The following is a 56288-nucleotide window of genomic DNA, read 5'->3' as shown; positions in this document are numbered from 1 at the left end:
GCAAGGCAAGGAATGCCAAGCGAGACTGCTTCCTTGGCGCGCGCCACGATCCCGTCCACCGACCAGCGCGAAACACCGGGGAGCGACAGAATCGGATCTTCCACGCCCTGCCCTTCGGTCACGAACAGCGGCCAGATCAGATCGGCAGGCGTCACAAGCACTTCGCGGTGCAGGGCGCGGCTCCATGCAGTGGCACGGGTGCGGCGCAGGCGAGTCAGGGGATAGCTGGTCATGGATCCAAGGCCTAGCGATTGCGCGCGGCTCCTGCAATCAACGAGACGTGTTGGCCCTGATCGCGGTCACTTGCGCCAGCTTGGCCCTGAACGCCGCCAGTTGTGCAGGGTCGACCGTGGCGCGCTGGACGACAGATGTCATCGACAGCGGGTTCACCGTCTGCCCATTGCGGTACATCTCGTAATGCAGGTGCGGGCCGGTGGACAGGCCGGTGGAGCCGACATAGCCGATCACTTGCCCGCGCCGCACAGACATGCCCGGCGCCACCGCCACGCGGCTCATATGCGCATAGCCAGTGCCGATGCCCCCGCCGTGATCAATCCGAACGTAATTGCCGTGCCCGCCGTGCCAGCCGGCAAAGTTCACGCGGCCATCGGTGGCGGCATAGATCGGCGCGCCCCAGCCTGCGCCAAAGTCTACCCCGGCGTGCATCCGCACATAGCCAAGGATCGGATGGCGGCGCGCGCCGTAGTAGGAAGTGATGCGTCCGTTGACGGGGGAGCCAAGGAAGCCGGTGGATTCTTGTGAACCCTCGGCCATGCCCTGCGGCGAATAGAACGCGCCGTCCTTGCCCCAGCGCAGCAATTGCAGCACCGGCTTGTTGGCGCGGACAACGCCTGCATAGATCAGATCGCCCGCCTGCTGCTCCCCACTGGCGGCGCGGCGGTTGGCAAAGACGAGGTCGAATTCATCGCCTGGCGCGATTTCCTCGAAGGCCAAGTGTTCGTCGATAGTGCGCAGATAGTCCTGCACGGCCGATGGCGGGGCACCTGCGGCGCGGGCCGAGCGGTAAAGGCTCCCGCCCACGATTCCGCGAATGCGCATCGGCGCGGTATCGACCGCGATGGCATTGGCAGCCAATGCCAGCCCGCCGCCACTGCGTTTCACGTGAAGCGCCAGATCGAAGCGGGGGCGGAACGAGAGGTCCTCCAGCGGACGGGGCTGCGATGGCGATGTGCGCGCGCCAAGGCGGATGGCAAAGCGGGTGCCGGGCGGGATCGTGCCGGGCGTGATTTTTCCGCCTACCAGATCAAGCACTTGCACGATATCGCTGCTGGCAAGGCCCGCCCGCTGCAACATGCGCGGAAAGCTGTCACCCGCCCCCAGCGTTGCGGTCAGATCGATGCTCGGCCGCTCGGGCGCGGCGGCGAGCGGGGTAACCGCGGCGGTGGCGGTCATATGGCGGCCGCTGTCAGCGCCGAAGCTCAACGGGCGGATTCCCTGCACGCGGAATTCATCAATGGATGATTCGTCAAGCGCGGCAAGCGGTGCGGCCTGGAGCGGGGCGAAGCTGGGCCACATCAGGACAGCGGCGGCCCCCAGCGTGAGCATCGTGCCAAAGCCAAGAAACCAGCGCGCGCTGCCGATCTCTTCGGCAAGGTCGATGGCGGGGTCGTTTGCGGCAAACCAGCGCTCGATTGCGGCAGCCAAAGCGCGCTTAGGTGCGCCTAGGTGCATCTTGGTGCTGTTCAGGATGGCATCGGATTCGGGCGCAGCAGGCGGCGTGGAGCGAAGGCCAAACCCGCTCCCACCACCAGCGCCTGCAAACGCCATCATCTGATCACGCGGTGTAAACACGCCCTGCCCTGTAGCCGCTTCATCACCGGACTGCACGGACAAGGTTAATGTTCAGTGAAATTGCTCTGAATGAGGGCGGTCGGCGGCGCGGTTGGGCGTCCTTCGACAGGCTCAGGACGAGCGGTTTTTGGTGTGCGGGTGGGCTTCAAAACGCGCGCACAAAAAGGGCGGGAGTTTACCCCCGCCCTTTCCGTTTCAATTCAACCGCGATTAGGCCGGTTGCGGGCTGGCCGTTCCGCCGAACTTCTTGCCCGAACGCGGCACGGCAGAGCCTTGCGCTGCCACCGGTCGCGAAGAGCCGCTCGGGTTTTGCGGACGATCAATCTTGCCGCTGTCGAGCAGTTCCTTGATCTCGTCGCCGGTCAGCGTCTCATATTCCAGAAGTGCCTGAGCAAGCAGATGAAGCTTGTCTTCGTTGCCCTTCAGAATGTCGGTAGCGCGGGCATGGGCGCCATCGACAAGGCTGCGGATTTCGCTGTCGATCAGCTTGTTGGTTTCGTCCGACGAGAACAGGCGGGCCGAACCGCCCATGCCGAGATAGCCTTCCTGCTGGTCTTCATACTGCAGCGGCCCCAGCTTTTCGGACATGCCCCACTTGGTGACCATCGAGCGCGCCAGCGAGGTAGCGTACTGGATGTCTGACGATGCGCCGGAAGAGACCTTATCATGCCCGAAGATGATCTCTTCAGCCACGCGGCCACCCATGGCCACCGACAGGTTCGCGTGCATCTTGTCACGATGGTAGGAATAGCTGTCCCGCTCTGGCAGACGCATGACCATACCCAACGCGCGGCCGCGCGGGATGATCGTGGCCTTGTGAATCGGGTCAGACGCCGGTTCGAACACCGAGGCGATGGCATGGCCCGCTTCGTGATAGGCGGTCATCTTCTTTTCATCGTCGGTCATGACCATCGAGCGGCGTTCCGCGCCCATCATGACCTTGTCCTTGGCGTCTTCAAATTCCTGCATGGCGACAAGGCGCTTGTTGCGGCGCGCGGCCAGTAGGGCAGCTTCATTCACCAGGTTGGCAAGATCGGCGCCCGAGAACCCGGGCGTGCCGCGCGCGATGGTGCGCGAGTTCACGTCTGGCGCCAGCGGCACCTTCTTCATATGCACGGCAAGAATCTTTTCGCGGCCTTCGATATCAGGGATCGGCACCACGACCTGACGGTCAAACCGGCCCGGACGCAGCAGTGCGGGATCAAGCACATCAGGGCGGTTGGTGGCCGCGATGATGATGATGCCTTCGTTGGCCTCAAAACCGTCCATCTCGACCAGCAGCTGGTTCAGTGTCTGTTCGCGCTCATCATTCGAATTGCCCATGCCGTTTCCGCGATGGCGGCCGACCGCGTCGATTTCGTCGATAAAGACGATGCACGGTGCATTCTTCTTGGCCTGTTCGAACATGTCACGCACACGGCTTGCGCCGACGCCGACGAACATTTCGACGAAGTCTGAACCGGAAATGGTGAAGAACGGCACGCCAGCTTCACCGGCAATCGCGCGGGCCAGCAGCGTCTTGCCGGTGCCGGGGCTGCCGACCAGCAGCGCGCCTTTGGGGATCTGTCCGCCAAGCTTGGAAAAGCGTGACGGATCGCGCAGAAATTCGACGATTTCCTCAAGCTCTTCACGGGCCTCATCAATACCGGCAACGTCATTGAACGTGACCTTGCCCGACCGTTCGGTCAGGAGCTTGGCCTTTGATTTGCCAAAGCCCATCGCGCCCGATCCGCCACCCTTCTGGACCTGACGCAGCGCGAAGAACGCAACGCCCAGGATCAGCAGGAACGGCAGCGAATTGGCGATGATCCACATCAGCATGTTGGGCTGTTCAGCCGCCTTGCCCGCATATTGCACACCGTTTTCCTGCAGCAGCTTGGGCAGGTCCGAATCGCCGGGCACCGGAATGGTGGTGAACTGGCCACCATTCTTGAGCGTGCCGATGATGCGGTCTGGCGCGATTTCTACTGAACGGACGACACCTTCAGCCACTTGGCCGCGGAACGCCGAATAGGGGATCGAAGTGGCGCTTGGATCTGCGCGCGATCCGAACATCGAAACCACCAGCAGAAGGGCGAGGAAAATGCCGCCCCACACCAGAAGGCTCTTGATCCAGGGATTGGCCGGAGGCTGATCGTCGTTCATCGGGAGTCTTTCCGCATTCGCCAAAGCAGGCGTTATCCCGAGTCAATGTAAGACTGCCCGGTTAAAGCGCAATATAGCGCGTTCAGGCTTTTTGAGCGACCTGCACTGTGGTGGGATGACCTTAAAGCCCTCTCTGGTCGCCGCTCAAGTCCTGCAGCGGATAGATGTGGTCAGACACAGGGAACCTCACTGCCACAAAGATGCTGGCATAATACGCGCCAAGCAGCAGCACTCTAGTTCGCGTTAGGAGCGGTCCACTCGGCGATGCTCTCGACCAGTGGCATGGGCCGCGCGCAGGAATATCATGTGGAACGCCACTTGCGCAAAAGCCTGTTTCCGCGCACCGCATCGATTGGCCCACAGATGATCCTGAACTTCATTGCCGACAAAGTGCTCGGCCTTCCCAAGCTGTATTGAGGGTGCCAGAATGATCCCGATGAAAATGCGTTCATGGCTGTTTGCGCCGGGCGACAGCGAGAAGAAGATGGGCAAGGCTTTGGCTGGGCCTGCCGATGTCGTCTTGCTCGATCTGGAAGACGCGGTGGCGACCGAGACGAAGCCGGTTGCCCGCGCGATGGTGCGCGATTTTCTGGCTGCCAACGTGGCTGATCGCGCGCGTATCTGGGTGCGGGTAAACCCGCTCGATGGGCCGCACACGCTTGACGATCTCGTTGCGATCATGCCGGCCAACCCCGGCGGCATCATGCTGCCCAAGGTCTACAGCCGCGCCGATGTCGAACTGCTCGACAAGTATCTTGCCGCGTTCGAAGCCATGCACGGCATTGAACGCGGATCGACCCCGGTCATCGTGCTGGTCACTGAAACCGCCGAGGGCATGTTCCACACCGGCACCTACAAGGGCGCACCGCGCGTGATCGCACTGACGTGGGGGGCCGAAGATCTGGCCGATTCCATCGGGGCCAGCAGCAACCGCAACCCCGATGGCAGCTATGGCTTCACCTTTGAACTCGCCCGCAGCCTTACGGTGCTGGGTGCAGCCACGGCGGGCGTTGCAGCCATTGATACGATCCAAAGCGATTTCCGTGACCTTGAGGCATTGCGTCTGCGCGCCGAAAAGGTGCGCCGCGATGGCTTCTGCGGTATGCTCGCCATCCATCCCGCGCAGGTCGATGTGATCAACGCGGCGTTCACGCCCAGCGAAGCAGAACTCGCCGAAGCGCGCGAGATCGTCGCCGTGTTCGCAGCCAATCCCGGCGTCGGCGCGATTGGCTGGAAGGGCGGCATGCTTGATCGCCCCTACCTCAGCCGCGCGCAGGCACTGCTGGCACAGGTCGGCGAGTAATGAACAAGTGCGGGCGATGCCCGAAACGCTCAATCTTGGTGTTTGGCTAAAGAATCACCATGGGGCAGACTTAGTGCCTTCGCCCTGCCACCCGGGTGAAGCGCCATGACCCGCGGCGGGCATCGCCCTTCACCTGACCTAGTGTGGCAACGCCGCCTGCCCGCAGAGTCTCCAACCAGCGTGAAAGAGCAGGCCCGCGCGCATTCGTGCTTTGGTGCTCTGCCACGATCCGTTCCAGAATGCGCATGCCAAGGACCACTGGCAGATCGGAAGGCGGGTTCCACGTGAAACCGGCTTCATGCCTTTTCACATCCATCCACAGCTGGTCCACTACCCAATCGAGCGCCTGATCGGCCTGTGCCAAATGCTGTGCGCTGGCGGCAAATCCCAGTGTATCAAAGGCTTCGCTTGCGGTCATGGCGTCACGCACGCGGACCCGTTCGTAAGCGGGATCACGGTTAGAAGGATCGTTGACTGCGCTGATGTCGGCCGCCTGCACCACCTGCGCGAGTTCCGCCCTGCGCCAGCCCAACAAGGGCCGCAGCAGCGGCAAGCCTGCCGTGCCGGGCACCACCGCGCGCGGTCGCATGGCAGCAAGGCCACGCAGGCCAGCGCTGCGATTGAGGCGCATCACCATGGTCTCCGCCTGATCATCGGCATGATGCGCAGTAACCAATGCGGACAACCCTTGCTCGGCACACCATTGGCCAAGCGCGGCATAACGGGCGGCACGGGCGCGCTCTTGCACGGCGCTTCCTTTGGCGAGTGACAGCGCCAAGGTGGTGTGCGCGATATTGAGCCTTGCGCAGAGCGCCGCAACCATCGCCGCCTCGTCTGCGGCTTCCGGGCGCAAGCCATGGTCTACGGTGGCTGCACAAAAGTTGCGCGGCGCAACTTCGTGAAGCAGCAGAAGCAGGGCCAGGCTGTCTGGCCCGCCAGAAACAGCAACGCCGACCGTGCCGTGTGGAGCGACCGCCCGCCACGACGCGACAAAGCGCGCCACGGGAGCGGTCAGGCTATTCCCGGCACCATTACTTGCACTTAACAGACGCGCGTGCCGCGTCATATTGGGTCTTCAACCGGCCGATGATTTCATTCGGATAAGTCGCCGCCATTTCGGCAAAAGCCCCGCAGGCCTTCTCGTTGTCCTTGAGCTTCACCATGGCATTGCCAAGATAGAGCAGACTGTCTGGCGCGCGAGCGCCTTTCTTGTCGGCCAGATAGTTCTGCAGGAAGAACTGTGCTGCGGTTCCGGGCTTGCCATCGTCAAGCCATGCGCGGCCCAGCAGATTGCGACCGTGGCTGATCATCTTGTGCTTGGGATAGCGATCCACGAAAATCTGCAACTGCTGCTGCGCTTCGGGATAGAATTTGGCCTCCCACAGACGAAAACCATACATGTATTCATCTTGCCCGGCATCGCCCGTTGCAGGCTTTTCAATGGCCTGAACCGCCGCAACGCGCGTAGCAGCGGGCGTGGCTGGCTTTGCAACAGGTTTTGCCACGGCAGGCGTTGCGGGCTTTGGTGCAGATGTCGTTGCCGGCGGAGGCGATGCTGGTACGGGCGTTGACGTGGGAGTGGGGGTTGGCGTCACCTCGGGCGGTGGGGCCGCCGCAGCTTCAAGCCGGGCCAGACGCTCCTCCAGTTTGGCCGAACGGTTCTGGCCTTCCTCAACTTGTGCAGTCAGGCGCGCCATCTGCGCTTCCATCGCATCGATCCGCGCCAGAATATCGGATACCGCCGAAGCAGCAGGGGTCCCTGTGGCAGTGGGCGCTACTTTGCCTGGCGTAATTTCAGGGACGAACGTTTTGCCCGCACCTTCGGGGAAGACCTTGCGCTGGATCGCGCGGACTTCAGCCTCAATCCGGCGCAGGCGCGCTTCGGAATCGGCCTGCGCAGTGGATTGCGCGTGAACCGGCGCAGCGATCGGCGCGGCAAGCCCGAGCATCAGCACGGCAAGCGGATAAGTATTGCGGAATTTCACAGTCATCTTCATTCCCGTTGATCGCATGCGCCTGATCCGGGGGCGCAAACGTAAACCTGAAGGTTTAGCCTAACAGCGTAAATGCCCCAGAGCGGCGTTCAAGTCGAGACGCGTCAGCGCAATCCGGTGGATGCAGGTGGCGTTTCCGCAGCAGTTGCCGGGGCTGCTGCCGGAACTGATGAAGGCACGCCTTCGGCGTTGGGTGCCTGCGCTTGCCGAGCTGCAGCTGGGCGACGTGAACCAGTTGGCCGCAGTACGGAACGGGTTGTCGGCGTCTGGCTGCTATTCTGCACGTTCGCATCCGCCGGCTGTGTGGCCGATTGCGGGGTGCCACGGGCCAGAAGCGCAGCAGCACTTACCGGCACATTCTTTACGATACCTTCGCGCTCGGCGATACGCGGCACAGGTTGGCCGCCGATAGTGATGGTCAAGGCATCGGGCCGGCCGGTCCACAATTGCGGGTTTTGCGCCGTTTCGGGCACCGTAAAGCTTTCACCCATCGCAAGCTGCTTTTGCAGGATCTGCTGGCCCTGACCGTCATAGAACTTGACCCAGATCTCGTTTTCGGTTGCCGTGAAAACGACCGGACCTGAGGGAGCTGCACTGGGCAGCGGCACCACTGCAACCTGACCTGACGATGCCGTGACGGGAGCTTCCGCTTCTGCGCCGACGAGCGAGGGCAAATCTGCCGATGGCAGATAGTAACTGCGCCAGAAGACAAGACCGGCCAGCGCGATGGCAACCGTCAGCCCCAAAGCAAGCCAGGTCGTCAGGCGAGAGGGCGTCTTGGCCGGATCGCCCACTTCGAACTGGTTGATAACACGCGGCGGGGGCGGTGGGGCCTGAGTATCAAGCTCTGCGCGGATGGCATCGGCGATGATCTTGTCATCAAGGCCAACTGCGCGCGCATAGCTCTTGGAAAAACCGAGCGCATAAGGTCGCCCCGGGAGAGCCGCATAATCGCCGCTTTCCAACGCCTCAAGATGGCGCGATGTCACGCGGGTGCGCAGCGACAGCTGCTTGATATCAAGGCCTGCCGCTTCACGCGCGGCGCGCAAGGTTTGTCCCACGGAAAGCCGGCGCGGCTCGCCTGCAGGAATGGGAGCGTCAGATTCGTTGGTAATGGCCTGCGACCCGCCGGCTTCGGTCAAAACGCGACTCCCGTATTTTTGCTTCGTATTTGGTCTTAGTATTTGGCAACCGTTTGTGAAGCGTTCGCTGCAAAGCAACAAAAGTCAACGTCGTTCGCGGAAGAATGGCGGAAATCCGCGATGAATTGCTCCGGTCTCGGCGTCAGTCACACTCGATTCCGCGCTCCTGCGCCCAATCGGCAAGCGTAGCACGCATGTCGCGCGGCGGTTCGGCCAGCCAGCGGTCCATCGCGGCGCGGATTTCGGCAATATCGATTTTGCGCACCAGTTCCTTGACCGGGCCGACAGCGGCGGGCGTGATCGACAGGCGGGTGATGCCAAGGCCGAGCAGCGCCAGCGCTTCCAACCGGCGGCCACCCATTTCGCCGCACACGGTGACATCGGTGCCAAAAGGCGCAACGCTGGTAACCACCCGGCGCAAAAAGCGCAGAATCGCAGGCGAAAGCCAATCGTAGCGTTCAGCCAGTTTGGGGTTGGCGCGATCGGCAGCAAACAGGAACTGCGTGAGATCATTCGTGCCGATCGACAGGAACGACAGGCGCGGGGCCAGCACATCGAGCCATTCGGCCAGCGCCGGGACTTCGAGCATTGCGCCATAGCGGATGGCTTCGGGCAGCAGCTTCTTGCGCTGGCGCAGGAAGGTGAGCTGGCCATCGAACACCGCCTTGGCCGCATCGAATTCCCACGGTTCGGTCACCATCGGGAACATGACGTTGAGCGTGCGGCCCCCGGCAGCTTCAAGCAGAGCGCGGGCCTGCACCTTCAACAGGCCATCGCGTTCGAGCGCAACGCGCAGTGCGCGCCAGCCCATGGCGGGGTTTTCTTCGGCCTCGCCTTCGTTGTGGCGCAGATAGGGCAGGACCTTGTCCCCGCCGATGTCCACGGTGCGGAACACGACCGGCTTGTCTCCGGCGGCTTCGAGCACATCACGATAGAGCCGCGTCTGCCGTTCGCGCGAGGGGAGCGTGGCCGAGACGAGGAACTGGAATTCGGTGCGGAACAGGCCGATCCCGTCCGCGCCGGTTAGCCCCAGCATCGGCGTATCATCGCGCAGGCCCGCGTTCATCAGGACCGTGACGCGGGTGCCATCGCGTGTGAACGGCTCCACTTCGCGCATGGTGGCATAATGCGCCTGCTTTTCACGATTCTTGGCAAAGCGCGCCTCGAACGCCTCGATCAACGAAGGTGCCGCGCGGACATCGACCACGCCCTGATCGCCATCGAGCAGCAGGTGATCGCCTTCGCGCACTTTGCCGCGCAGCGCACGCATGCGGCCAACCACCGGAATGCCCATGGCACGCGCCACGATCACCACGTGCGCAGTGAGTGAGCCTTCTTCGAGGATCACGCCTTTCAACCGCCGCCGGTCATATTCCAGCAGTTCCGCAGGCCCCAGATTGCGGGCGATCAGAATGGCATCGCCTTTCAGGCCCATCGTGGCCGCGGTGCCCAACTGGCCCGAGACGATGCGCAGCAGGCGGTTGGACAGATCCTCAAGATCGTGCATCCGGTCTGCCAGCAGCGGATCGTCGATCTGGCGCATGCGCATGCGGGTGCGCTGCTGCACGCGCTCAATCGCGGCTTCGGCGGTCAGCCCGGAATCGATCGCCTCGTTGATCCGGCGCGACCAGCCTTCGTCATAGGCGAACATGCGATAGGTTTCGAGCACCTCCTCATGCTCTCCCCCCATGCCGAATTCGGCCTGACTCGCCATGCGATCAATCTGTTCGCGCATCTTGTCGAACGCCAGATAAACGCGCTGACGCTCGGCCTCAGTGTCTTCGGCAACGATGTGTTCGATGGTGACGCGGGGCTGGTGGAACACGGCAACGCCGCTGGCGAGGCCCTTGACCAGCGTGAGGCCGGTGATGCGGTCCGGCCCGGTCAGGTGTGCAGGCACGCCCAGCACTTCTTCATCATCGATCAGTTCGGCATTGGCGATCAGTTCGGACAGGACCATCGCCACGGTCTGCAGCGCCTCGATCTCAACCTCTTCATAGCGGCGCGGCTCAACATGCTGCACCGCCACAACACCCACCGCGCGTTCGCGCCGCACGATGGGCACCCCGGCAAAGGAGTGGAACTTTTCCTCGCCGGTTTCGGGGCGGAACGCGAAGTCCGGATGGGCGGCAGCTTCGGCAAGGTTCAGCGTTTCGACATTGCCCGCAATCGTGCCGACCAGACCCTCACCCACGGCCAGCCGCGTGACGTGGACGGCCGCCTGATTGAGGCCGCGTGTGGCAAACAGCTCGAGCATGCCTTCGCGCAGCAGGTAGATCGAGCAGACCTCGGAATCGAGGTTGTTGCCGATCACTTCGACGATCTGGTTGAGCTTGGCCTGCGCACCGGCGCGGGAGGCCATGACCTCGTGCAGGGAGGTTAAAATCAGGCGGGCGGCGGTAACGGCGCTGAGCATGGGCATAGAACTACCCTACCGCAGATGTTTTGGGAATGTTGCGTGAAATCCGATGCGGTTGCGATTGGTGATGAATTGGTATGAGTGGGAATGACGAAATGTTTTTGTTCCGAAAGTTAGAATGCAAAAGAGCCGCCCAGCAGGGCGGCTCCCTAAGCGAAACACAATGCGGGGCGATCAGTGGAGACCGTTGATCTCTTCCTTGATCTTCAGCTTTTTTCGCTTGAGCTGGGCAACCAGCCTGTCATCGGGGAGGGGCCGGGACATCTCTGCCTGAATCTGTCTTTCAAGACCGGCATGCTTGTTCTGGAGAGCGCTGATATGCGTTGATTCCATGCGTTTTCCTCCTTTGGGGAAAGCCCCCTTCAGCTGCCTGCACCAAGCCATCCCAGAAGGGAGATTTGCCGCAGGCTTGCGCTGCACAGCAGGGTTCGGTTTCGTCATGATTCCGACTCGCGCCGTCAACGCGTTGTCATGCTCCCACATTACTCGTATCTTGCAAGTGCAGCCGCGCTGGATTGTGTCGGTTTACGGGTTGATCCGTAGGTCGCTGGCAAGACATTCGTAGGCCGGACCCAGAATGTGGCGTTAGTAGAATGTGGCGTTGATTGCGTGTGAGGGAGTTGGGCGGAACGTGACCGAAGAGGAAATGCGCAAACGGCTTGCCGCGTTGACCATCGAGCATCGCGATCTTGATGCTGCGATTGACGCGCTGACCGCTGCCGGAACGCGCGACCAGTTGCAAATTGCCCGGCTCAAGAAACGCAAATTGTTGCTCAAGGATCAGATCGCTATGATCGAGGACTATCTGATCCCGGATATTATTGCCTGATATCAACACCATGACGCTGACCATGCCAGACAGGCATCTGTCCCGTTAAGAAACGTTCAGGAAATGGGACAGTCTGCGGGCCGCTGGCCGGTTGGCCAAACCGCAACAGCGGGCCTATGCGATTTGCATGGCCCTCTTGCCCAGCCTCAACCCGCGCATTGTCGAAGCGCTCTATGCCGAAGCGCTCGGTCTTGCCGAAGCGGTGCGTCAGCGGTTTGAGCGGCTGCGCGTGGAAACTGCGGCAAACGGTGGCGAGGATGACGAAGATCTGCGCCGGGTACAGGTAAGCTGTGAGGCGTTGCGCACGACCACGCGGGTCATGCACTGCCTTGCATGGCTGCTCAATCATCGTGCGCATTTTGCTGGCGAGCTGTCCGAACTGCAGCTGCGCCGCCATGGGCGACTGATTGCCAATTTCCCCGCGAGCGAGCTTGCCGTGGTGGAAAGCCTCCCGGCCGATGTGCAGGCGCTGGTCCATGAGAGTGAGCGGCTTTATCAACGCATTCAGCGGCTTGAGGCATCATGGCGCACAACGAACCTGACCGGCGAAAGCGCGGTGCGTCGCTTGCGCGAACGGCTGATCCGCGCGGTCGGCGATGCGCCCAGCGCGGCCTGAACGGGCAACTGCCTGATTCAGAACGGTCAGATTGACGTCATGACGCAGCGGGAAGCAGGCTTTCCAGCAGCGTCACTTCCTCGTCACTGAACCACAGGCCCAGCTTTGACCGCCGCCACAGCACGTCTTGCGCGGTCTGCGCCCATTCGCGGGTGACGAGGTGGTCAAGCTCTGCCTCGGTAAAACCTTGCCCGATGGCCCGCCCCATATCGCCGCGCACAAACCCCAGCGCTTCGGTGCCATAGGCGCGGGCCAAGCGGTGGATCGTGGCGCGTGACAGGTTCTGCGCCTGCGCGCGGATTTCCTGTTCCAATGGGGCAAGGTTATCGGCCTCGTCCATCCCATCCGGCTTGAAATCGCCGCCGGGCAGCGGCGCTGTGGCGGTCCATCCAGCATTGTCCATCAGGCCAAGGCGTTCAAGCGCAGCTTCGGCCAGTGTGCGATGCGTGGTGATCTTGCCGCCCAGCACCGACAGCAGCGGCGCACCGTGTCCATCACGGCCGCGATCAAGCTCGAACCGGTAGCCGCGCGTGGCCGCTTCCGGCTTGCCACTGCCATCATCGGCCAGCAGACGCACCCCGGCATAAGTCCAGACGACATCGGCGCGGGATACTTGGCGGCGGAAATGGCGATTTGCGGCATCGAGCAGATAGGTGATCTCTGTCTCGCTGGCCTGCGGTGGATCGGCATCGGCACCCTCTTCGCTGTCGGTCGTGCCGATCAGGGTGAAGGCGTGTTGCCAGGGGATGGCAAAGCACACCCGGCCATCGGCCAATTGCAGGAACAGCGCGCGCGGATCATCATGCAGGCGCGGTACGACGATGTGCGAGCCGCGCACCTTGCGCAGCGTGCCGGGCCGTGGCGCATGGGCCGCATCGAGCAACTGGCCCACTTGCGGCCCCGCGGCATTGATCGTCATCGCGGCGTGGAAAACCTCTCCGCCGGCGTCAATCCGCCACAGATGCCCTTCGCGGCGCAGCGCGGTGACGGGGCAGCGCGTGCGCACTTCCGCGCCGCGATCCGCCGCATCGCGCGCCAGCAGCACGACCAGCCGCGCATCATCGACCCAGCAATCGGAATATTCATAGCCGCGCCGGATATCGGATTGCAGCCCCATGCGCCCTTCCAGCCGCACGCGCCGAGTGGGTGGCAAAGTCCTGCGTCCGCCGATCCGGTCATAGAGCCACAAGCCGGTGCGCAGCATCCACCAGGGGCGGCCTTCGGGCACAATCGGCAACACGAAGCGCATGGGCCAGACGATGTGCGGAGCCTGCGCCCACAGCACTTCGCGTTCGTGCAAGGCTTCGGCCACCAGCGCAAACTCGCGATGTTCCAGATACCGCAAACCGCCGTGGATCAACTTGGTGGAGGCAGACGACGTGCCTTGCGCCAGATCGCCGCGTTCCAGCAGCAGCACCGACAGGCCCCGGCCCACAGCATCACGCGCAATCGCCGCGCCATTCACCCCGCCGCCGATCACGACAAGATCAAAGGGCACGTCCATTCCGCTTTCCATGGGCAGCATCCTGATACGGGCAGCCCCGTTGTGCAAGCCAGTACCATTCTGCAAAGGTTGCATGGCACAGGGACTATGCCCATACCGGGTCCATGGCCCAAATGCCCCCCATCCCCGATCGCAGCGAATGGCCCACAGGCCGCGCCGAAGTGCTGGAACCGCTGGTCCGGCGCGTGCTGGCCCCCAACCCATCGCCCTATACCTTCACCGGCACGCAGACTTACATCGTCGGCGCAGGGGCCGAAGTGGCGGTGATTGATCCTGGCCCTTATGGTTCGGGCGACGCTGTCGGCATGGAAAGCGAAGGTCATGTCGAGGCGATTTTGGCCGCTGTGGGCGATGCGAAAATCGTCGCCATCGTCTGCACCCACACCCACCGCGATCACAGCCCCGCCACGCGCCCGTTGCAAGCCGCCACTGGCGCGCCGATCATCGGCTGTGCGGCGCTGGTATTGGATGACGATGGCCCGCGCGCCGATGCCGCTTTCGATGCCGACTATGCGCCAGACCGGGTCCTGACTGATGGTGAGCGGATTTCGGGCGATGGCTGGACACTGGAAGCAGTGGCAACGCCCGGGCACACCAGCAACCACTTGTGCTATTCGGTGGTCGAAAGCGGCGCACTGTTCACAGGCGATCACGTGATGGGCTGGTCCACCTCGGTTGTGTCACCCCCCGATGGCGATATGGCGGCCTATATGGCGAGCCTGCAGAAGCTTTATGACCGCGAAGACCGGGTGCTCTATCCAGCGCATGGCCCGCAGATCGACAACCCGCGCCAGCTTGTGCGCGGGATGATGGGCCACCGGCGGCAGCGCGAACGCCAGATCGTGCGCTTTCTGGAAGAAGACGGGCCGCATGCCATCCCTGCGTTCGTAAGTGCGATGTACAAGGGCCTCGATGAACGCCTCCACGGTGCCGCGGGGCGTTCGGTTCTGGCCCATCTGATCGATCTGGAACGGCAGGGCCGGGTGGCCGTTGAAGGTGAACAATGGATGATTCTCCAGTAACCCCTCCACCTGTCCCAATCGTGAAGCGCGAAGCCTCGCTGGCGCGGGTATCGCTGCTGCCATGGGCGCTGTTTCTGGTGGCGCTGGCGGCCGCTGTGTTCTTTGCGTGGAAGTGGTGGCAGCCCGAAGATATCGGCGATCCGCTGGCCACCAGCCTGGTTGCGTTTGAAAAGCAGAACAAGCTGACCGTGTTCAGCGCCGAGCTTGCGCCGGTGGTTTCCAGCAACGATTCGCGAATGTTCGGGCTGGTCAATTCCAAGCAGGTCGCCGTAATCCCGGCGCGTGTGGAATATACGGTCGACCTTGCCAAAGTAGGCCGCGACCGGCTGTCTTGGAATGTGGAGACCCAGACACTGGGTGTGCGCCTGCCGCCGTTAACGGTAAGCCGCCCCAACCTTGACGAGGCGCGAGCGCAATATCTGCGCGATGGCATCTGGATCACGCGCGACGCGCAAGACAAACTGACGCGCGACAATACGCGCCTTGCCGAAACGCAGGCGGTGAAACAGGCGGCCAATCCGGTGTTGATGAACCTTGCGCGCCAAGCCGCAAAGGACGCAATCAGCCAGAATGTTGCGATTCCGCTGCAAGTGGCAGGGTATCGCAAGGCCAAAGTTGTGGTGACTTTCGACCAATGACGAGCCGGGCGGCGGCGCAGGCTATTGCGATAGCAGGCCGCGCCCCTTAAGTCGCGCAAGCACCCCGGCACGATCCGCCGGACGGGAGGATGCCTGCGATGACTGCCCAGCCGACCAACCTTTCCGGCCTTGACCTGCGCGCCGAGATCGACCGTTTGCGCAAGGAGCGCAACGCGGTGATCCTTGCGCATTACTATCAGCGCCCGGAAATTCAGGATCTGGCCGACTTTGTGGGCGACAGTCTGGAGCTTTCGCGCAAGGCAGCGGCAACCGATGCCGAGGTGATCGCATTCTGCGGCGTGAAGTTCATGGCCGATACTGCCAAGATCTTGTCGCCGCAGAAGATCGTGGTCCTGCCCGATCTGGAAGCCGGGTGCAGCCTTGAAGATTCCTGCCCGCCCGACAAGTTCCGCGCCTTCCGCGAAGCCCACCCCGATCACATCGCGCTGACCTATATCAACTGTTCGACCGAGGTGAAGGCGCTGTCGGACGTGATCGTCACATCATCGAGCGCCGAGACGATCCTTGCGCAGATCCCGCCCGAACAGAAGATCATCTTCGGCCCCGATCGTCACCTTGGCGGGTATCTCAATCGCAAGTTCGGGCGTGACATGCTGCTGTGGCCGGGCGTCTGCATCGTGCATGAGGCATTCTCGGAAACCGAACTGCTAAAGCTGATGGCACAACACCCCGGGGCGCCGGTAGCCGGTCACCCCGAATGCCCGCCGCACATCATCGACCATTGCGATTACGTCGGCTCAACCAGCGGCATCCTGCAATTTGCCAAGACATTCACCGGCGATACGCTGATCGTGGCGACCGAGCCGCACATCATCCACCAGATGGAACTGGCGATCCCCGACAAGACCTTCATCGGCGCGCCGGGTGCGGACGGCAACTGCAACTGCAACATCTGCCCCTACATGGCGCTCAACACGATGGAAAAGCTCTACGTCGCCCTGCGCGACCTGCAGCCGCGCATCGAAATGGACGAAGACCTGCGCCTCGCCGCCAAGAAGAGCCTCGACCGGATGCTGGGCATGGCCGGGGGCACCGTGGGCATGGGAGATCTGGGCGCAAAGCCGTTCGGTAGCTGACCTCAGGCCGTCTTGCCCTCACCCAACCTCGCCAGCACCAGCGCCGCGCCCACGAGTGCCATGCCGATGGCGTCTGGAAGGGCCAGCGTCTCGTCAAAAGCCACCCAGCCGACCAGTACCGACACTGCAGGCTGGGTGAGCAGAACGAGCCCGATCACCAGCGGAGGGAAGTGGCGGAGGGAATAGACCAGCAGGCCCTGCCCCACGATCTGGCTGGCGAACATCAGACCGATTTGTGGCCACCAGTTGGTGGGCCAGACTGGCTCGCCCAGCGCCAGCGCCGTCACCAGCATCACCGGCACGCCCGCAAGGCTTGACCAGAACAGCAGGCTCCACGACCCGAAGCGCCCGCGGATGCCCTGCACCAGCAGGATGTAGACGACGTAGAACAGCCCCGCGAGGATGCAGAACAGGTCTCCGGCCAAGGTCCGTGCGTCAATCTCCATAGATCGGCCCAGCAGCAGGCCTGCCCCGCCCAGCGCCATCGCCACGGCCGCGAACTCGCGCGTGTGCGGGCGGCGGTGCATGGCGACCAGTCCCCAGATCATCAGAATCACGCTGCCCGAATTGCCGAACAGCGTGGCATTGCCCAGCTTCGTCATCTCGATCCCGACGTGCCAACTGGCCAGATCCAGCGCGAACACGACCCCTGCGGCAATGATGATCCACCAGTCCTTGCGCGCAAAGCCCCACATCGGCTCGCGCGCCCGCCATGCGAATAGCGCCAGCAGTGGCAAGGCCAGCGCCAGCCGCCACAGCCCCGCCGAAACCGGCCCACTATCGGCCACGCGCACGAACCATGGCCCCAGCGCCAGCGCAATGTTTCCTGTCAGCAGGGCAAGGAAATGCTTGGGTCCGGGACGAAATGACGGGTCCGCGTCACTTGAATTCACCATCGGCGCTGCTTAATCCAGTTTCAAAGCGAAACCCAGTGCGGTTCGCCGAGTGTTGAATTGAAAGGCCTCCTAGCATGCATGAACCGTTGTTCCAGCCCATCCGTCTTGGTGCGATCGAAGCGCCCAACCGGATCATCATGGCCCCGCTCACCCGTGGCCGCGCCACTGGTGACAGCGTGCCAACGCCGATCATGGCCGAATACTATCGCCAGCGCGCCAGCGCCGGGCTGATTATCACCGAGGCTACCGGCATCAGCCGCGAAGGCCTTGGCTGGCCCAGCGCGCCGGGTATCTGGAGCGATGAGCAGACCGAGGCATGGAAGCCGATTGTCGAGGCCGTGCATGCAGAAGGCGGGCGCATTGTGCTGCAACTGTGGCACATGGGCCGCGTGGTGCATTCCAGCTTCCTTGGCGGAGAGCCGCCCGTTTCGGCATCGGCCACCACCGCCCCGGGCCACGCCCACACCGCCGAAGGCACGAAGCCCTATGAACAGGCCCGCGCCCTTCGCGCCGATGAAATGCCGCGCCTGATCGGCGATTATCGCCGCGCAGCGGAAAACGCCAAGAAGGCAGGGTTCGATGGCGTGCAGCTTCACGCCGCCAATGGCTATCTGATCGACCAGTTCCTGCGCGATGGCACCAATCTGCGCGATGACGATTACGGCGGCAGCCCGCAGAACCGTGTGCGGTTGATGCGCGAAGTGGTGGAAGAACTGATCGCAGTCTGGGGCAAGGACCGGGTATCGATCCGCCTTTCACCCAATGGCGATTCGCAAGGGACGGATGACAGCAGCCCCACTGCCACTTTTGGCGAGGCTGCGCGCGTGCTGCAGGAGTTGGGCGTCAGCTTTGTCGAACTGCGCCAGCCGGGACCGGGCGGCACTTTTGGCGCAACCGAAGTGCCCAAGCAGGATGGCGTGATCCGTTCGATCTATACCGGGCCGCTAGTGCTCAACAGCGACTATACGCCGGAAGAAGCCGCCGCAGACGTGGCATCGGGCCGCGCCGATGCTATCAGCTTTGGCCGCCCGTTCATCTCAAACCCCGATCTGGTAGACCGGATTCGAAAGGGCGCGCACCTCAACCCCAACGTCGATGTGCCGCAAACGTGGTACTTTCCCGGTGAACACGGCTATACCGACTACCCGACGCTTGCTGAAGAAACCGAAAAAGCCTGAATTAGCGTAAACTGCACTGGCGCAGTTAACTCTGCGGCAGTCAGTCGGTCTGGGCCGAGACTGCCGCAGGTGGCGCTGCGGCAGGTGACGCTGGCGCAGGTTCAGCGGACTGCGCCTCCTGATCGGTGGCTGCCGAACTGGCATCAGACACGGCCTTCACACCGGCCTTGGGCTTGACCGGCGCGAACGGCGGCGCAGCGGTGGATGTATCCAGATCGATCATCGCGTCTGAAATCGATCCCGGCAGCACCTCTCCACTTTCCGCAGAAGCGCTCTTTTCGCCGGTCTGCTGATTGCACGCAGCCAGCAGCATGCACAGCGCAAGTGTGAAGGGGCCGTGATGTTTCATGCAGACTCCGGTGGGCAAGGCATATCGAGCTTGGCAAGGAACCTATCGAGATGGGCAAGCAGCGCTTCGTCCCAAACGTCCGGTGAAACGGTCCGGCCCAAGGCAGCAAGGCTGGTAACGCCGAATTCGTCGATCCCGCAAGGCACGATGCCGCCAAAGTGCGCAAGATCGGGCGACAGGTTCACCGAAAAACCATGCATCGTAACCCAGCGCCTGATGCGCACGCCGATTGCGCCAATCTTGGCCTCGCGCCCGTCCGCGCCCGTGGTCCAGATGCCAACGCGCCCTTCGGCCCGCCACGAATCCACACCGAAATCGGCCAGCGTATCGATCACCCAACCTTCCAGCGCGTGAACAAAACCGCGCACATCACGCGCCCGTTTGCGCAGATCGAGCAGGACATAGCCGATGCGCTGGCCCGGCCCGTGATAAGTATAGCGCCCGCCGCGCCCGGCCTCGACCACTTCGAACTGCGGATCGAGCAGCTCTTCGGGTGCAGCACTCGTTCCGGCGGTGTAGACTGGGGGATGTTCGAGCAGCCAGAGCAGCTCCTGCGCGGTGCCATCGGCAATCGCGGCATTGCGCTGGACCATGGCATCAAGCGCGGCGCGATAGGGCACTTGCGCTGTTTCACGGCGGATTTCGATGGAAGGCTGAACGGACATGATCACCGCATGGCGCAGACGCCCCGCTGCATCAAGGGGGAGCAGCCACCGCCGCGCGTTCCAAAACTGTAACGCGGCGTTCGACACAACCGGGTTTGCGCTGCTAGAGACGCGCCATGATCCCTCGTCTTGACAGCAGCATTGCCTGGAAAACCGCCACGCGCCTTGTCGCCGCCAACCGTGATGTGCTGATCGCGATTGCCGGTGTATTCTTCCTGTTCCCCAGCCTCGCGTTCTCGGTCTTCGTGCCCGAACCGCAGATGGCACCGGGCACTCCCCCGCGCGAGATGATGGAAACGATTGCCGATGCGTGGACGGAGTCGCTGCCGCTCCTAATAGTCGTCACCTTGCTGCAGATGGCCGGCACAGTGTCGATGCTGATCGTGATGACCGACCGGCGCTTGCCCACCGTGGCGCAGGCGATCCGGCGCGGGTTTCATGCGCTTGGACCCTATATTCTGGCGCAGATTATGGTCGGTGCAGTACTCGGCATGGGGTTTCTTGTGCTGGTCAGTGCCGCAGCCCTGACCGGGCAACAAGCCATCGCGGCCATCGCCATCATCGGTGCGTTCATCGCGATGATCTGGTGCAGCGTGCGTCTGGCTCTAGTCGCGCCGGTCTTGGCGATTGAGGCGGAGCGCAATCCCGTGCAGGCGCTGAAACGCTCATGGGCATTGACCAGTGGCAATTCGGGCCGGTTGCTCACCTTCTTCGTGCTGGCTGGGCTGCTGTTTGCCGTAATCTATGGGCTAGCGATGATGCTGGTGGGTGTAGTGCTGGTGCTGACTACCGGCGGCACCGTGCAACAAGTGCTGACCGCTGCGGTCTCCAGCACGCTGACCGCAGGCGCGCTGGTCTATTTCGTGGCGATGCTGGCGGCCGTCTATCGCCAATTGGCAAGTGATGGCGCAGACGAGATTATCGACATCTTTGGCTGAATGAAGTCAGGGGCGCGATGGCGCCCTATTCTTTCCAGCCCCAGCTGATCACGCAGGGGGGCAAATTGACCGGCTCAAAACCCTTGTCGATGCGGCGGAAGAACTGGCCCATCAGATCGCGCGCGCGCGCCGTGTACTGATAAACGAGGAACGCGCCACCGGGGCGCAACACATTGTGCGTAGCGCCCATGATCGCCGGACCTACCCCTTCGGGCAGGTTCGAGAAGGGCAAGCCCGAAAGCACATAGTCGGCATGGTCAAAACCATTGGCGCGCACAATCTCTTCCACATCGGTGGCGGAACCGTGCACCGCAATGAAGCGACTGTCGCCGATGGTTTTCTGCAGATATTCGATGAAATCGGGATTGGTATCGATGACGATCAGCCGCCCATCACGGCGCAGCTTGTCGAGCACTGGGCGGCAGAACGTGCCAACGCCGGGGCCATATTCCACGAACAGCTGGCATTCTTCCCAGTCCACCACCGACAAAACCCGCTCAATCGTGCGGTTTGACGACGGAACAATGGCCCCCACCATGCCAGGATGCTTGAGGAAGCCCCGGAAAAAGATCCCGGCAGGGCCGAGCAGGCGTTCTGCCTTGCGCTTTGCCCGCTGAAGAAGGGGCGCGCGCGCAACCTGGGTCGAAGTCATTGCAGGAAGATATCCTCTGCCGGTCTAATCAGCTCATGCGAGTCGCAAATTTGTAACTGCATTGCAAGCACGGAGCGCCACGCCTAACCGTCCAGAATGATCCAGCAGCAGACAAGCGGGCAGGAATGACCATGACCGAAGGTGCTATTCGGCTGCCAAAAGAACGTATGGCGCTGCTGTTTGCGGTGATGCTGGTGACGGCTGCAGGCAATACCGCGATGCAATCGGTCATGCCATCGGTCGGCACGCGGCTTGGCATAGCCGATGTGTGGGTCAGCCTTGCCTATTCATGGTCGGCGCTGCTGTGGGTCTTGCTGGCACCCTTCTGGGCGCGCCGGTCTGATCGCCGGGGACGCAAAGCGATGATGGCGCTGGGCGTGATCGGGTTCATCCTTTCGTTCACTCTATGCGGAGCCATCCTCCATTTCGGTCTCAATGGCTGGCTGAGCGGCGTTATGACGATGAGCCTGTTTGCACTGGCGCGCTCGTTCTATGGCTTGCTGGGATCAGCTGCACCACCGGCAGTGCAGGCCTATGTGGCCAGCCGGACGGGCCGTTCCGAACGGACCAAGGCGCTGGCGCTGGTGGCATCAAGCTTTGGCCTTGGCACCGTGCTGGGCCCGGCGCTGGCCCCATTGATGATCCTGCCCGGCGTCGGTCTGGTCGGGCCGTTTGCGGTCTTTGCGATCATGGGCGTGATCGTGCTGGTGCTGCTGCGCACGCGCCTGCCCGATGATGATCCGCGCTTTGCCGGCAGAGGCGAAGTAATGGCTGATCCGTATGGTGGTTCATCCAATCCGCAGGTGCTGGCCGATGATGCACCTGACCAAACCGACGAAGCACCGCGGCTGCGGCTTGGCGATCAGCGCTTGCGCCCATGGTTGCTGGCCGGGCTGATCGGCGGACATGCTCAGGCCATGGTGCTGGGCGTGATCGGGTTCCTGTTGCTTGACCGGTTGGGCCTTCGCGGCGATCCCGATGCCGGGGCGGGCCCTGTGGGGCTGGTGCTGATGGCAGGCGCGGTAGCCACCTTGCTGGCGCAATGGGGACTGATTCCGATGCTGGGCATGGGGCCGCGCGCGTCCACGCTGTGGGGCATGGGTCTTGCCGCTTTTGGCGTGCTGCCGATTGCAATGGGCAGCGATCTGCACACCATCGCCGTTGGCTTTGCGGTCGCCTCGCTCGGTTTCGGGATGTTCCGCCCGGGCTTTACCTCGGGCGCCAGTCTGGCCGTCAGCCGAGGGGAGCAAGGGCAGGCGGCAGGCGTGGTCACTTCAATCAATGGCGCGGCCTATATCGCCGCGCCCGCCATTGGCGTGTGGCTCTATGGCCATTCGCCATGGCTGGTATGGGGCGTGATCGAGGCGCTGACGCTGTCGGTCGTGGTGCTGTGCGCCTTTGCCGTTCGCAAGGACGCGGTATAGCGTCAGCTGAGTGCCGGCGACCCCGGCGGATGCAAACCGTCCAGCCGCGATGCCGTGGCCATCGCTGCGCGGTTGTGCAGCTGCACCGAGATGATCAGCAGCACGTTGAGCACCACGGTCTGATAGAAGAAATACCACACCGGGCTGCCCGCCAGCATCGCCAGCCCAAGCACAATCGCGCGTGGATTGGGGCCAAGTAGCTTGAGGAAGTCCAGCAGCGGCTTTTGTTCGCGCGCCACTTCGGCCCGGATTGCGGCCAGTCTGACATCATCGCCCGATGCCATCGCCGCGCCCACGGCGGCGTCAATCTGGCGGGCGTGGGGCGTCATCCCGGCGGCAAGGCGCAAATAAGCGCGCGCAATCGGTTCAAACAGCTTTGCAAACAGCCCGCCCGATCCAAACAGACCGGCGCCATTGTCCTTCGCGTTATTCAGCCAGGGCACGCCATAGGTCCAGTACTGATAGAACCGACGCTGCACTTCGACATGGTTTGACTGCACGATGTGGCTGGCCCCTGCTGCCAGCGTCCACGCCCAGGCTGCGCCAGCACCGATCTGCCGGGTCAGCACAAAGGCCAGCAGCACATAAAGCACGATGTGGCTGGCATAATCGCAGATGCCGTCAACCATTTCACCTATCGGGCTGGTTTTTCCGGTGATCCGCGCCAGATCGCCATCGGCCCCGTCAACCACGTGCCAGCTCATGTGCAGGAAAAGGCCAAGCAACGCCCCCAAAGGCCAGCCCAGCGCCCACGATCCGCCGGTCGAATCCATATTGAAATAGACCACGCCCGCTGCCACGACCAGCGAACCGCCAAAGACCGAGACCATATTGGGCGTCAGCGGCGTATGCGCCAGCGCCCGCGCCAGACGCCATGCCAGCGGGTGGTAGAGGTGATAGTTCAGGCCATCTTGCAGTTCACGCGGGCGTTTTGGGCGCTCGATTGTCCCTACCCGTTTTGCCACGTTCACCCTTGCAATCCCTCTTCTGGAAGCCGACTTGGCGCAACCGGTAGCCGGGTCTATAGGGCGTGGAAAGAGCCTGCGACGCACGGTATGGGGCAAACGCATTTGAGCAATCCGTTTTTCGTCGCAATTCCAGCAAGTTCCTTTCTGCAGCGCCAGATCGGTGGCATCACCGGAATTGCGCGCGGCGTCATTCTGGCAGATCTGGTCGGCGCGCAGGGTATCTTCGTCATCGCGGATCAACCCGTTGAGGAAGACTGGCACAAAAGCTTTGCCTTGCGCGCGCGCGCTATGCCGGCCGTCACTGTCCTTTCGCCCGACGCAGAACTGCCGTCAGGCACAGCCCTGCTTCCTGAAGACGCCTTGCCCACCAAGGCCGCGCTGGAAGCCCTGGCCGCGGACCCCACACTGGTGCTGACGCGCAGCGATCCTCGCCTCGTCCGCGAAGATACCGACGCAGCCACGGTCATGACCTTACTCCGCTCCACGCTTAAGCCGACCGAAGGACCGGTCGGTCGCTGGATCAACCGGCCGGTGTCCTTTCGCATGTCGGCCCTTGCGCTGAAGCTGGGCATCGGCCCTGATCCGATCACGTGGTTCACGCTGCTGCTGGCGGGCGTCATGGCCGTAATCCTTGCACAGGGTGGTTACGGTTGGCTCGCGCTGGGCGGATTGCTGTTCCAGGTGGTGTCGATCACCGATTGCGTGGATGGCGATATCGCCCGCGTTTCGTGGTCAATGAGCAGGCGGGGGGCGCTACTGGATACGGCTTGCGATATGGTGGCAAACATTGGCTTCGTCATCGGCCTGATGATCGGCGTGGTCGGCACCTACGGCTTTGGCTACGTGTGGATCGGACTGGCCTGCATCATGCTGCTAATCAGCGGCATTGCGGCAATGAGCGTTTTGGTGCGCTTGGGGCCAAAGCGCGGCAGCTTCGATGTGCTGCGCGCTGCGCTGACCATCCAGCTTGAAGGGCGCCCTGTGCTGCAAAAAGTAACGCTCACAGTCGAAAGACTGTTCAAGCGCGATGTCTATGTCCTGCTTGCATGCTGCCTTTGCCTGTTCGGCCTCGCATGGATGATCCCGGGAATGCTGCTGGGCGGGCTGTGCTTCTGGCTCGGTGCGGTGGCGTGGTGTGCCCCGCTGATTGCGGCCGATAGCGAAGGCTTGTTGCTGCCGCCCCACATGCGCCATCTTTAAGTAGATCAGTCAGCCTGCGTTCAAGTACAGTGGCCAAAACACGAACCATCAACGGACGCCTCTTGCGCGATGCCGTTGGTTCCCCCAAATTGACCCGCAATTGATCCGCAACCGGGAACCGAGAAAACGAATGATTGGCGTTATCCTGGCTGCGGGCCGCGGCAGCAGACTTGGCGTTGAGACTGACGCCCTGCCCAAGCCCCTGATCGGCGTTGCCGGAAGAACCTGTCTCGATTTTGCGATCGACGCGCTGCTTGCGGTGGTTGACCGGGTTGTCGTGGTCACCGGCTACCGTGCCGAGCTTATCGAAGATCATATTGCCACCCATTGGCCAAATGCTCCGGTGCAAACCGTGCGCAATCCGCAACTTGAGGCTGGAAATCTGACATCACTGGGGGCTGCACGCCCGCTGATCGGGCCTGATCCGTTCATCATCACGAATGCGGACCATCTGTTTCCCGTCGACATGTACACCCGCCACTTCGCGGTCCTGTCCGATGGCATCGGCATTGCGTGCGAAAAGGAACGCCCGGTCCTGCCCGATGAAATGAAGGTGATCGAAAGGAACGATCGCCTCCTCGCTATTTCAAAGACCCTGCCGAAATACGATGGGGCCTATATCGGCACCACCTGCGTTACGCAGAACGCGATCAGCGGGTACTGGGATGCCTTCGATCGCGTGAACGCACATTGCGATCTGGCCACAGCTTCGGTCGAGATGGTCCTTGATGAACTCGCCCGGAATGACGCACAAGGTGGCCAGAATGGCCTTTCGCCCAAGGTTTGCTGGCTATCAGGGCTTGTGTGGTTCGAAGTTGATACGCCCGAGGACCTTGCCGTAGCGCGCGAAAGCCTGGCTGCATGATCGACCACGGCGCGTCATTGCGCGCAGGGAACGATGCCACCGCAAAGATCAAGGTGCTGGTATTCGATCTGGATGGAACGCTCGTTCCAACCATGGAAGACTATGCCGACAAGGCTGCGGAGCTGATGGCGCAAGCCTTCGGCACACCCCTTGCCGATGCCCGCAGGGCCTACTTTGCCACATCTGGCCTGCCGTTTGAGCGACAGCTGCGGCAACTTTATCCGGGCGAGCAGACCGACGATGTGGCAGAGCGGTTCGAAGCGTGGAAGGATGGTTATCTTTCTGGAATCACGCTTTCTGCAGCCAATGCAAAGCTTCTGGCAGACTGGCGATCGCGGGGCCTGCTCATCGCGATCTCATCAAACAACCTCGCCACTTACGTCAATCGCCTTGCCAAAGACTGGCCAGTTGACTGTGCGCTTGGGTATCGGCCTGCTGGCCACACCGAACCCGGCTTTGCGAAGGGCGAAGCGCATTTCCTGGCGCTGGAACAGCGGTTCGGCATTTCGCGCGCTCATTTTCTGTTCACCGGAGATTCACCCAATGACGCGCACATCGCGGCCGCGGCCGGGGTGCGGTTCTGCGCATTGCTGACCGAAGCGTTCACCTCGGACGATTTCGAGAAGGCCGTGCCGGGCACGAAAACCCTGTCAGCCCTTGCAGATCTTGGTGACGTTTTTGCCACGGTTTCAGCAAACGGGTGACAGCATGCGATAGACCCTGCGGAAACGCACTATCGCATGGGGCATTTTTCGGTTAAGGGCCGCGTCCCATCGGAAGATGCTTTGTTCTGCGCGCCTGATTTTTGGTGCGGCGCAGGAAGCAGATTGCGGATGAGGGCGCAGGATACGGGACAAGACTGACAAGCTGGTTCCTTGATTCCTCGTGACCAACTGAGGAATCGGCTTGCATTCGATAGCATTTCGGTATTTTGAGTCAGTTTGATTACAGCCGCTTTGCAGCGCCTGTGTGAAGGGATCGTTATTCATGAAGCCAATCAAGGTCGCCGTGATCGGCGTGGGAAACTGCGCTAGCTCGCTGGTGCAGGGCGTTGCCTATTACCGCAACAACAATTCGTCGCAGGGCCTTATCCACGATCGTATTGGCGGATATGGTGCCGGAGACGTCGATTTCGTACTCGGCGTTGATGTCGATGCGCGCAAAGTTGGCAAGGATATTGCCGAAGCCATCTTCGCAGCCCCCAACAACACCACCGTGTTTCAGGCCAATGTGCCGCAGACCGGCGCAAAGGTGATCATGGGCCGCGTGTCCGATGGCGTTGCCGCACACATGACTTCGGTCGGTGAAAAGGGCTTCATCGTGGCTGACCAGCCCGAAGCCACCCAGGCCGATATCGTCAAGGCTCTGAAGGATTCGGGCGCCGAAGTGCTGCTCAACTTCCTCCCCGTCGGGTCGCAGGAAGCCACCGAATTCTACATGGAATGTGCGCTTGAAGCTGGCGTTGCTGTGGTCAATTGCATGCCCGTGTTCATCGCTTCGACCCCTGAATGGGAAGCGAAGTTCCGCGAAAAGCGCATCCCGATCGTGGGTGACGACATCAAGGCCCAGGTTGGCGCCACGATCGTCCACCGCGTTCTGTCCAGCCTGTTTGCAGCACGCGGCGTAACCGTAGAGCGCACGTATCAGCTGAACACTGGCGGCAACACCGATTTCATGAACATGCTCGACCGTCAGCGTCTGGGCAGCAAGAAGGAATCGAAGACTGAAGCCGTGCAGGCCATGCTTGCCACGCGTCTGGCTGACGAAAACATCCACGTTGGTCCTTCGGACTATGTTCCTTGGCAGAAGGACAACAAGCTGTGCTTCATCCGTATGGAAGGCCAGCAGTGGGGCAATGTGCCGATGAACCTCGAACTGCGCCTTTCGGTTGAAGACAGCCCGAACTCGGCCGCTTGCGTGATGGATGCAATCCGTTGCTGCAAGGTGGCACTTGATCGTGGTGAAGGCGGCGCGCTGATCGGCCCGTCGGCTTACTTCTGCAAGCATCCGCCGCAGCAGTTCAACGATGATGTCGCTGCGCAGATGGTTGATGAATACGCCTCTGTTGAAAAGCTGGCCGCCGAATAATCGACCGCCTTTCTGCAGGTATGGAATTGGCCGACCGGACGCATGTCTGGTCGGCTTTTTCATTGAGGCGGTCCCAAAGACAAGGCTCATACTCAGGTTTCAACCGCCCGCGTCGCTCCGTTCCATCGGGCACTCTTTTCATTTTGCTTCGAAACCTCTAACCGGTGCGATCATGGATGCCCTGATCATCGCCGCTGGTTTCGGCAGTCGCCTTGCCGACTTATCGCCGTCCAAACCGCTCACCCCGGTTGCGGGCGTGCCGTTGATAGAAATAGGCATTCGTCAGGCGATGCTGGCGGGCGTAACCCGATTGGTCGTGGTAACTGGCCATCATGCCGACATGCTCGAAGCCTTTCTGGCCGATCTATCGCTGCGGGCGGGGGTGGAAATCGTGCCAGTGCGATTGAACAACTGGTCCACGCCCAATGGTTATTCGGTCATGGCCGGAGCTACCCGCTGCGATGGCAATTATCTGCTGATGATGGCCGACCACATGTTCGATGCCGATATTCTGGCCCGGCTCATGATGGAAGACCAGCCGACGCGTGGTGTAACTCTGGCGATTGACCGTCGCGTCGATAATCCGCTGGTCGATCCCGATGATGCCACATGGGTGCGAATGGACGCTGAGGGCCGCATAACCGCCATCGGCAAAACCATCACGCCTTACGATGCAGTGGATTGCGGCGCGTTCCTTGCCACGCCCGAACTGGCATTAGCCATTCGCGATGCCATAGCCGAAGGCAAACCGGGCAGCCTGTCCGATGGCATGCAGCGCCTTGCCGATGCGGGGCGAGCCGCCACAATGGACATCGAAGATGCCTGGTGGATGGACGTGGACGATCCACGCGCCCACGCCTTGGCCGAAGAACTGGCACCCTGGCACCTCGCCCGGACCTTCGCCGAAATCGGCGTTCCGGCAGAGGGTCTGTAGCGCCTAGGGTCAGAACTTAAGGATACTTGAGGTGAACGCGGGTCGAAAGGCCCGTTTTCGCGATATTCAGCCGCACCGACCGGAATGAGGGAATGCTCGCGATTGTCGGCGGGTTATTCGAAAAGCCGAATCCCTCCTCGGGCAGGCCCAGAACGCCGCTACGTTTCAGGTTCGTGCTCGCGTCCTCATCATGATAGACGGCCAGAGCGTAGACTCCCGGCTTGGGCACAAAAAGGCACATGCGCGTTTCGGGTGCCGTAGCATCGACCCGCCCGACATACATCGAGCCTTTCTTGGCAAGAAACTTGCGCGGCTCGTCCGCATAAAGCGTCACTGCCATCAGCCCGTTGCCGTTGCGCACGCCATCAACAGTTACATTGATCCAGGTGTCGCTCTTCGGCCCGGCACAATTGGGCGTAGCAGCCGCGGCGGCGCTAGCCCCACCTGCCAGCGCCGAAGTGACCGCAGCAAAGGTCAGCGCCGTGGCATGCCAATGTAATGGCCAGCGTTTCGGCATTTTCATATTCAGATTGCCCCAATTTCGATGTGTCTTTTCGGCCAGTTGATGATGAACCTTGTTCATTACATCTGTGTTCCGGCTACTTCAGTCCGCGCCATACTGGCATATTTCTGGATGGTTAAGTAAGATTCGGGCCGTGAACCACCGCTGAACCCTGCTGCAAGCGTCGGTTCAAGCATAAAGCACGTCCAATCCGGGACATTCCGTGTGGATAATCCGCTGAACGCCGCTTGTTCCGCCGATTCGCCAAAGCTAAGCGCAAGGGGGTGGGGCTTTAGCAATACATTGCAATCACTGCCGCCACCTGCAGGATAATACCGCCAGATGACTCCGCTAATCTCGCCGTCCATCCTTTCCGCAGACTTTGCCCGTCTCGGCGAAGAAGTGCGCGCGATCGATGCTGCCGGCGCAGACTGGATCCACGTGGATGTGATGGATGGCCATTTCGTCCCCAACATCACGATTGGCCCGATGGTGGTCAAAGCGCTGCGCCCGCACACAGCCAAACCTTTCGACGTGCACCTGATGATTTCGCCGGTCGACGCTTATCTGCAGGCTTTTGCCGATGCCGGGGCCGATATCATCACCGTCCACCCCGAAGCCGGGCCGCATATCCATCGCTCGGTCCAGGCAATCAAGGCGCTGGGCAAGAAGGCGGGCGTTTCGCTCAATCCGGGAACGCCTGCCAAGATGCTCGATTACCTGATCGATGATGTCGATCTGGTCCTGATCATGAGCGTTAATCCCGGCTTTGGCGGGCAAAGCTTCATCTCCAGCCAACTGCGCAAGATCGAAGCCGTGCGCAAGATGATCGACAAGTCGGGCCGCGCAATCCACCTTGAGGTTGATGGCGGCGTCGATACAACCACGATCCGCTCGTGTGTCGATGCCGGGGCCGATGTGCTGGTTGCCGGGACCGCCTCGTTCAAAGGCGGGCCATCGCACTATGCGGCAAATATCGCTGCATTGAAGGCATTGGGCTGATATGGCAGACAGCGGCTTCCCCCTGACCGGAAGCCGCCCGGCGGCAGACGCCCGCCGCGCCATCCCGCTTGATGCCCTGCAGGAGGAACCGCTGGCCGAGTTGAACGATAAAGGCTCCAGCGCCCCTGCAAATGGCAGCTCACCTGCGGCTGTCCTTCCTGATACCGGAGGGGTCGAACCCGGGGTGATCGAACCGGGCCGCGCCTTGGCGCTTGCGGATTTTGCCCCACCTGCCCTTGGCGCAGGCGACAGGCTGGTCCGCTTTGCGTACAGCATCGGCCTTCCGGCCAGCACCATTCACCCTTTTCGCAAGCGCGCCAAGACACGGCTGACCGCCACCGTGCTACCTCCTTTGCCGGGCGATGCTGCTGCGGGAAAGGCACTGCGGGCAGGGCACTTCCTGATCCATGGCTTCAGGTCTGCGATTGCCGACACCACCTTTTCGGGGCCGCGCCTGCCTCCACCGTTCGAACGCATGGTCCATGGCTTTCGCTGGCTGCGCGATCTGGAATCAGGCGGCACCCGCGCACAATGCGCGCAAGTTGCCGAACGCATTCTGGCCACGTGGCTCACCGCCAATCCCAAGCCCGACCCGACGCCTGCGTGGGACGTTGGCAATGTTGGCCATCGCTTGCTGAACTGGATGATCCACGCCCCGCTGGTGCTTTCGGGGCAAGACCGCGCCTTCCGCGCCAAAGTGCTGAACACGATCGAGGATACCGCCCGCTGGCTTGATCGGCGGGTCACTAAGGTTGACGATCGGTTGAGCGAGGTTGCGGGCTGGTGCGGCTTGGTCGCCACTGGCCTGATCATGGCCGATGCCAAACCGCGCCGCCTTTATGCCGAGGCCGGATTGGTCCGCGCCTTGGGCGAACTGGTCAGCGATGATGGCGGCGTGCTTTCACGCAGCCCAATCTGCCAGATCGAAGCGATTGAGCTGCTGATCGAACTGCGCGCCTGCTACGAAGCGGTGCGCACAGATCCGCTGCCACAGATCCAGACAATGCTGACCTTGCTGGTCCCGCCGCTGCTGGCGCTGCTGCATGGCGATGGCGGCCTTGGCAACTGGCAAGGCGCGGGGGCTGTTTCTGCCGAACAGATCGAAACGCTAATCAAGGCCAGCGGCGTTCGCACCCGCCCGTTGCGCGATGCGCGGCAGTGGGGATACCAGCGCGCCACTGCAGGCAAATCAGTGCTGCAGTTCGATGCAGGCCCCCCGCCCGTAGCCCGGCACGCGCGGGATGGCTGTGCTTCCACGCTGGCGTTTGAATTCAGCCACGGCAAGGACCGCCTGATCGTCAATTGCGGCGGCGCAGCCTTTGCAGGCGGCATGATCCCGCTGCGGCTTGAACAGGGCCTGCGCGCCACTGCGGCCCATTCCACGCTGACGATTGACGATTTCAACTCCACCGCTGTGCTGATCAACGGGCGCATCGGCTCAGGCGTGTCCGAGGTTGAGGTAGACCGCCGCACCCTTTCGGCAGAGACCAGTGGCCCAAGTGGCGCAGGCGGCGGTGCCACCCGGATCGAAGCCAGCCACAACGGCTATGTCAGCCGCTATGGCCTCGTCCACCGCCGCATCCTGATCCTGCGCGACGATGGCACCGAACTGCGCGGCGAAGATCTGCTCGTGCCCGCCGGGCGCAAGGGCAAGCGCGGCACCATCGGTGTAGCCTTGCGCTTCCACCTAGGCCCGCATATCGAACTGTCCGCCAGCACGGACGGAAAAGGCATCTCGCTTGCCCTGCCCGATGGCAGCCTGTGGCAGTTCCGGTCAGGCCGCGATCCGGTTTCGGTCGAAGAAAGCCTCTGGGCAGACGGTCAAGGTCGGCCAGTCGGCACGCGGCAGCTGGTTGTCACCGCCAAGGTCCCCCGCAGTGGAGAGAGCTTCTCTTGGCTGCTGAAGAAGATGCGCTAAACAACAGGAATTTTTCACGTGAGCCAAGTTACCATCAAGCGGGCGCTGCTTTCAGTGTCCGACAAATCCGGCCTTGTCGATCTGGGCAAGGCGCTGGCCGCGCGCGGCGTGGAACTGCTGTCCACTGGCGGCACCGCCAAGGCGCTGCGCGATGCAGGGCTCACGGTGAAAGACGTGTCAGAACACACCGGCTTTCCTGAAATGATGGACGGCCGCGTCAAAACGCTGCACCCCACGATCCACGGCGGACTGCTGGCCGTGCGCGACAATCCCGAACATGCCGCCGCCATGGCTGAACATGCTATTGGCGCAATCGATCTGGTCGTGGTCAATCTCTATCCGTTCGAAGCGACCGTGGCCAAAGGCGCAGCACGCGATGAGGTGATCGAGAACATCGATATCGGCGGCCCCTCGATGGTGCGCTCTGCTGCCAAGAATCACGATTACGTGACGATCCTGACCGACGCCGCCGATTACACCACCTTCCTGCAGGAACTGGACGAAACGGGCGGCGCGACGACGCTGAACTTCCGCCGCAAGATGGCGGCCAAGGCATATGCCGCAACCGCAGCATATGATTCGGCCATTTCACAGTGGTTTGCCACTGTCGATCAGGGTGAGCACTTCCCCCCTGTACTGGCCGCTGCGCACACCCGCGTTACCACGCTGCGCTATGGTGAAAACCCGCATCAGAACGCCGCGCTCTATGTGGCGCGCAACCCTGCAGTCACCGGCCTGCCGCAAGCCACGCAGGTTCAGGGCAAGGAGCTGTCTTACAACAATTACAATGACGCCAATGCCGCGCTGGAACTGGTGGCCGAGTTCATGGGTGCCAAGCCTACAGTAGTGATCGTCAAGCACGCCAACCCCTGCGGCGTCGCCACGGCCGATACGCTGCTCGATGCGTGGAAAGCGGCGCTGGAATGCGATTCCGTCTCGGCGTTTGGCGGCATTGTGGCCACCAACGTGCCACTGGATGGACCAACGGCCAACGCCATCTGCGAAATCTTCACCGAAGTTGTCGTCGCACCTGGCGCTGATGATGCCGCCAAGGCCGCATTTGAACGCAAGAAAAACCTGCGTCTGCTGCTGGTTGATGGCCTGCCTGACGCGGACCGCAAAGGGCTGGTCACCGTGCCCATCGCCGGTGGTGTGCTGGTGCAGGATCGCGATTGTGGCAAAGTGGACAAGGCTGATCTCAAGGTCGTAACCAAGCGCGCGCCCACCGAACAGGAACTTGCCGATGCGCTGTTCGCATGGACCGTGGCCAAGCACGTTAAATCCAACGCCATCGTCTATGCCAAGGACGGCATTACAGCAGGGATTGGCGCAGGCCAGATGAACCGCCGCGATTCATCGCGCATCGCCGCAGCAAAGGCCAAGGAAGCAGCTGAGACGCACGGCTTCAGCGAAGTGCGCACACACGGCTCTGCCGTGGCATCCGATGCGTTCTTCCCGTTTGCCGATGGCCTGATGGCCGCTGTCGAAGCCGGAGCCACTTGCGTGATTCAGCCCGGCGGCTCGATGCGCGATGAAGAAGTGATCAAGGCCGCTGATGAGGCTGGCCTTGCCATGGTCTTCACCGGCATGCGCCACTTCCGCCACTGATCGAAAAATCCCCGAACGAAAAAAGGCCGGACCCACCCGGGGACCGGCCTTTTTCATGTGCCTGATCGGCAGCCTCAACGGCAGAACCTCAACGGTAGAAGATGTGTCCGTCCACTTTGGCCATGCGGGTCTTGCCCCAGCGCGGCGAAACATAGGCGGCGTGGAAGAACATTGCGCCTTCCACCGGGCTTTTCCATTCACCCTCATCAGCGATGCGGGCAATGCGAACGGCGGTCTGCCAAGCGCGGCTCTCACGGTTGATCGCGGGCATGGCGCCACCACGAACGAACGAGAACTGCGAAGGCTGGAACACCACGCCGCAATAGGATGCCGGGAAGCGGCCGGAATTGGCGCGCGCCACGATCACGCGGCCAACGGCCAGCTGTCCGGCCAACGATTCGCTCTTGGCTTCAAAGAACACGGCGCCAGCAAGGCATTCCAGATCTTTTGAAAGCGCGGTGGGAATGGAGGTTTCTGTTACCAGCTCGGCAAGCGAGGAAGCGCGGGCTTCTTGGCTTTCGTCCGGGGTATCGCTCAGCATCGGTGCGAGCGGCTGTACCACAGGCTGGGAGATGAATGTCGCCGCAACGGCGACGGGAGAATTAAGGCTTTGCGCTGCGGCGTGGGAACCGGCCGTGCTGAAAAGCGTAGTTATAAATGTGGCAGCAACGCTGAGGGCCGCTGCGTATTTGAACTTGTTGCTCATCTAAAGTCGTCAATGGGCGGTGGATTTCCGGTCATGGCGCGACACGAGCGCAGCTTGCGGAGTTCCGCAGACTGCTGCTGTGCCGAAGGGCCATGTCGGTTACCCCCCGTCTGCGTGCCAGTGTGTTCGGCTTCGTGCCCCACATCACCGCCTGCGCAAAAATCGGTAGCGGGCCTTTATTGCTATCCCGCACAGAGTCAACCCGCGTTCAGGCTTCGGACAGGGTATCGCGGATGAAGCGTTCGCGATCTGCGACAGTCAGTTCAACTATCCAGAGATCGGGATCCTGCCTGCTGCGGCGATCCAGATAGTCATCAAAGTCTGGTTTATTATCAATTACTTGTGTCTTTGTTGGGCTCCATTTACGGGTGCCGTCAAGCTGCGGCATTCGTTCATAAAGAACGCCAAGACCCTGATTTTCCATCAAAACGAGCAGGATCGTGCCCGCGTCACGCTCGCCCTTGTGCAGGATCATCGCAAAGTCGCCCGCAGCCTGAGCAGCGCGGACCAGACCGCTCACTTCAAGATGCGCCGGGAGCCGGGTTTCCATCAGGCGAGCGCTACGCGTAGACCGGCGTTGTATCCGTCAAGGCTGGACAGCGCGATGCGCGAACGCTGGAATGTGCCGGTGCCCCGGCCAACTTCCTCGCCATCTTCATCAATCAGCCGCGATTCCGCCACCAGCACACGGCGACGCCCTGAGACCCAGCGACCTTCGGCAATCACGCGTCCGCCCTTGATCGGACGGCTGAAAAACAGATTAAACGATGTGGTCAGCAAGAACCGGTCGGTCACCAGCGTATTGGCGGCATAGAACGCCGCATCATCAAGCATTTTGAAATAGATCGTCCCATGCGCGGCCCCTGCGGCATGGAAACATGCAGAAGTCACATCAAAATGAATGCGCGATAGGCCCTCGCCGGCAATTTCCAGCCGCGACTGGAACAGACTGTTGATCGGGGCAGACCCATAGAGTCCCTCCAGCGCGCGCCAATGCAGGGTGGCGCTGTCGGCTACTGGATCAGGCGGCATCGCGATCGATGACGTTGACCAATAGGCCATAGAGCGCTTCGGCATCGGTGGCGGCAACCAGCCGTTCGTGCATACGCTCATCGCGCATCAAACGCGAAATGGCGGCCAGCGCCTGCAGGTGTGAAGCGCCTGCTTGTGACGGCGAAAGCAGGCCGAACACGCAATCGACCGGCATGCCATCAGCGGCGGCAAATTCGACCGGCGCGGTCAGGCGAAAGAACGCCGCAACCGGGCGTTCAAGCCCATCAATGCGCGCATGAGGAATGGCTACCCCGCGTCCAAAGCCGGTGCTGCCCAGCTTTTCACGCTCTTCGATACCGTCAATCACTACATCGGAATCAAGCGCATAGACCGACGCAAAGCAGGCGGCCAGATCGGTCAGGATCTGCTGCTTTGAATCCGCACGAACAACGCGCACGGCCTGAGGATCAAGGTTGAAGAGAACCGACATACTGCCAAGAACGTATCATAAAAGTGCAATGGGCCGGTGAATTAGGGCCCGGCGAATTGGGCCGCGCAATGCGCCCGAATGCTTGTGAAGGCAAGCGCAAAGCGATTCGTAAAACTTTGTCAAACGGGTGTGTCCGAGGACCGGTATGGCCCTCGGAACAGGCAGGAGGTCTGCCCAGACAGGCTTATCCAGGCTCAACCCAGCCAATCGATCCGTCACCCCGGCGATAGACCATGTTGTGTGTGTCGGTTGCTGCGTTTTTGAACAGCAGCGCATTGGTATTGCGCAGATCGAGCATCATCACCGCGTCCGATACGCTGGCTGTTGGTACATCCACCCGCGTTTCGGCAATGACCAGCGGTGCGTCGGCCGGTTCTTCCTCGCCTGCCTCGTCATGCGCAAAGACCGTGTAGTTTGCGTCCTGCACCACGAAGTTGGCCTCATCGGCCTTGCGTGCATGGTCAGCGCCTTCATGGCGGTCCTTGATCCGGCGGCGATAGCGGCGCAGCTGCTTTTCAATCTTCTCGGCTGACTGATCAAGCGCAACGTGTGCGTCCTGCGCCACCGCGCTACCTTTCAGGATCAGGCCCTGCGCTACGTGCGTCACGATATCACATCGGAAACCGCCATGCGGGGCCTTGCCCATAGTCACGTGGGAGGAAAGCGCTCGGGAAAAATGCTTCTCGACGATGGCGCCAAGGCGCTCTTCAGCGTGAGTCTGCAGTGCGGCACCGGTATCGACCTGGTGTCCCGAAACGCGAATATCCATAGTTTACTTCTCCTGTTGCTCTGGCCAGATCGCTCCGGCCAACCCATCTGCCGCGCTTATCCGCGCGACCAGATCGGCTCGCTGAAACCCGACATGAACGCATCATGGCGGGCAAGCTCCTCCGCGCTCGCGGCATGCGGGCGCGGGGAACGGTAGGGGCGGGGACTATTCCCAGAGACCACAACGGTCTCCTGCGTCACAGCGGCATCAGCCCTTGCGGCAACCTCTGCCGCCAGTTCGAGTCCGATCTGCCTTCCGCCCAGTAACTCAACATATAGCTGCGCCAGCAGTTCCGCATCCAGCAGCGCGCCATGCTTGGTGCGGTGGCTGCGGTCGATGCCATAGCGCGAACACAGCGCATCAAGGCTCAGTTTGGCACCGGGGTGCTTGCGCCGACCAATGGCCACGGTATCGATCATCCGATCCCGGCTGATTGGCTCCAGCCCGCACATTTCCAATTCGTTGTTGATGAAGCCGAAATCGAAGCCTGCATTGTGCGCCACCAGCGGCGCATCGGCGATGAATTCGAGGAACTCCCCTGCCTTTTCGGCGAATTTCGGCTTGTCGGCCAGGAACGTGATCGACAGGCCGTGTACAGCCTCAGCCTCGGCCGGCATGTCGCGTTCGGGGTTGAAATAGCAATGGAAAACCGAGCCCGTGGGCACCAAGTTGACCATTTCGATGCAGCCAATCTCTACCAGCCGATCCCCGCTCTTGGGGTCCAGTCCAGTCGTCTCGGTATCGAACACGATCTCACGCATTCATGGATATGTGGACCTGCAACAGGGGGCTGGCAAGAGGCGCTAGGGCTTAGCGCGCGGGTTTTTTTCCCGTATCTGTGCCACCAGTTGCGCCACTTGCGCTTTCGTCTCCGCCAGCGTCACCCCGGTGTCGATCACGTGGTTGGCCCGCGCCCGCTTTTCCGCATCGGGCACTTGCAGCGACAGGATATGCGCAAACTTTTCCGCGGTCATGCCGGGCCGCGCCAACACGCGTTCGCGCTGCACATGGGCAGGCGCAGAAACCACCATCACCGCGTCCAGATCGCTGCCGTGGCCCTTTTCATAAAGTAGCGGAATGTCGAACACGACGATCGCCTCCCCCAGATGCTCGATCATGAACGCCTCGCGCATCCGCGCCACGGCAGGGTGCACAATCGCTTCCAACCGCTTGAGCGCCGCTGCATCACCAAAGACTTTTGCGCCCAGTTCTTGCCGCTTCACGCCTTGCGGCCCGGTCGTGCTTGGAAACGCCGCCTCAATCGCAGGCAGCAGTTCTCCACCCGGACCCTGCAGATGATGCACCGCCGCATCGGCATCGAACACCGGCACGCCCAGTTCGCGCAGCATCATCGCCACGGCAGACTTGCCCATGCCGATCGATCCGGTCAGCCCCAGAACGAACGGCCTGCTCACGCCCCAATCCTCCGCCGCAATTCCACATCCGCCTCACCACGTGGCGGCACAGCGTCAAAGAACCGGCGGAACGCATGGTCAGCCTGCCCGATCAGCATCGACAGCCCATCGACCGTACGGAACCCCAAACCTCTAGCGGACTTGAGTAATGCCGTATCCAACGGAGATGTAACGATATCATAGAAGATCGAGCCCGGCGGAGCATGGCTAAGGTCAAAGATCAGTGGCGGCTGCCCAGTCATCCCCAGCGACGAGGCATTGACCACCAGATCAAAGCACCCTTCCCGGTCGTCGAAGGCAAAATCAGTCGCATCGGCAAAGTGATCAAGCGGCGCGACATAATGCTCCCCACCGGGATCCAGCTCGTTCAGCAGCGCGCGCGCCTTATCCCCGTTGCGCCCGGCCAGCACGATCATCACCCCGGCATCGGCCAGCGCCGTAATGATCGCCCGGGCCGCCCCGCCCGTGCCCAGCACCCGCGCCATGCGGAAATAATGCGTCTTGCCCAGCTCTTCGCGCAAGGGCTCCAGAAACCCCGGCGCGTCAGTATTGTATCCCACCAGCGCACCGTCTTCGGGCACAATGGTGTTCACCGCCCCGATCCGCGCGGCCAGCGGATCCAGCCGGTCGAGCAGCGGAATCACGGCCTGCTTGTGCGGCATCGTCACGTTGCAACCACGCCAATCCGCGTCCGCCCGCCGCGCGGCCAGATAGTCAGCCAACCCCTCTGCCGTCACATGTGCCCGGTCGTAGCGTCCTTCCATCCCCAGTTGTTCCAGCCAGAACCCATGGATGACCGGCGATTTGGATTGCGCAATCGGGTCCCCGATCACTTCGGCATAAGGCGCATTCAAGACGGCAACTCCTCCTGCGCACGCAAGGCCGCCAGTAGCGCCAGCAACGGCATGCCCAGCACGCTGAAGTGGCTGCCGTCGATCTGCTCGAACAGCTGCACCCCTAACGCCTCGATGCGAAACACCCCGACACAGCCCGAAACGGCGGGCCATTCCCTGTCGAGATAGCTCTGGATAAACCCGGGAGAAAGCGCCCGAACCTGCAGTTTTGCGGTCTCGCAGGTTTTCCACACCACTTGTCCATCACGCATAAGCACGGCGGCGGAATGGAGGTGCATCTGCTTGCCCGAAAAGAACTCCAGATGCTCCACGGCATTTTCGCGGCTCACCGGTTTGTCGAATTGCCGCCCCGCCACCTCCACCAGCGAATCCCCACCCAAGACCAGCCGACCCGGCATGGCCGACGACACGCACAGCGCCTTGGCCTCGGCCAGAACGCTGGCGATCTGGCAGCCCGGAACCCCGATCAGCTCGCGCTTGATCGCACCCTCATCAGCATCGGATGCCCGCGCCTCGAACGGCACACCTGCGGCTTCGAGCATCATCTTGCGTGATGCGCTCTGGCTTGCCAGCACCAAGGTCATATCGGCTTCACTCCATCTCCGCTTCCACCAGCGGCAACCCGTTCGTTGTAAAGATTGATCACCGCCGCAGCCGTCTCTTCAATAGAGCGGCGCGAAACGTCAATCACGGCCCAGCCATTATCGGCAAACATGCGCCGGGCATACTGCACTTCGCGCGTCACATGCTCATTGTCGACATAGGCCGTTTCAGGCGCCTGGTTGAGCGACAGTAACCGGTTGCGTCTCACCGCAATCAGCCGTTCAGGGCTAGTCGTCAGCCCCACCACCAGCGGACGGCGCAACGAAAACAGCATCGGCGGCGGCGGGCTTTCCACCACGATCGGGATATTGGCCACTTTATATCCCCGGTTGGCCAGATAGATTGATGTCGGCGTCTTGGAACTGCGCGAAACGCCGGCCAGCACGATATCGGCCTCTTCCCAGTTCTCCCAGTTCAGCCCGTCATCATGCGCAATCGTGAACTGGATCGCATCAACCCTGCGAAAATAGGCCTCGTCCATCATATGCTGGCGGCCCGGACGGCCCTTGGCCTGCACGCCCAGCTGCTGCTGCAAGGCATCGGTAACGGTATCGAGCGCAGCCACACTCGGCAGACCCAGCGCCATGCAGCGCTGCTCCAGCCGTTCGCGCGTTTCGGTATTGACCAGCGTATAGAGCACCAGTCCCGGATTTGCGGCAATCTCCCCCATGATCCGGTCAAGATGCTGCATCGATCGCACCATCGGCCAAAAGTGGCGCACCACATGGGCCCCATCGAACTGCGCCAGCGCCGCCTTGGCAATCATTTCCAGCGTTTCGCCGGTAGAATCCGACAGAAGATGCAGGTGCAAACGCATCTGTGAGGCCTTTGTGGAGAGCCCGTCCCCCCATCGGGACAGACTTGTGGAAACCCCGCCGATAAACCACGGGACAGGATCAGGGACAAGTTCAGACCCCCTTTTCACCCTCGCTGCGAGTCCTGCTCGTGCCCGCTTGTGAACAAGTGGACAGGCTTTTCCCCAGCCTGTGGAGAGTGGTGAGAACTTCGCCTTGACGAAAGACTCCTCCGACTCTGTCCAGAGTCGCAGACACCGAAAAGTGTGGAAGCGGACTCACAAATCGGGCAGATAACCGCAAACCCCGATATCCACAGGGCCAACTAACACCATCAACCTGATTCTAAGAATCTAGTTTAAGTAGAATGGATCGAAGCACGATGCCTGAAACGCTTGTAGCAGAGTCTGAAACGCCTGAAGCTGGCCCCCTTCTCCGCACGCTCAAAGGGGAAAACCTTGCTTCCCGGCCGATCTGGCTGATGCGGCAGGCCGGGCGCTATCTGCCCGAATATCGCGCGCTCCGTGCTGAAAAGGGCGGCTTCCTCGCGCTGGTCTACGATACCGATGCTGCGGCCGAAGTCACCGTGCAGCCCATCCGCCGCTTCGGCTTTGATGGCGCGATCCTGTTTTCCGATATCCTGATCGTGCCCTATGCGATGGGGCAGGATCTGAAATTCCTCGTCGGCGAAGGCCCTGACCTTTCGCCCCGCCTGCTCGATGTGGCGCTGGAAAGCCTCACAGCCGTGCCTGAGCGTCTTTCCCCGATCTATGAGACGGTGGCCAAGGTAAAAGCGCTGATCAGCCCTGACACCACGTTGCTGGGCTTTGCAGGGTCCCCGTGGACCGTCGCCACTTACATGGTCGCAGGCGAAGGCAGCCGCGATCATCACGATACCCGTGCGCTCGCCTATCGGGATCCTTCGGCATTCCAGGCGATCATCGATGCGATCTGTGATGTGACCATCGAATATCTGTCAGGCCAGGCTGATGCGGGCGCACAAGGCCTGCAACTGTTCGATTCTTGGGCAGGCAGTCTCTCGCCCGCCCAGTTCGAACGCTGGGTCATTGCCCCCAATGCCAAGATCACCGCCGAAATGCAGCGCCGCTATCCGCATGTGCCAATCATCGGTTTCCCCAAGGGTGCTGGCGAAAAGCTTGCAGCCTATGCCCGCGAAACCGGCGTCAATGCCGTGGGCGTCGATGAAACCATCGACCCGCTCTGGGCCGCGCGCGAATTGCCTGCTGGCATGCCGGTGCAGGGCAATCTCGATCCGCTGCTGCTGTTATCGGGCGGCGCTGACTTGGAAAAGTACACGATTCGCGTGCTCGAAGCCTTTGCCGATCGCCCACACGTGTTCAACCTTGGCCACGGCATCGGCCAGCACACCCCCATCGAAAACGTCGAGGCGCTGCTGAAGATCGTGCGAGGTTGGTCGCACTAATTCCTCCCCGGCTCGGGGAGGGGAGCCATCTGCAGGATGGTGGAGAGGCACCCTCGCCCCTTCCCTAAACGAACGTCTTGCAAACCGTGCCCCCTGCGCCGAAATAGGCCGCACGGGGGCGCAAACGGCAGGCAGACACGCAACACATGCAGCAGGTATTGGCGATGCTCTATCTCTGGCTGAAAGCCGGCCATGTCATTTTCGTGATCTTCTGGATGGCGGGCCTGTTCATGCTGCCGCGCTTCTTCGTCTATCATCAGGAAGCGCACGAAGGCTCGCCCGAAAACGCGATCTGGGTGGACCGAGAGCGCAAGCTGATGAAGATCATCATGTGGCCTGCGCTCGTCGTGGTCTGGGTGCTGGGCTTGCTGCTCACCGTCAGCGGAGAATGGTTCACGCAAGGCTGGTTCCATGTGAAGCTGCTCGCCGTTCTGGTGCTCACCGCCTACCACTTCTGGCTTGCCGCCTATGCGCAAAATCTTGCCGCTGGCATCCGCAAGCTTTCGGGCAAGAAGTTGCGCCTGCTCAACGAAATTCCCGGCGTCACAGCGGCCATCATCGTCATCATGGTAATCGTAAAGCCGTTCTGACCTTCTTCCCTCCCGCAAGCGAGAGGGGCACTCCCGGTTCTCCCCTCCCGCTTGCAGGAGGGGCTGGGGGAGGGCATGTTGCAGCCAGACGGCCATCCCCGATTGACTAAACCTGCCCCACGGCATATCCCCGGAGCGTCCGGAAACAGATGCGCTGCCTTTGCTGCAGCCGCCCTCTTGCTTTCTCCAAGCCCTTCAGAGGCTTCCGGCCATCGATCTACCCCTTTGCATTCCCATGGGAATCACACGAAAATGCACCTGAAAGAACTCAAGAAGAAAACCCCGGCAGAGCTGGTCCAGATGGCCGAAGAGCTCGAGGTCGAAGGCGCCAGCACGCTGCGCCGCCAGGACCTGATGTTCGCAATCCTTAAGGAAATGGCCGAAGACGGCGAAGAAATCCTTGGTATCGGCACGATCGAAGTCCTGCCCGATGGCTTCGGCTTCCTGCGCAGCCCCGAAGCGAATTACCTCGCCGGGCCTGACGACATCTATGTCTCGCCCAACCAGGTCCGCAAATGGGGCCTGCGCACTGGCGATACGGTCGAAGGCGAAGTCCGCGCGCCCAAGGATGGCGAACGCTATTTCGCGATCACCCGCCTGATCAAAGTCAACTTTGACGAACCCGACGCCGTGCGCCACCGCGTCAATTTTGACAACCTGACCCCGCTCTATCCGAACGAGCGCCTCAAGCTCGACACGCTCGATCCCACGGTCAAGGACAAGTCCGCGCGCGTGATCGATCTGGTCAGCCCGCAGGGCAAGGGCCAGCGCGCCCTGATCGTCGCCCCGCCGCGCACCGGCAAGACCGTGCTGCTGCAGAACATGGCCAAGGCCATTACCGACAATCACCCCGAAGTCTTCCTCATCGTCCTGCTGGTCGACGAACGTCCGGAAGAAGTCACCGACATGCAGCGCAGCGTGAAGGGCGAGGTCATTTCCTCAACCTTTGACGAGCCTGCAACACGCCATGTGCAGGTCGCCGAAATGGTCATCGAAAAGGCTAAGCGTCTGGTCGAACACAAGCGCGATGTCGTTATCCTGCTCGATTCAATCACGCGCCTTGGCCGTGCCTACAACACCGTCGTGCCATCATCGGGCAAAGTGCTGACCGGCGGTGTTGATGCCAATGCCCTGCAGCGCCCCAAGCGCTTCTTCGGTGCGGCCCGCAACATCGAGGAAGGCGGCTCGCTCTCGATCATCGCAACCGCGCTGATCGATACTGGCAGCCGCATGGACGAAGTGATCTTCGAAGAGTTCAAGGGCACCGGCAACTCCGAAATCGTGCTGGACCGCAAGGTCTCCGACAAGCGCATCTTCCCCGCGCTCGACGTGGGCAAGAGCGGCACCCGCAAGGAAGAGCTGCTTGTGCCCAAGGACCAGCTGTCGAAGATGTGGGTCCTGCGCCGCATCCTCATGCAGATGGGCACAATCGACGCGATGGAATTCCTGCTCGACAAGATCAAGGATTCCAAGACCAACGAAGATTTCTTCGCCACGATGAATCAGTGAGACGTGAGGCCCGGAGAAATCCGGGCCTCTTTTCGTTGACGAGCACTTCCCAGCCCCCTTTTCGTCACCCCCGCGCAGGCGGGGGTCCAGCTTTCAAATAAAGTCGTCGCTTTGCGACGGCTTATTCGCCGCTGGATTCCCGCCTGCGCGGGAATGACGAAGATTGGCGCGACACTTCGGGCAGGGGATAAATTCCCTGCTGTCGCTTGTTTCTGCAAGCTGCGCCCGCCACATTCCCTTACATGGCCAACCGCACGCCTGCACAACCGCGCAAGTCGAGCTATACCGGAGTGGTCAAGGCCGTGCTAGGCCCCACCAACACCGGCAAGACTCACCTCGCCATCGAACGCCTCTGTGCGCACTCCTCCGGTGCCATCGGCTTCCCGCTACGGTTGCTTGCCCGCGAAGTCTATGACCGCGTCTGCGCGATTAAGGGCCCCGAAAACGTCGCGCTCATCACTGGCGAAGAGCGCATCGAACCCAAAGGCGCGCGCTGGCACTTGTGCACGGTGGAAGCCATGCCCTCCCGCCCTGATCTTGCCTTCATCGCGCTTGATGAAGCCCAACTCTCCGCCGATCCCGAACGCGGCCACATCTTCACCGATCGCCTGCTTCACACGCGCGGCCGCGAAGAAACCATGCTCTTGGGCTCCTCGATCCTCGAACCGATGGTCAAGGCGCTCGTCCCCGAGGCCGAAATTGTCACCCGCCCGCGCTTTTCCACGCTGACTCACGTCGGTGCGAAAAAGCTCTCGCGCATCCCGCCACGCAGCGCCATCGTCGCATTCAGTGCCGAGCAGGTCTATGTCATGGCCGAAATGCTCCGCCGTTTCCGGGGCGGTGCGGCGGTGGTGATGGGCGCGCTTTCCCCGCAGACGCGCAACGCCCAGGTCGCGATGTATCAGGCCGGAGAGGTCGATTATCTCGTCGCCACCGATGCGGTCGGCATGGGCCTCAACCTCGATGTCCACCACGTTGCCTTCGCAGGCCTGTCCAAATACGATGGCCACCGCCAGCGCCTGCTGACCACTGCCGAAATGGCCCAGATCGCAGGGCGGGCCGGGCGTCATCAGCGCGATGGCACGTTCGGCACGCTCGCCGGAACCGGCGGCCACGATCCCGAATTCACCGACGACGAAATCTACGCCATCGAAGAACACCGCTTCGCCCCCCTCACCCGCCTCTACTGGCGCGAAGCCGAGCCGCGTTTTGACAGCATCACCGCGCTGATCGATGATCTCGAAAGCTTCCCCCCGCTCCCACAACTGGCCATGCCCCCGCAGGCGATAGATCTCGCCGTGCTCAAACATCTGGCTGATGATGCCGAAGTTGCCGCCAGCGTGCGCGGCAAAGGATCGGTCCAGCGCTTCTGGAACGTCTGCCGCCTGCCCGATTTTCGCCAGCAGGGTTCGGAAACCCATGGTCGCTTCGTCGCCCGCCTGTGGCAGGACTTGCGCGGCGGATATCTCGGTGCCGATTTCGTCGCGCAGGCCATTGCGCAACTCGATAACCCCTCGGGCGATATCGATACGCTGCAGGCGCGCATCGCGGCGATCCGCTCATGGTCCTATATCGCGCAGCGCCCCGATTGGGTGCTGGCCCGCGATGAGATGGCCGCCCGCGCTCGCGCAGTAGAAGCGCGCCTGTCCGATGCGCTCCATGCCCGGCTCACTGAACGCTTCGTCAATCGCCGCACCACGGTGCTGATGCGCAAGGCCGGGGCTGATGCGGGCCTGCTGCCAGTGCGCCTGTCGGATGAGGGCGCGCTGCTGGTTGACGATGAACCCATCGGCCATATCGAAGGCTTCCGCTTCATGGTCGACCCGCTGGCCCGGGCCGAAGACCGCCGCCTCCTGCTGGCCGCTGCCGAACGTCACCTGCCTGGCCTGCTCGCCACCCGCGCCGATGCGTTGATACAGGCCGCCGCGCAGCCACATGGGCTGGAGTTCGAAGACACGGCGCTGGTCTGGCAGGGGCACGTCGTGGCCCGGCTTGAACGCGGCCGCCGCTTGCTCGATCCCCGCTTGCGCCCCGATCCAGCGCTAGATCGCCTCTCCGCGCTTGATAAAGCCCGCGTCATCGCCGCGCTCGAAGCATGGCTTGCCCACCATCACGCTCGCACACTTAGCCCCCTGATCGCGCTGGATGAGGCCAGCCGCGATCCCGCCTCTGGCCCGGAACTGCGCGCCTTGCTGCTCCACCTGGTTGAATCCGGCGGCGTGCTGGCACGCGAGGATTCCGGGCTGGAGCGGCTCGATCCAGCCCAGCGCAACCGCCTCAAAAAGCTGGGTGTCCGCATCGGCGCGCTGGACGTGTTCGTGCCCACAGCGCTGCGCCCTGCTGCGATCCAATCTTGGCACCGCCTTGCCAGAATCTGCACCCGCCCAGCCCCTCTGCCCCCCGAAGCCTTGCAACCGGTGGTCCATTCCAGCATCGCGCCAGCAGGCTATCGCCGCCTTGGGCAGGAATCACTGCGGGTGGATCTGGCGGAAAAGCTGCTCCATGCCGCCCACGCAGTCCGTATGGGCACAAAAGCGCGCCGCGTTTTCCTTGATCCTGCGGTTGCCCGTTCGATGAACCTGTCCACCGCTGCCTATGCCGCCCTGCTGCGGGCAGGCGGGTTTCGCGTCCATATGGGGCTGGCACTTTCGCCGAAGGCCTTTGGACCAGCGCAGCCGCCGCTGTGGGATTGGCGGCCTTTGCGCCCCGTATCGCGTGTGGCCCTTGCGCCCGATATAGTTCCAACCACCCCACCAACCGGTGCTTTTGCGGCCCTTGCCGCACTGGTTGCTAGATAGCGCAGGAGAGGCCCCACTTGCGGATCGACAAGTTTCTGTGGTTCACCCGCTTTGCTGGCAGCCGCAGCCTTGCACAGGATTGGGTCAGCGCGGGACACATGCGGCTCAATGGTCGGCGCATCGAACGCTGCAGCGCTGCTGTAAAGCTGGGCGATGTTCTGGTCCTGCCGATGCGCAGCCGGATTGCCGTGATCGAAGTCGTCGATATCCCGGCCCGACGCGGACCAGCCGCCGAAGCAGCAAACTGTTATCGCCTGCTGGACTGCTCGAACCACCATGCACCCCACTGTGCGCTTGACGCGCCGGGGGAAAGGCCTCTAGCACGGCGTGAATTTGACACCTGAGGGATCACTTCTGCCATGACCTACGTCGTCACCGACGCCTGTATCCGTTGCAAGTACATGGATTGCGTCGAGGTCTGCCCCGTGGATTGCTTCTATGAGGGTGACAACATGCTCGTGATCAACCCCAGCGAATGCATCGATTGCGGCGTGTGCGAACCCGAATGCCCGGCCGAGGCGATTCTGCCCGATACCGAATCCGGGCTTGAACAGTGGCTTGAACTGAACACCAAGTATTCCGCCGAATGGCCCAACATTACCACCAAGCGCGATGCTCCGGCAGATGCTGATGAGCATAAGGGCGAAGATGGGAAGTTCGAAAAGTACTTCTCGCCCGAACCCGGCGAAGGCGACTGATTACAGCCAGTTGTCACGCCTGCGCCTTTGTGTGAGACGTGGTTGAACGCTGATTTGACCACCATTTTTCGCAGGAATGGTACCATCAAACGCTCTGTGCCTCGGACATGCGTGTTCAGGGGTGGTAATTTTGTTGCTGAACTGCTATGTAGGAGTCCGAGCGCCGGTGGGCTTATGCCTGTCCGGCGTCTTTTCACCACGGAACCGGCAGGACAATACAGGTAATCGGATCGCAAGCCCCGCATGACCGTATGAGTATGACCGTCTGATTGGCGGCGGTTTCTCGTTACGGTTACAGGCCTTTCCCCATAAGGTCCTGCTTGCTTCCGCATCACCGGTCCTGCCCGCGTCGAAAGGATTACCAATGGCAGTCAAGGCTCTCGCCTTCGATGTTGGGGACTACGTCGTTTATCCAAAGCATGGTGTCGGCCGTGTGGTCGAACTTCAGGACGAAGAAATTGCCGGCATGAAGCTGCAGCTCTATGTGCTGCGCTTCGAAAAAGAACGCATGACGCTGCGCGTTCCGGTCAACAAGGTCGAAGCGATCGGCATGCGCAAGCTGTCCTCGGACAAGACGCTGCGCGAAGCGCTTGATACGCTCAAGGGCAAGCCCAAGGTAAAGCGCACCATGTGGTCGCGCCGCGCGCAGGAATACGAAGCGAAGATCAATTCGGGTGACCTCGTGTCCATCGCCGAAGTGACGCGCGATCTGTTCCGCGCTGATGATCAGCCCGAGCAGAGCTATTCCGAACGCCAGATTTTCGAAGCCGCCTCCTCGCGTCTCGCGCGCGAACTGGCCGCCATGGAAAAGACGGATGAGCCGGCTGCGCTCAAGAAGATCCTCGAAATCCTCAACGAACACGCGCCCAAGTATTACGAAACGGCCTGATTCGTTCCGCGAACTTTCGCAAGCAAAAGGCCCCCGGGAAACCGGGGGCCTTTTTCGTATGTTCCGCCGAAGGCAGGAAAGTGATTTCGTGCAGAAGCACAGAGACCCTTTTTACTTCTTCTCTCCGCGCCTTTGCGCCTCTGCGCGATTCATTTTTCTCTTTCTTCAGTGCAACCCCACCCGACCGACACCATCCCGCTTTCCACAAACGACGTGGCCTACGCTTCGCCACCGTGTTACATCAGTAATACAGTCAGGAGAGTTTCGGTCATGTTGCAAAATGTCGTTCGTGCCATTGCTGGCGTTGCTATGTTCGGTCTCGCCACCGCGCTTGCCGGGTGTGATGGCTCCAGCATGGCGTTCAATGGCGAAAAGGGCGTGCCCCTTGCCGATTTGGACACGTCCGGCTCTGCACCTACCGGAATCGCCCTGCTCGGCCCAGAAAATGTGCGGGTCGTGCGCGGAGACAAGCTGGCCATCACTGTCGAAGGCGAAGGGGCAGACAAGCTGCGTTTTGCCCTGTCCGAAGGCCAGCTTGGCATCACGCGCGAAGGTTGGAAACTCGGCCAGCAGACAAATGCCGCCACGGTCAACGTGACGCTGCCGATGCTCAGCGATGTCATGCTGGCAGGCTCTGGCACGCTGGTCACCGATCAGATGGGCGGGCGGGAAGCCAAAATCGTGATTGCCGGTGCAGGCGTGGTCGAGGCGCGTGCGATCGACACGCCCAAGCTTGATGTCGATGTCGCCGGTTCGGGCAAGCTGCGCGCAGCGGGCAAGGCCAAGGACCTCAATCTGACTATCGCGGGCAGTGGCGATGCCGAAATGGACGGACTCAATGCCGATACTGCCAAAGTCAATGTGGCCGGATCAGGCAACGCCCGCTTCGCTTCCAACGGGCAGGTCAATGCCAACATCATGGGTTCAGGCGAAGTCCGCGTATTTGGCCGGGCAACCTGCAAGGTCAGCGCGATGGGATCAGGCAAACTGGTGTGCGAAAACGGTGTAACGCCCAGCAGCGATGAAAGCGAAGCCGCGCAACAATAGGGTGAAAGTGCAATCCAACTACCCCCCTCCCGCAGGCGGGAGGGGACCCACTTTACTCCCCTCCCGCAGGCGGGAGGGGCTGGGGGGAGGGCATATTACATCCAAGCCTTCAAGCCTGGCTCAACCCCCAAAAGCCCCAATCCGGCACATCCCTCACTTGCCAAGTCCCTTGCACAATGGGACTTTCCAACCAGAGGGAGAATCCCATGCGTTTCGCCACCGTCTTGCTGCCATGTGCTTTCTTGCTTTTGACGGGTTGCGTGGCGAAAGCGGTGCTGGATGTGGCCACCCTGCCCGTGCGCGCCGGTGCCGATGTCTATGATCGTGTCACTGTCAGCGATTCAGAGCAGGATCAGAAACGTGGCCGTCAGCTCCGCCAGCGAGAAGAACGCTACGGACGGTTGTCCCGCAGATATGATCGAGCCCGCGCCGAATGCCGTGATGGCGATGAAGTTGCCTGCAATGATGCCCGCCGCATCTATGATGAAATGACGGACCTTCGCGCGACCATACCCTTTGAGTCTGAATAGCGTTCAAGCAGCCGCGCGGCGTAACCGGTCATTGATCGCCACGCCCATGCCCTCATCAGGTACCGAAGCCACGGCAATGCGCTTATGCGGCGCAGCTGCCGCCAGATGCAGGCATGCATAAAGCCGCGCAGCGGCCTCAGCCAGATCACCGGAAGCTGAAAGTGAAACGTGCCCGCCGACTGCACCAAACCCGATCAGGAACTCCCCTTCGTGCGCTACCGTCGCATCCAGCCGCACAGGCTTTCCCGGCGCATAGTGGCTGGCCAGCTGGCCCGGCGCTTCGATCTGTGTGGAATGGACCGCCGTACTGCCCTGGCCCAGCACCGCTGAAATCTCCGCCTCGGTAATCGGTCCGGGACGGAGCAGGGCCCAGGTCCCGTCATCGCGCAGGCCCACGATGGTCGATTCGATCCCGCGCTCGGTCTCACCCCCGTCCAGAATCAGGTCCACCCGCCCCCCCAGCGAATCCGCCACATGCACAGCGCTCGTCGGGCTCACCGCGCCACTGCGATTCGCAGATGGTGCAGCGAGCGGGTATCCACAGGTTTTCAACAGGGCCTGCATCACCGGATGGGCTGGAACCCGCAGCGCCACAGTTGGCAGCCCTGCACTTACCGCCGCGGCCAATCGAGCATCGCTCCGGCGCGGCAAAACCATGGTCAGCGCGCCCGGCCAGAATGCTTCTGCCAGTGCCAGCGCTCTGTCATCAAACAGCGCATAGTCCCGCGCTGCCGTAACGTCCGGCACGTGCACGATCAGAGGGTTGAAGTCCGGCCGCCCTTTGGCGCGATAGATTCCCGCCACCGCCGCATCCTGATCGGCGCGTGCGGCAAGGCCATAGACCGTCTCGGTCGGCACAGCCACGGTGCCACCTTGCGCAATCACTTGCGCTGCATGCGCAAGCCCTTGATCATCGGGCACTTGCACTTTCGAAGGCTTTGTCGGCTCCATAAGCCCGGCTATAGGGAGCAGTAAGCCCTGCGCCAAGCGCTGCGCCACAGGAGAGAGCGATGACCTTCACCCCGCCCACCGCCGATCAGATCCTCGCGATCCGTGTCAGCGCCGGTATTGACGAGCTGGCGCAGAGCGAACGCTTTGCCGCCGCCACGCCCGATCTGGTTGAGGCCATCGTCGAAGGCGTGGGCGCCTTTGCCGCAGGCGAATGGGCCCCGCTCCACCGCGCAGGCGATCAGGTTGGCGCAAAGTGGAAGGACGGCGTCGTCACCCTCCCGCCCGGCTATGTCGATGCCTACAAGGCTTTCGTTGAACAGGGCTGGAACTCCATCGCCGGGTCTGCTGATTTCGGCGGACAGGGCCTGCCCTTCACCCTCGCCACGGTCGCGCTGGAAACGCTGGGCGCGGCCAACATGGGCTTCACCCTGCTGCCGATGCTCACTGTCGGCGCGATTGAGGCGCTCGAACACCACGGCAATCAGGAACAGAAAGCGGTCTACCTGCCAAAGCTGATCAGCGGCGAATGGTCGGGCACGATGAACCTGACCGAACCGCAGGCCGGGTCCGATGTGGGCGCACTGCGCACCACCGCCGTGCCGATCACCGATGGCCCCCACGCGGGCAAGTACCGCATTACCGGCACCAAGATCTACATCACCTTCGGCGAACATGACGCTGCCGGCAACATCGTCCACCTCGTCCTCGCCCGCACCCCCGGCGCGCCCGAAGGTTCACGCGGCATCTCGCTGTTCATCGTGCCCAAGTTCCACGTGGAACAGGACGGGACCATCGGCGCGGCCAACGATGTCCGCTGTGTCTCGATCGAACACAAACTCGGCATTCACGCCTCGCCCACTTGCGTCATGTCTTATGGCGACAATGGCGAATGCGTCGGCGAGATGGTCGGCCACGAAAACGGCGGCCTGCGCGCCATGTTCACGATGATGAACTCCGCGCGCATCAACGTCGGCAGCCAGGGTGTCCAGATCGCCGAACGCGCTTTCCAGCAAGCCGCCGCCTATGCGCGCGACCGTGTCCAGTCCGCCCGCGCAGGGTCCCCCGACAAGACCCCCGTCGCCATCATCGAACACCCCGACGTGCGCCGCATGCTGATGCGGATGCGTGCGCTGACCGAAGGCAGCCGCGCGCTGCTCTACTACACCGCCGGCCAGGTCGATCGCGGCTCCTTGAGCGATGACGCTGCCCAGAAGCGCGCCGAACTGCTCGTGCCCATGCTCAAGGCCTGGGGCACCGATATTGGCTGCGAGGTCGCCAGCCTTGGCATTCAGGTCCACGGCGGCATGGGCTTCATCGAGGATACCGGCGCCGCCCAGCACCTGCGCGATGCCCGCATCGCTCCGATCTACGAAGGCACCAACGGCATTCAGGCCGCCGATCTCGTCACCCGCAAGCTCGGCTACGAAAACGGCGGCGTCCTGCAATCGCTGATGGCCGAAATTGCTGCGGAAATGGAAGACGTGCCCGAAGTCGCCGCGCTGGCAAAGGACGCCGCCGCCATCGGTCAGTGGATGAGCACCACCGCTTCGTTGGACGACAAGCTGGCAGGCTCAGTCCCCTTCACCACGATGTGCGCGGTCGCCGTCGCCGGATGGCAGCTCGCTCGCCAGTCGCGCGCCTCCGGCCTCCCCGCCAAGATCGCCGTCACCAAGTTCTTCAACCGCGTGATCGTCCCCGAAGCGCGCGGGCTCGGCTCGTCCGCGATGGCCGGTGCCGCACTGCTCTATGATCCCGATACCGAAGCGCTGGCGGGATGAACGAAGCCCTGCTTACCCGCATTGCCGAAGCACTTGAACGCCTGTCTCCCCCGTGTGAGGCCAGCGCCGATTGGCACGCCTTCCCCGCCTATGTCTGGGACGGCAAGGCCGCGCGCGGCATCACTCCGCTCGAAGCTCCTGCGCTCGATCTGATGCAGGGGATCGACAAGCAGAAGACCGCCGTGGTCGAAAACGTCGCGCGCCTTTCGCGTGGGGCAGCTGCGCATGATATGTTGCTGTGGGGTGCACGCGGCATGGGCAAATCCGCCCTCCTCCGCGCCGCCACCCTCGCCGCGCAACAGGCAAACCCTGGCTCAATTGCGCTCGTTCAAGCCAGCCCCGACGCGGGCCTTGCCGATCTCTTCGCCACCCTTCGCAAAATCGACCGCCGCTTCCTCGTGTTCCTCGACGATCTCGGCTTCGATGCGGGCGATGGCGATGGCGCGCGCAAGCTGCGCTCCTGGCTCGAAGGCGGCGTAGAAGCCCGCCCTGCCAACGTCCGCCTCGCCGTCACCTCAAACCGCCGCGCCATTGTCGAGCGCCACCTGTCCGAACAGGATGACCCGATCAACCCGCGCGATGTCATTGATGATCGCTTGGCACTGGCAGACCGCTTCGGCCTCAGCCTCGGCTTCCACAACTGCACGCAGGATGATTACCTCGCGATCATCGCAGGCTATGCCGCAAACTACGGTCTGACCTATGAGGAATCCGATGCCCTCGAATGGTCAAAACGCCGCGGCGGCCGCTCGGGCCGCGTCGCGTGGCAATATGTCAACGAACTTGCAGGCCGCGCCGGACGTTCGCTCTAACCCGGCATTCGTCATTCCCGCGCAGGCGGGAATCCAGCGCGCGACCGTCGGAACGGGATTCCCGCCTGCGCGGGAATGACGAGCGGTCTGGCCCTACCGCTCCGGCTTCATCAGGTCAGATTCCGCATCGGGCTTCATGATAAACCGCCCGGTGCCCTTGCCCTGCGGCGGTGCAACCCGCTTGGGCAGCGGCGCAATCGCAGGCGCAGGCGCAGCGCCCGGTGCCACCACGCGCCAGATCACCCCGCCAGTATCATCGCTCACCAGCAGCGCACCATCCTTGGCAAAGGCCACCCATGTCGGCCGGCCATGCGCTGCCTGATCGGCGTTAAGGAACCCGGTCAGCACCGGCAGCGGCGGCTGCTTCAGCACATTGCCGCGCTCGTCAAACCGCACGAACACCACGTCATAGCCCGCCAGCGGACGCCGGTTCCACGAACCATGCCGCGCCACGAAAGCGCCTTGGCTGAACTTTGCTCCCATCAGGTTGCCGCCCTTGGCAAAGGCCAGCCCCAGCGGCGCCACATGCGATCCCAGCGCGTATTCAGGCTTGCGCACGTAATCGAGCAGGTACTGCGGCATCGGCGGCTTAACCCGCCAGTCCATGTTCTGCTTCCAGTAGACCCACGGCCAGCCATAGTTCGATCCGAACGGCACGTTGGTCAGGTAATCGGGCACCAGATCGGGGCCGAGCATGTCGCGCTCGTTGACCGTGGTCCACAGCTCTTCGCTGTGCGGGTTGAAGTCCAGCCCGTTGGGATTGCGCAGGCCCCCTGCATACTCGATCGATTTCTTCGACGCGAAATCGTACTGGTGGATCGTCGCGCGCCCGGCCTCAGCCTCGATGCCGCCCTCGGCAATGTTCGAAGCTGAACCCACGGTCACGAACAGCTTGCTGCCATCGGGCGTCAGCAACAGGTTGCGCACCCAGTGGTTGCCGCCACCGGGCAGATCCATCAGCTTTTCGGGATTTCCGGTCAGCGCGGTTTGCCCCGGCTGATAGGGGAACGAAAGCACCGCATCGTGATTGGCCACCAGCAGCCGTCCATCGCGAAACGCCATGCCAGCGGGTGAACTGAGCGCCGGATTGCTCATTTCAAAGCGCCGCTCGGCCTTGCCATCGCCATCGCCATCGCGCAGCAGCACGATCTTGTTGGGCGATGGCCCGCCTGCCCCCACCTTCTTCATCAGAAAGCCCATCACCATGCCGGTGATCCCGCTTTCATCGCGCGGCGGGGAATTGGTCAGCGCCACCAGCACATCGCCATTGGGCATCGTGAACATCGTGCGCGGATGATCCAGCTTGTCGGCAAAGCGCGATACCTGCAGCCCCTGGGCGGCCACCGGCAATTCGCCGTCCTTCCAGCCTACCGGCTCGGCGGTCTTGATCGATGGTACGGTCTGCTCGTCCGGCTCAGCCAGTTTGGGCTTTGGCCCGGTGGTCTCGCTCAGCGCGAATTCAGCCTCAGGCCCGCGAATGGACCAGGCCACCCACACTCCGACAATGGCGATGACAAAGGCCAGCATGGCCGCAATGGTCTTGATAAGGTTCATGGATCAAATCTAGGCGCTACACGGCGTCAGAGCAATGGCACGCAGGTGCTGCGCGACATTCCCGTCACACCGAGCTAAAGCCCTGCCATGTTCACATTCGCCCCCACCGAAGGCCAATCGAAGGCCGATCTCCACGCCGACCTGCTCGAAGCCGCCCGCGCGCTCACGCAGGATGAGCCCGATGCCATCGCCAACATGGCCAACCTTGCCGCGCTGCTCTGGCAATTCCTGCCCGATCTCAACTGGGCCGGGTTCTATCGTATGGTGAGTGGCGAACTGGTGCTCGGCCCCTTCATCGGCAAACCCGCCTGCATCCGCATCCCTGTGGGGCGCGGTGTCTGCGGCGCAGCTGCGGCAACCGGTGAAACGCAACTCGTGCCCGATGTCCACGCCTTCCCCGGCCACATCGCCTGCGATGCTGCCAGCCAATCGGAACTGGTTGTGCCAGTGATTCGCGATGGCGCGGTGATCGCCGTCATCGATCTCGACAGCCCCTCCCCCGCCCGCTTCGACGCCGACGATGCGCGGGGGGTCGAGGCTCTGGCGGAGGCCATTGCAGGCCGAATCTGAGCTACCCCCGCCGATCAAAAAAGGGTTCGCGCAGGGAACGCAGAGGAAGAGAGGCGGCGGGGACTGGTTCAAACCTAAGGCAGAGTCCGCTATCGGGAAGACGCTAGGATAACCGGGATGGCTGGAAGGGGGTGGTTTTCTGCCGTCAGATCGTCAGGCCGGTCCAGCGGCCTTCTGTTAAATCGGGCTGGTCACTTGCGAATGCTGGGTCAAAGTCCGGCTGCCACGTAAAGACCCCCTCACGGTCCGGCCAAACAAGCTGGAGACACGGGAAATCATCACCGCGGTAAAACCACCGACTCCAACCAAGATGCTCGGCGTAGAAGTCCCGAGAGACGGGAAGGAGCACAGCCTGATGGTTCCCGAATATACCCGAGAGCTTTGTCTCTGGTTTCGGAACTTTCCCCTCGCGAATGTCGCGGTAAATGTCCCATAAGATGTCGTGGGACACCTGCTTCGGCAACGAGAACACAATGATCTCCGGATGGCCTAGGCCATGGAAGAAGCCGGTTGAGTAGGTGAAATCAGGTTCCTGCTTTTCTGGATCGAAAACGCGTGTGCTGAACCACCCATGCTCACGGATTTGTGCAAGGAAGTCGCGAGCTTCAGGGTCAAGTTCAGCTTCGTGGAGCTCGAGCGCTGTTTTCATGCCTATGAAACTGAACGCAAACACCGATTTTCGCAATGACCGTTATGGGGTCGCTTGCTGCCTGTCCGTTTTTATTTCAGATCGCGCGATAGCCGACGCTCGCATTCGATTTAGACCAACCGCAGATTTCACGGTTT

The 56288-nt window shown here is 62.0% G+C and carries 58 protein-coding genes (1 of these 58 running past the window's edge); 30 read left to right on the top strand and 28 right to left on the bottom strand.

Translation table 11 applies throughout. The features are described from left to right. The 3 genes from hemB to ftsH form a co-directional block, all read right to left on the bottom strand. Window positions 1-233 carry the start of a porphobilinogen synthase gene (gene hemB, locus AC2A1F_RS10045; protein ID WP_484208618.1) on the bottom strand. It extends 760 nt beyond the left edge of the window, so the window shows 233 of its 993 coding nt (coding positions 1-233); it begins with the start codon at window positions 231-233; its stop codon lies off the left edge, out of view. Window positions 234-270: 37 nt separating this feature from the next. After that, window positions 271-1848: a peptidoglycan DD-metalloendopeptidase family protein gene (locus AC2A1F_RS10040; protein WP_484208617.1), complete on the bottom strand. Its 1578-nt coding sequence runs from the start codon at window positions 1846-1848 to the stop codon at window positions 271-273. Between the two features lie 174 nt (window positions 1849-2022). Continuing rightward, a complete protein-coding gene (gene ftsH / locus AC2A1F_RS10035) occupies window positions 2023-3957 on the bottom strand; it encodes an ATP-dependent zinc metalloprotease FtsH (protein ID WP_484208616.1) in 1935 nt (644 codons plus the stop codon). 264 nt (window positions 3958-4221) lie between these two features. On the opposite strand from ftsH, the gene AC2A1F_RS10030 reads away from it, so the two are divergent. Continuing rightward, window positions 4222-4374: a hypothetical protein gene (locus tag AC2A1F_RS10030; protein ID WP_484208615.1), complete on the top strand. Its 153-nt coding sequence runs from the start codon at window positions 4222-4224 to the stop codon at window positions 4372-4374. A gap of 10 nt (window positions 4375-4384) precedes the next feature. Continuing rightward, a complete protein-coding gene (locus tag AC2A1F_RS10025; RefSeq protein WP_484208614.1) occupies window positions 4385-5260 on the top strand; it encodes an HpcH/HpaI aldolase/citrate lyase family protein in 876 nt (291 codons plus the stop codon). 70 nt (window positions 5261-5330) lie between these two features. On the opposite strand, the gene tilS is transcribed toward AC2A1F_RS10025, so the two are convergent. The 5 genes from tilS to AC2A1F_RS10000 all read right to left on the bottom strand — a co-directional run bounded on the left by tilS (window position 5331) and on the right by AC2A1F_RS10000 (window position 11148). Continuing rightward, a complete protein-coding gene (tilS, locus tag AC2A1F_RS10020; RefSeq protein WP_484208613.1) occupies window positions 5331-6263 on the bottom strand; it encodes a tRNA lysidine(34) synthetase TilS in 933 nt (310 codons plus the stop codon). A 28-nt stretch (window positions 6264-6291) separates the two neighbouring features. Further along, complete coding sequence (locus AC2A1F_RS10015; protein WP_484208612.1) at window positions 6292-7257, bottom strand: tetratricopeptide repeat protein; 966 nt, start codon at window positions 7255-7257, stop codon at window positions 6292-6294. Between the two features lie 101 nt (window positions 7258-7358). After that, window positions 7359-8396: a helix-turn-helix domain-containing protein gene (locus tag AC2A1F_RS10010; RefSeq protein WP_484208611.1), complete on the bottom strand. Its 1038-nt coding sequence runs from the start codon at window positions 8394-8396 to the stop codon at window positions 7359-7361. Window positions 8397-8538: 142 nt separating this feature from the next. Continuing rightward, complete coding sequence (ptsP, locus tag AC2A1F_RS10005) at window positions 8539-10818, bottom strand: phosphoenolpyruvate--protein phosphotransferase (protein ID WP_484208610.1); 2280 nt, start codon at window positions 10816-10818, stop codon at window positions 8539-8541. Window positions 10819-10989: 171 nt separating this feature from the next. Beyond that, window positions 10990-11148 carry a YdcH family protein gene (locus tag AC2A1F_RS10000; RefSeq protein WP_292629761.1) on the bottom strand — a complete coding sequence of 53 codons (159 nt, stop codon included), beginning with the start codon at window positions 11146-11148 and terminating at the stop codon, window positions 10990-10992. Window positions 11149-11446: 298 nt separating this feature from the next. Here AC2A1F_RS10000 and AC2A1F_RS09995 point away from each other — a divergent pair, with 298 nt between their 5' ends. Beyond that, window positions 11447-11644 (top strand): YdcH family protein, encoded by a 198-nt coding sequence (locus AC2A1F_RS09995; protein WP_292629634.1) that lies wholly within the window; start codon window positions 11447-11449, stop codon window positions 11642-11644. 127 nt (window positions 11645-11771) lie between these two features. Beyond that, window positions 11772-12260, top strand: a complete 489-nt coding sequence (locus AC2A1F_RS09990) for a DUF1465 family protein (RefSeq protein ID WP_484208609.1) — start codon at window positions 11772-11774, stop codon at window positions 12258-12260. Between the two features lie 37 nt (window positions 12261-12297). On the opposite strand, the gene AC2A1F_RS09985 is transcribed toward AC2A1F_RS09990, so the two are convergent. After that, window positions 12298-13776 (bottom strand): glycerol-3-phosphate dehydrogenase, encoded by a 1479-nt coding sequence (locus AC2A1F_RS09985; protein ID WP_484208608.1) that lies wholly within the window; start codon window positions 13774-13776, stop codon window positions 12298-12300. 92 nt (window positions 13777-13868) lie between these two features. On the opposite strand from AC2A1F_RS09985, the gene AC2A1F_RS09980 reads away from it, so the two are divergent. The 3 genes from AC2A1F_RS09980 (at window position 13869) to nadA (ending at window position 16521) form a co-directional block, all read left to right on the top strand. After that, on the top strand, window positions 13869-14786 hold the full coding sequence (locus AC2A1F_RS09980; protein ID WP_484208607.1) for an MBL fold metallo-hydrolase: 918 nt from the start codon (window positions 13869-13871) through the stop codon (window positions 14784-14786). Between the two features lie 20 nt (window positions 14787-14806). Further along, window positions 14807-15424, top strand: coding sequence for a DUF4230 domain-containing protein (locus AC2A1F_RS09975; RefSeq protein ID WP_484208606.1), 618 nt, complete (start codon window positions 14807-14809; stop codon window positions 15422-15424). A 98-nt stretch (window positions 15425-15522) separates the two neighbouring features. Then, the gene (gene nadA, locus AC2A1F_RS09970) at window positions 15523-16521 is read left to right on the top strand and encodes a quinolinate synthase NadA (protein ID WP_484208605.1); all 999 of its coding nucleotides are present in this window, start codon (window positions 15523-15525) and stop codon (window positions 16519-16521) included. 2 nt (window positions 16522-16523) lie between these two features. On the opposite strand, the gene AC2A1F_RS09965 is transcribed toward nadA, so the two are convergent. Next, window positions 16524-17417, bottom strand: a complete 894-nt coding sequence (locus AC2A1F_RS09965) for a DMT family transporter (RefSeq protein WP_484208604.1) — start codon at window positions 17415-17417, stop codon at window positions 16524-16526. 74 nt (window positions 17418-17491) lie between these two features. On the opposite strand from AC2A1F_RS09965, the gene AC2A1F_RS09960 reads away from it, so the two are divergent. After that, window positions 17492-18595, top strand: a complete 1104-nt coding sequence (locus AC2A1F_RS09960) for an alkene reductase (RefSeq protein ID WP_484208603.1) — start codon at window positions 17492-17494, stop codon at window positions 18593-18595. 40 nt (window positions 18596-18635) lie between these two features. On the opposite strand, the gene AC2A1F_RS09955 is transcribed toward AC2A1F_RS09960, so the two are convergent. Together AC2A1F_RS09955 and lipB are read right to left on the bottom strand one after the other, a co-directional pair. Beyond that, on the bottom strand, window positions 18636-18944 hold the full coding sequence (locus tag AC2A1F_RS09955) for a hypothetical protein (RefSeq protein WP_484208602.1): 309 nt from the start codon (window positions 18942-18944) through the stop codon (window positions 18636-18638). Further along, window positions 18941-19609 (bottom strand): lipoyl(octanoyl) transferase LipB, encoded by a 669-nt coding sequence (gene lipB, locus AC2A1F_RS09950; protein ID WP_484208601.1) that lies wholly within the window; start codon window positions 19607-19609, stop codon window positions 18941-18943. Before lipB ends, AC2A1F_RS09955 begins: the two co-directional genes overlap by 4 nt. 116 nt (window positions 19610-19725) lie before the next feature. Here lipB and AC2A1F_RS09945 point away from each other — a divergent pair, with 116 nt between their 5' ends. Continuing rightward, window positions 19726-20547, top strand: coding sequence for a hypothetical protein (locus AC2A1F_RS09945; RefSeq protein WP_484208600.1), 822 nt, complete (start codon window positions 19726-19728; stop codon window positions 20545-20547). A gap of 25 nt (window positions 20548-20572) precedes the next feature. Here the strand turns inward: AC2A1F_RS09945 and AC2A1F_RS09940 are convergent, their stop codons facing one another. Beyond that, window positions 20573-21199, bottom strand: coding sequence for a class I SAM-dependent methyltransferase (locus tag AC2A1F_RS09940; protein ID WP_484208599.1), 627 nt, complete (start codon window positions 21197-21199; stop codon window positions 20573-20575). 131 nt (window positions 21200-21330) lie between these two features. Between AC2A1F_RS09940 and AC2A1F_RS09935 the strand changes: the two genes are divergently transcribed. After that, on the top strand, window positions 21331-22623 hold the full coding sequence (locus AC2A1F_RS09935; protein WP_484208598.1) for an MFS transporter: 1293 nt from the start codon (window positions 21331-21333) through the stop codon (window positions 22621-22623). Between the two features lie 2 nt (window positions 22624-22625). On the opposite strand, the gene AC2A1F_RS09930 is transcribed toward AC2A1F_RS09935, so the two are convergent. After that, window positions 22626-23594 carry a CDP-alcohol phosphatidyltransferase family protein gene (locus AC2A1F_RS09930; protein WP_484208597.1) on the bottom strand — a complete coding sequence of 323 codons (969 nt, stop codon included), beginning with the start codon at window positions 23592-23594 and terminating at the stop codon, window positions 22626-22628. 99 nt (window positions 23595-23693) lie between these two features. Here AC2A1F_RS09930 and AC2A1F_RS09925 point away from each other — a divergent pair, with 99 nt between their 5' ends. The 5 genes from AC2A1F_RS09925 (at window position 23694) to AC2A1F_RS09905 (ending at window position 28678) form a co-directional block, all read left to right on the top strand. Next, window positions 23694-24791: a CDP-alcohol phosphatidyltransferase family protein gene (locus AC2A1F_RS09925; protein ID WP_484208596.1), complete on the top strand. Its 1098-nt coding sequence runs from the start codon at window positions 23694-23696 to the stop codon at window positions 24789-24791. 130 nt (window positions 24792-24921) lie between these two features. Further along, entirely contained in the window at window positions 24922-25656 is a 735-nt protein-coding gene (locus AC2A1F_RS09920; RefSeq protein WP_484208595.1) for a phosphocholine cytidylyltransferase family protein, read from the top strand. Then, a complete protein-coding gene (locus tag AC2A1F_RS09915) occupies window positions 25653-26360 on the top strand; it encodes an HAD family hydrolase (RefSeq protein WP_484208594.1) in 708 nt (235 codons plus the stop codon). The genes AC2A1F_RS09920 and AC2A1F_RS09915 overlap by 4 nt, the downstream gene beginning before the upstream one ends. A gap of 283 nt (window positions 26361-26643) precedes the next feature. Further along, on the top strand, window positions 26644-27744 hold the full coding sequence (locus tag AC2A1F_RS09910) for an inositol-3-phosphate synthase (protein ID WP_484208593.1): 1101 nt from the start codon (window positions 26644-26646) through the stop codon (window positions 27742-27744). Window positions 27745-27916: 172 nt separating this feature from the next. Continuing rightward, window positions 27917-28678 (top strand): phosphocholine cytidylyltransferase family protein, encoded by a 762-nt coding sequence (locus AC2A1F_RS09905; RefSeq protein ID WP_484208592.1) that lies wholly within the window; start codon window positions 27917-27919, stop codon window positions 28676-28678. A gap of 16 nt (window positions 28679-28694) precedes the next feature. On the opposite strand, the gene AC2A1F_RS09900 is transcribed toward AC2A1F_RS09905, so the two are convergent. Further along, window positions 28695-29201, bottom strand: a complete 507-nt coding sequence (locus tag AC2A1F_RS09900; protein ID WP_484208591.1) for a DUF2141 domain-containing protein — start codon at window positions 29199-29201, stop codon at window positions 28695-28697. A gap of 321 nt (window positions 29202-29522) precedes the next feature. Here AC2A1F_RS09900 and rpe point away from each other — a divergent pair, with 321 nt between their 5' ends. The 3 genes from rpe to purH are packed head-to-tail and all read left to right on the top strand — an operon-like array spanning window position 29523 to window position 33708. Further along, on the top strand, window positions 29523-30182 hold the full coding sequence (gene rpe / locus AC2A1F_RS09895; RefSeq protein ID WP_484208590.1) for a ribulose-phosphate 3-epimerase: 660 nt from the start codon (window positions 29523-29525) through the stop codon (window positions 30180-30182). 1 nt (window position 30183) lies between these two features. Further along, window positions 30184-32100 (top strand): heparinase II/III family protein, encoded by a 1917-nt coding sequence (locus tag AC2A1F_RS09890; protein ID WP_484208589.1) that lies wholly within the window; start codon window positions 30184-30186, stop codon window positions 32098-32100. Window positions 32101-32118: 18 nt separating this feature from the next. Continuing rightward, a complete protein-coding gene (gene purH / locus AC2A1F_RS09885) occupies window positions 32119-33708 on the top strand; it encodes a bifunctional phosphoribosylaminoimidazolecarboxamide formyltransferase/IMP cyclohydrolase (RefSeq protein WP_484208588.1) in 1590 nt (529 codons plus the stop codon). Between the two features lie 88 nt (window positions 33709-33796). Here the strand turns inward: purH and AC2A1F_RS09880 are convergent, their stop codons facing one another. The 10 genes from AC2A1F_RS09880 to AC2A1F_RS09835 all read right to left on the bottom strand — a co-directional run bounded on the left by AC2A1F_RS09880 (window position 33797) and on the right by AC2A1F_RS09835 (window position 40355). Beyond that, window positions 33797-34414, bottom strand: a complete 618-nt coding sequence (locus AC2A1F_RS09880; protein WP_484208587.1) for a cell wall hydrolase — start codon at window positions 34412-34414, stop codon at window positions 33797-33799. A 208-nt stretch (window positions 34415-34622) separates the two neighbouring features. Next, the gene (locus AC2A1F_RS09875) at window positions 34623-34964 is read right to left on the bottom strand and encodes a DUF1491 family protein (protein WP_484208586.1); all 342 of its coding nucleotides are present in this window, start codon (window positions 34962-34964) and stop codon (window positions 34623-34625) included. Continuing rightward, window positions 34964-35446 carry a PaaI family thioesterase gene (locus tag AC2A1F_RS09870; RefSeq protein ID WP_484209019.1) on the bottom strand — a complete coding sequence of 161 codons (483 nt, stop codon included), beginning with the start codon at window positions 35444-35446 and terminating at the stop codon, window positions 34964-34966. Before AC2A1F_RS09870 ends, AC2A1F_RS09875 begins: the two co-directional genes overlap by 1 nt. Then, on the bottom strand, window positions 35436-35897 hold the full coding sequence (locus AC2A1F_RS09865) for a PTS sugar transporter subunit IIA (protein WP_484208585.1): 462 nt from the start codon (window positions 35895-35897) through the stop codon (window positions 35436-35438). Before AC2A1F_RS09865 ends, AC2A1F_RS09870 begins: the two co-directional genes overlap by 11 nt. Before the next feature lie 184 nt (window positions 35898-36081). Continuing rightward, window positions 36082-36666, bottom strand: coding sequence for a ribosome hibernation-promoting factor, HPF/YfiA family (gene hpf / locus AC2A1F_RS09860; RefSeq protein WP_484208584.1), 585 nt, complete (start codon window positions 36664-36666; stop codon window positions 36082-36084). A 56-nt stretch (window positions 36667-36722) separates the two neighbouring features. Further along, entirely contained in the window at window positions 36723-37427 is a 705-nt protein-coding gene (gene dnaQ / locus AC2A1F_RS09855; protein WP_484208583.1) for a DNA polymerase III subunit epsilon, read from the bottom strand. A 42-nt stretch (window positions 37428-37469) separates the two neighbouring features. Further along, entirely contained in the window at window positions 37470-38081 is a 612-nt protein-coding gene (gene coaE, locus AC2A1F_RS09850) for a dephospho-CoA kinase (protein WP_484208582.1), read from the bottom strand. After that, complete coding sequence (aroE, locus tag AC2A1F_RS09845) at window positions 38078-38935, bottom strand: shikimate dehydrogenase (protein ID WP_484208581.1); 858 nt, start codon at window positions 38933-38935, stop codon at window positions 38078-38080. Before aroE ends, coaE begins: the two co-directional genes overlap by 4 nt. Next, complete coding sequence (locus tag AC2A1F_RS09840) at window positions 38932-39519, bottom strand: Maf family protein (protein ID WP_484208580.1); 588 nt, start codon at window positions 39517-39519, stop codon at window positions 38932-38934. The genes aroE and AC2A1F_RS09840 overlap by 4 nt, the downstream gene beginning before the upstream one ends. Next, the gene (locus AC2A1F_RS09835; protein ID WP_484208579.1) at window positions 39516-40355 is read right to left on the bottom strand and encodes a pyruvate, water dikinase regulatory protein; all 840 of its coding nucleotides are present in this window, start codon (window positions 40353-40355) and stop codon (window positions 39516-39518) included. The genes AC2A1F_RS09840 and AC2A1F_RS09835 overlap by 4 nt, the downstream gene beginning before the upstream one ends. Before the next feature lie 359 nt (window positions 40356-40714). Here AC2A1F_RS09835 and hemE point away from each other — a divergent pair, with 359 nt between their 5' ends. The 9 genes from hemE to AC2A1F_RS09790 all read left to right on the top strand — a co-directional run bounded on the left by hemE (window position 40715) and on the right by AC2A1F_RS09790 (window position 49837). Then, window positions 40715-41776, top strand: a complete 1062-nt coding sequence (gene hemE, locus AC2A1F_RS09830; protein ID WP_484208578.1) for a uroporphyrinogen decarboxylase — start codon at window positions 40715-40717, stop codon at window positions 41774-41776. Window positions 41777-41922: 146 nt separating this feature from the next. Continuing rightward, entirely contained in the window at window positions 41923-42366 is a 444-nt protein-coding gene (locus AC2A1F_RS09825; protein WP_484208577.1) for a CopD family protein, read from the top strand. A 252-nt stretch (window positions 42367-42618) separates the two neighbouring features. Next, the gene (gene rho, locus AC2A1F_RS09820; protein WP_484208576.1) at window positions 42619-43875 is read left to right on the top strand and encodes a transcription termination factor Rho; all 1257 of its coding nucleotides are present in this window, start codon (window positions 42619-42621) and stop codon (window positions 43873-43875) included. A gap of 242 nt (window positions 43876-44117) precedes the next feature. Continuing rightward, the gene (locus tag AC2A1F_RS09815) at window positions 44118-46673 is read left to right on the top strand and encodes a helicase-related protein (RefSeq protein ID WP_484208575.1); all 2556 of its coding nucleotides are present in this window, start codon (window positions 44118-44120) and stop codon (window positions 46671-46673) included. 17 nt (window positions 46674-46690) lie between these two features. Continuing rightward, window positions 46691-47017, top strand: coding sequence for an RNA-binding S4 domain-containing protein (locus tag AC2A1F_RS09810; protein WP_484208574.1), 327 nt, complete (start codon window positions 46691-46693; stop codon window positions 47015-47017). A 15-nt stretch (window positions 47018-47032) separates the two neighbouring features. Beyond that, window positions 47033-47371 (top strand): ferredoxin FdxA, encoded by a 339-nt coding sequence (gene fdxA, locus AC2A1F_RS09805; protein WP_484208573.1) that lies wholly within the window; start codon window positions 47033-47035, stop codon window positions 47369-47371. Window positions 47372-47735: 364 nt separating this feature from the next. After that, a complete protein-coding gene (locus AC2A1F_RS09800; RefSeq protein ID WP_292629591.1) occupies window positions 47736-48260 on the top strand; it encodes a CarD family transcriptional regulator in 525 nt (174 codons plus the stop codon). A 309-nt stretch (window positions 48261-48569) separates the two neighbouring features. Continuing rightward, window positions 48570-49307 carry a head GIN domain-containing protein gene (locus AC2A1F_RS09795; protein ID WP_484208572.1) on the top strand — a complete coding sequence of 246 codons (738 nt, stop codon included), beginning with the start codon at window positions 48570-48572 and terminating at the stop codon, window positions 49305-49307. A 206-nt stretch (window positions 49308-49513) separates the two neighbouring features. Next, window positions 49514-49837, top strand: coding sequence for a hypothetical protein (locus AC2A1F_RS09790; RefSeq protein WP_484208571.1), 324 nt, complete (start codon window positions 49514-49516; stop codon window positions 49835-49837). Between the two features lie 3 nt (window positions 49838-49840). Here the strand turns inward: AC2A1F_RS09790 and AC2A1F_RS09785 are convergent, their stop codons facing one another. Further along, a complete protein-coding gene (locus tag AC2A1F_RS09785) occupies window positions 49841-50788 on the bottom strand; it encodes an L-threonylcarbamoyladenylate synthase (protein ID WP_484208570.1) in 948 nt (315 codons plus the stop codon). Between the two features lie 59 nt (window positions 50789-50847). Here AC2A1F_RS09785 and AC2A1F_RS09780 point away from each other — a divergent pair, with 59 nt between their 5' ends. Both AC2A1F_RS09780 and AC2A1F_RS09775 read left to right on the top strand, forming a co-directional pair. Continuing rightward, window positions 50848-52566, top strand: a complete 1719-nt coding sequence (locus AC2A1F_RS09780; protein ID WP_484208569.1) for an acyl-CoA dehydrogenase family protein — start codon at window positions 50848-50850, stop codon at window positions 52564-52566. Then, window positions 52563-53378 carry a DUF815 domain-containing protein gene (locus AC2A1F_RS09775; RefSeq protein ID WP_484208568.1) on the top strand — a complete coding sequence of 272 codons (816 nt, stop codon included), beginning with the start codon at window positions 52563-52565 and terminating at the stop codon, window positions 53376-53378. The genes AC2A1F_RS09780 and AC2A1F_RS09775 overlap by 4 nt, the downstream gene beginning before the upstream one ends. Window positions 53379-53471: 93 nt before the next feature. Here AC2A1F_RS09775 and AC2A1F_RS09770 read toward each other — a convergent pair whose 3' ends face one another. Then, the gene (locus tag AC2A1F_RS09770) at window positions 53472-54932 is read right to left on the bottom strand and encodes a PQQ-dependent sugar dehydrogenase (RefSeq protein ID WP_484208567.1); all 1461 of its coding nucleotides are present in this window, start codon (window positions 54930-54932) and stop codon (window positions 53472-53474) included. Window positions 54933-55019: 87 nt separating this feature from the next. Here AC2A1F_RS09770 and AC2A1F_RS09765 point away from each other — a divergent pair, with 87 nt between their 5' ends. After that, on the top strand, window positions 55020-55502 hold the full coding sequence (locus AC2A1F_RS09765; protein ID WP_484208566.1) for a GAF domain-containing protein: 483 nt from the start codon (window positions 55020-55022) through the stop codon (window positions 55500-55502). A gap of 145 nt (window positions 55503-55647) precedes the next feature. On the opposite strand, the gene AC2A1F_RS09760 is transcribed toward AC2A1F_RS09765, so the two are convergent. Beyond that, window positions 55648-56151 (bottom strand): DUF4262 domain-containing protein, encoded by a 504-nt coding sequence (locus AC2A1F_RS09760; protein WP_484208565.1) that lies wholly within the window; start codon window positions 56149-56151, stop codon window positions 55648-55650. Window positions 56152-56288: the final 137 nt, after the last annotated feature.

The organism is Novosphingobium sp. HNCC26BN242, from assembly GCF_057180525.1.
The sequence above is the reverse complement of the archived record's forward strand: the minus strand, read 5'-3'. Positions and strand labels throughout refer to the sequence as shown.

Coding starts and splice junctions, on each gene's coding strand:
- ftsH (WP_484208616.1), bottom strand. CDS start 3,957: ATGAACGACGATCAGCCTCCGGCCAATCCCTGGATCAAGAGCCTTCTG.
- AC2A1F_RS10030 (WP_484208615.1), top strand. CDS start 4,222: ATGCTCTCGACCAGTGGCATGGGCCGCGCGCAGGAATATCATGTGGAA.
- AC2A1F_RS10025 (WP_484208614.1), top strand. CDS start 4,385: ATGATCCCGATGAAAATGCGTTCATGGCTGTTTGCGCCGGGCGACAGC.
- AC2A1F_RS10015 (WP_484208612.1), bottom strand. CDS start 7,257: ATGAAGATGACTGTGAAATTCCGCAATACTTATCCGCTTGCCGTGCTG.
- ptsP (WP_484208610.1), bottom strand. CDS start 10,818: ATGCCCATGCTCAGCGCCGTTACCGCCGCCCGCCTGATTTTAACCTCC.
- AC2A1F_RS10000 (WP_292629761.1), bottom strand. CDS start 11,148: ATGGAATCAACGCATATCAGCGCTCTCCAGAACAAGCATGCCGGTCTT.
- AC2A1F_RS09990 (WP_484208609.1), top strand. CDS start 11,772: ATGGCCCTCTTGCCCAGCCTCAACCCGCGCATTGTCGAAGCGCTCTAT.
- AC2A1F_RS09985 (WP_484208608.1), bottom strand. CDS start 13,776: ATGGAAAGCGGAATGGACGTGCCCTTTGATCTTGTCGTGATCGGCGGC.
- AC2A1F_RS09980 (WP_484208607.1), top strand. CDS start 13,869: ATGGCCCAAATGCCCCCCATCCCCGATCGCAGCGAATGGCCCACAGGC.
- nadA (WP_484208605.1), top strand. CDS start 15,523: ATGACTGCCCAGCCGACCAACCTTTCCGGCCTTGACCTGCGCGCCGAG.
- AC2A1F_RS09965 (WP_484208604.1), bottom strand. CDS start 17,417: ATGGTGAATTCAAGTGACGCGGACCCGTCATTTCGTCCCGGACCCAAG.
- AC2A1F_RS09960 (WP_484208603.1), top strand. CDS start 17,492: ATGCATGAACCGTTGTTCCAGCCCATCCGTCTTGGTGCGATCGAAGCG.
- AC2A1F_RS09955 (WP_484208602.1), bottom strand. CDS start 18,944: ATGAAACATCACGGCCCCTTCACACTTGCGCTGTGCATGCTGCTGGCT.
- lipB (WP_484208601.1), bottom strand. CDS start 19,609: ATGTCCGTTCAGCCTTCCATCGAAATCCGCCGTGAAACAGCGCAAGTG.
- AC2A1F_RS09945 (WP_484208600.1), top strand. CDS start 19,726: ATGATCCCTCGTCTTGACAGCAGCATTGCCTGGAAAACCGCCACGCGC.
- AC2A1F_RS09940 (WP_484208599.1), bottom strand. CDS start 21,199: ATGACTTCGACCCAGGTTGCGCGCGCGCCCCTTCTTCAGCGGGCAAAG.
- AC2A1F_RS09935 (WP_484208598.1), top strand. CDS start 21,331: ATGACCGAAGGTGCTATTCGGCTGCCAAAAGAACGTATGGCGCTGCTG.
- AC2A1F_RS09920 (WP_484208595.1), top strand. CDS start 24,922: ATGATTGGCGTTATCCTGGCTGCGGGCCGCGGCAGCAGACTTGGCGTT.
- AC2A1F_RS09915 (WP_484208594.1), top strand. CDS start 25,653: ATGATCGACCACGGCGCGTCATTGCGCGCAGGGAACGATGCCACCGCA.
- AC2A1F_RS09910 (WP_484208593.1), top strand. CDS start 26,644: ATGAAGCCAATCAAGGTCGCCGTGATCGGCGTGGGAAACTGCGCTAGC.
- AC2A1F_RS09905 (WP_484208592.1), top strand. CDS start 27,917: ATGGATGCCCTGATCATCGCCGCTGGTTTCGGCAGTCGCCTTGCCGAC.
- AC2A1F_RS09900 (WP_484208591.1), bottom strand. CDS start 29,201: ATGAAAATGCCGAAACGCTGGCCATTACATTGGCATGCCACGGCGCTG.
- rpe (WP_484208590.1), top strand. CDS start 29,523: ATGACTCCGCTAATCTCGCCGTCCATCCTTTCCGCAGACTTTGCCCGT.
- AC2A1F_RS09890 (WP_484208589.1), top strand. CDS start 30,184: ATGGCAGACAGCGGCTTCCCCCTGACCGGAAGCCGCCCGGCGGCAGAC.
- AC2A1F_RS09880 (WP_484208587.1), bottom strand. CDS start 34,414: ATGAGCAACAAGTTCAAATACGCAGCGGCCCTCAGCGTTGCTGCCACA.
- AC2A1F_RS09875 (WP_484208586.1), bottom strand. CDS start 34,964: ATGGAAACCCGGCTCCCGGCGCATCTTGAAGTGAGCGGTCTGGTCCGC.
- AC2A1F_RS09870 (WP_484209019.1), bottom strand. CDS start 35,446: ATGCCGCCTGATCCAGTAGCCGACAGCGCCACCCTGCATTGGCGCGCG.
- AC2A1F_RS09865 (WP_484208585.1), bottom strand. CDS start 35,897: ATGTCGGTTCTCTTCAACCTTGATCCTCAGGCCGTGCGCGTTGTTCGT.
- hpf (WP_484208584.1), bottom strand. CDS start 36,666: ATGGATATTCGCGTTTCGGGACACCAGGTCGATACCGGTGCCGCACTG.
- dnaQ (WP_484208583.1), bottom strand. CDS start 37,427: ATGCGTGAGATCGTGTTCGATACCGAGACGACTGGACTGGACCCCAAG.
- AC2A1F_RS09840 (WP_484208580.1), bottom strand. CDS start 39,519: ATGACCTTGGTGCTGGCAAGCCAGAGCGCATCACGCAAGATGATGCTC.
- AC2A1F_RS09835 (WP_484208579.1), bottom strand. CDS start 40,355: ATGCGTTTGCACCTGCATCTTCTGTCGGATTCTACCGGCGAAACGCTG.
- hemE (WP_484208578.1), top strand. CDS start 40,715: ATGCCTGAAACGCTTGTAGCAGAGTCTGAAACGCCTGAAGCTGGCCCC.
- AC2A1F_RS09825 (WP_484208577.1), top strand. CDS start 41,923: ATGCAGCAGGTATTGGCGATGCTCTATCTCTGGCTGAAAGCCGGCCAT.
- rho (WP_484208576.1), top strand. CDS start 42,619: ATGCACCTGAAAGAACTCAAGAAGAAAACCCCGGCAGAGCTGGTCCAG.
- AC2A1F_RS09815 (WP_484208575.1), top strand. CDS start 44,118: ATGGCCAACCGCACGCCTGCACAACCGCGCAAGTCGAGCTATACCGGA.
- fdxA (WP_484208573.1), top strand. CDS start 47,033: ATGACCTACGTCGTCACCGACGCCTGTATCCGTTGCAAGTACATGGAT.
- AC2A1F_RS09800 (WP_292629591.1), top strand. CDS start 47,736: ATGGCAGTCAAGGCTCTCGCCTTCGATGTTGGGGACTACGTCGTTTAT.
- AC2A1F_RS09795 (WP_484208572.1), top strand. CDS start 48,570: ATGTTCGGTCTCGCCACCGCGCTTGCCGGGTGTGATGGCTCCAGCATG.
- AC2A1F_RS09790 (WP_484208571.1), top strand. CDS start 49,514: ATGCGTTTCGCCACCGTCTTGCTGCCATGTGCTTTCTTGCTTTTGACG.
- AC2A1F_RS09785 (WP_484208570.1), bottom strand. CDS start 50,788: ATGGAGCCGACAAAGCCTTCGAAAGTGCAAGTGCCCGATGATCAAGGG.
- AC2A1F_RS09780 (WP_484208569.1), top strand. CDS start 50,848: ATGACCTTCACCCCGCCCACCGCCGATCAGATCCTCGCGATCCGTGTC.
- AC2A1F_RS09775 (WP_484208568.1), top strand. CDS start 52,563: ATGAACGAAGCCCTGCTTACCCGCATTGCCGAAGCACTTGAACGCCTG.
- AC2A1F_RS09770 (WP_484208567.1), bottom strand. CDS start 54,932: ATGAACCTTATCAAGACCATTGCGGCCATGCTGGCCTTTGTCATCGCC.
- AC2A1F_RS09765 (WP_484208566.1), top strand. CDS start 55,020: ATGTTCACATTCGCCCCCACCGAAGGCCAATCGAAGGCCGATCTCCAC.
- AC2A1F_RS09760 (WP_484208565.1), bottom strand. CDS start 56,151: ATGAAAACAGCGCTCGAGCTCCACGAAGCTGAACTTGACCCTGAAGCT.